43 protein-coding genes (1 of these 43 running past the window's edge) are annotated in these 45,745 nt (G+C 28.6%); 30 read left to right on the top strand and 13 right to left on the bottom strand.

The genetic code is table 11. The annotated features are described in order from the left end of the window. The 3 genes in view from BR69_RS0116880 to BR69_RS0116890 are tightly spaced (at most 14 nt apart) and all read left to right on the top strand, a layout consistent with a single transcriptional unit that may run on beyond the window. On the top strand, window positions 1–629 hold the end of the coding sequence (locus BR69_RS0116880; protein WP_027634260.1) for a U32 family peptidase. 1,717 nt of this gene lie to the left of the window's left edge; the window shows 629 of its 2,346 coding nt (coding positions 1,718–2,346); its start codon lies beyond the left edge, outside the window; its stop codon occupies window positions 627–629. Window positions 630–643: 14 nt separating this feature from the next. Continuing rightward, window positions 644–3,010 carry an endonuclease MutS2 gene (locus tag BR69_RS0116885; RefSeq protein ID WP_027634261.1) on the top strand — a complete coding sequence of 789 codons (2,367 nt, stop codon included), beginning with the start codon at window positions 644–646 and terminating at the stop codon, window positions 3,008–3,010. 8 nt (window positions 3,011–3,018) lie between these two features. Further along, window positions 3,019–3,477 carry a 2-thiouracil desulfurase family protein gene (locus BR69_RS0116890; protein ID WP_027634262.1) on the top strand — a complete coding sequence of 153 codons (459 nt, stop codon included), beginning with the start codon at window positions 3,019–3,021 and terminating at the stop codon, window positions 3,475–3,477. Between the two features lie 58 nt (window positions 3,478–3,535). Here the strand turns inward: BR69_RS0116890 and BR69_RS0116895 are convergent, their stop codons facing one another. From BR69_RS0116895 to BR69_RS20740, 4 genes are all read right to left on the bottom strand, one after another. Then, complete coding sequence (locus BR69_RS0116895; protein ID WP_027634263.1) at window positions 3,536–3,868, bottom strand: SdpI family protein; 333 nt, start codon at window positions 3,866–3,868, stop codon at window positions 3,536–3,538. A 149-nt stretch (window positions 3,869–4,017) separates the two neighbouring features. After that, window positions 4,018–4,542: a GNAT family N-acetyltransferase gene (locus tag BR69_RS0116900; RefSeq protein ID WP_027634264.1), complete on the bottom strand. Its 525-nt coding sequence runs from the start codon at window positions 4,540–4,542 to the stop codon at window positions 4,018–4,020. Between the two features lie 265 nt (window positions 4,543–4,807). Beyond that, window positions 4,808–5,164 carry a DUF4180 domain-containing protein gene (locus tag BR69_RS0116905; RefSeq protein ID WP_027634265.1) on the bottom strand — a complete coding sequence of 119 codons (357 nt, stop codon included), beginning with the start codon at window positions 5,162–5,164 and terminating at the stop codon, window positions 4,808–4,810. A gap of 243 nt (window positions 5,165–5,407) precedes the next feature. Continuing rightward, window positions 5,408–6,202 (bottom strand): DUF5692 family protein, encoded by a 795-nt coding sequence (locus BR69_RS20740; protein WP_051623654.1) that lies wholly within the window; start codon window positions 6,200–6,202, stop codon window positions 5,408–5,410. A gap of 220 nt (window positions 6,203–6,422) precedes the next feature. Between BR69_RS20740 and BR69_RS0116915 the strand changes: the two genes are divergently transcribed. The 10 genes from BR69_RS0116915 to BR69_RS0116965 all read left to right on the top strand — a co-directional run bounded on the left by BR69_RS0116915 (window position 6,423) and on the right by BR69_RS0116965 (window position 14,997). Continuing rightward, window positions 6,423–6,743: a PadR family transcriptional regulator gene (locus BR69_RS0116915; protein WP_027634266.1), complete on the top strand. Its 321-nt coding sequence runs from the start codon at window positions 6,423–6,425 to the stop codon at window positions 6,741–6,743. 2 nt (window positions 6,744–6,745) lie between these two features. After that, window positions 6,746–7,438, top strand: a complete 693-nt coding sequence (locus BR69_RS0116920; protein ID WP_027634267.1) for a DUF1048 domain-containing protein — start codon at window positions 6,746–6,748, stop codon at window positions 7,436–7,438. Window positions 7,439–7,718: 280 nt separating this feature from the next. Continuing rightward, a complete protein-coding gene (gene yidC / locus BR69_RS0116930) occupies window positions 7,719–8,357 on the top strand; it encodes a membrane protein insertase YidC (protein WP_034850036.1) in 639 nt (212 codons plus the stop codon). 327 nt (window positions 8,358–8,684) lie between these two features. Further along, a complete protein-coding gene (locus BR69_RS20745; protein WP_034850038.1) occupies window positions 8,685–9,701 on the top strand; it encodes a S66 family peptidase in 1,017 nt (338 codons plus the stop codon). Window positions 9,702–9,837: 136 nt separating this feature from the next. Next, window positions 9,838–10,581 (top strand): hypothetical protein, encoded by a 744-nt coding sequence (locus tag BR69_RS0116940; RefSeq protein WP_027634270.1) that lies wholly within the window; start codon window positions 9,838–9,840, stop codon window positions 10,579–10,581. Between the two features lie 162 nt (window positions 10,582–10,743). After that, entirely contained in the window at window positions 10,744–11,181 is a 438-nt protein-coding gene (locus BR69_RS0116945; protein ID WP_027634271.1) for a GNAT family N-acetyltransferase, read from the top strand. Window positions 11,182–11,406: 225 nt separating this feature from the next. After that, on the top strand, window positions 11,407–12,303 hold the full coding sequence (locus BR69_RS0116950) for an HD domain-containing protein (RefSeq protein ID WP_027634272.1): 897 nt from the start codon (window positions 11,407–11,409) through the stop codon (window positions 12,301–12,303). A gap of 371 nt (window positions 12,304–12,674) precedes the next feature. Then, the gene (locus tag BR69_RS0116955; RefSeq protein WP_027634273.1) at window positions 12,675–13,772 is read left to right on the top strand and encodes a hypothetical protein; all 1,098 of its coding nucleotides are present in this window, start codon (window positions 12,675–12,677) and stop codon (window positions 13,770–13,772) included. A gap of 203 nt (window positions 13,773–13,975) precedes the next feature. Beyond that, window positions 13,976–14,605: a hypothetical protein gene (locus BR69_RS0116960; protein ID WP_027634274.1), complete on the top strand. Its 630-nt coding sequence runs from the start codon at window positions 13,976–13,978 to the stop codon at window positions 14,603–14,605. 68 nt (window positions 14,606–14,673) lie between these two features. Further along, the gene (locus BR69_RS0116965) at window positions 14,674–14,997 is read left to right on the top strand and encodes a single-stranded DNA-binding protein (protein WP_027634275.1); all 324 of its coding nucleotides are present in this window, start codon (window positions 14,674–14,676) and stop codon (window positions 14,995–14,997) included. 252 nt (window positions 14,998–15,249) lie between these two features. Here the strand turns inward: BR69_RS0116965 and BR69_RS0116970 are convergent, their stop codons facing one another. From BR69_RS0116970 to trhA, 3 genes are all read right to left on the bottom strand, one after another. Continuing rightward, entirely contained in the window at window positions 15,250–16,608 is a 1,359-nt protein-coding gene (locus tag BR69_RS0116970) for an alanine/glycine:cation symporter family protein (protein WP_027634276.1), read from the bottom strand. A gap of 314 nt (window positions 16,609–16,922) precedes the next feature. Further along, a complete protein-coding gene (locus tag BR69_RS0116975; RefSeq protein ID WP_027634277.1) occupies window positions 16,923–18,284 on the bottom strand; it encodes a peptide MFS transporter in 1,362 nt (453 codons plus the stop codon). A gap of 516 nt (window positions 18,285–18,800) precedes the next feature. Continuing rightward, window positions 18,801–19,448: a PAQR family membrane homeostasis protein TrhA gene (gene trhA / locus BR69_RS0116980; RefSeq protein ID WP_027634278.1), complete on the bottom strand. Its 648-nt coding sequence runs from the start codon at window positions 19,446–19,448 to the stop codon at window positions 18,801–18,803. Window positions 19,449–19,671: 223 nt separating this feature from the next. Between trhA and BR69_RS0116985 the strand changes: the two genes are divergently transcribed. Next, window positions 19,672–20,232, top strand: coding sequence for a DUF1836 domain-containing protein (locus BR69_RS0116985; RefSeq protein WP_027634279.1), 561 nt, complete (start codon window positions 19,672–19,674; stop codon window positions 20,230–20,232). Window positions 20,233–20,562: 330 nt separating this feature from the next. Here BR69_RS0116985 and rocD read toward each other — a convergent pair whose 3' ends face one another. After that, entirely contained in the window at window positions 20,563–21,777 is a 1,215-nt protein-coding gene (gene rocD / locus BR69_RS0116990) for an ornithine--oxo-acid transaminase (RefSeq protein ID WP_341349682.1), read from the bottom strand. Window positions 21,778–22,161: 384 nt separating this feature from the next. Between rocD and BR69_RS0116995 the strand changes: the two genes are divergently transcribed. The 4 genes from BR69_RS0116995 to BR69_RS0117010 all read left to right on the top strand — a co-directional run bounded on the left by BR69_RS0116995 (window position 22,162) and on the right by BR69_RS0117010 (window position 25,972). Further along, window positions 22,162–22,389, top strand: a complete 228-nt coding sequence (locus BR69_RS0116995; protein ID WP_027634281.1) for a hypothetical protein — start codon at window positions 22,162–22,164, stop codon at window positions 22,387–22,389. A gap of 322 nt (window positions 22,390–22,711) precedes the next feature. After that, the gene (locus tag BR69_RS0117000) at window positions 22,712–23,608 is read left to right on the top strand and encodes a phosphate butyryltransferase (protein WP_027634282.1); all 897 of its coding nucleotides are present in this window, start codon (window positions 22,712–22,714) and stop codon (window positions 23,606–23,608) included. Window positions 23,609–23,636: 28 nt separating this feature from the next. Continuing rightward, entirely contained in the window at window positions 23,637–25,400 is a 1,764-nt protein-coding gene (gene iorA, locus BR69_RS0117005) for an indolepyruvate ferredoxin oxidoreductase subunit alpha (protein ID WP_027634283.1), read from the top strand. Between the two features lie 2 nt (window positions 25,401–25,402). Then, complete coding sequence (locus BR69_RS0117010) at window positions 25,403–25,972, top strand: indolepyruvate oxidoreductase subunit beta (RefSeq protein ID WP_027634284.1); 570 nt, start codon at window positions 25,403–25,405, stop codon at window positions 25,970–25,972. Between the two features lie 29 nt (window positions 25,973–26,001). Here the strand turns inward: BR69_RS0117010 and BR69_RS0117015 are convergent, their stop codons facing one another. After that, on the bottom strand, window positions 26,002–27,462 hold the full coding sequence (locus tag BR69_RS0117015) for an aminotransferase class I/II-fold pyridoxal phosphate-dependent enzyme (RefSeq protein WP_027634285.1): 1,461 nt from the start codon (window positions 27,460–27,462) through the stop codon (window positions 26,002–26,004). 360 nt (window positions 27,463–27,822) lie between these two features. Between BR69_RS0117015 and BR69_RS0117020 the strand changes: the two genes are divergently transcribed. The 6 genes from BR69_RS0117020 (at window position 27,823) to BR69_RS0117045 (ending at window position 34,760) form a co-directional block, all read left to right on the top strand. Beyond that, window positions 27,823–28,395, top strand: coding sequence for a 50S ribosomal protein L25 (locus BR69_RS0117020; RefSeq protein ID WP_027634286.1), 573 nt, complete (start codon window positions 27,823–27,825; stop codon window positions 28,393–28,395). A 386-nt stretch (window positions 28,396–28,781) separates the two neighbouring features. Then, window positions 28,782–30,509 carry a phospho-sugar mutase gene (locus BR69_RS0117025; protein WP_027634287.1) on the top strand — a complete coding sequence of 576 codons (1,728 nt, stop codon included), beginning with the start codon at window positions 28,782–28,784 and terminating at the stop codon, window positions 30,507–30,509. A 129-nt stretch (window positions 30,510–30,638) separates the two neighbouring features. Further along, window positions 30,639–31,724, top strand: coding sequence for a tetratricopeptide repeat protein (locus BR69_RS0117030; protein WP_027634288.1), 1,086 nt, complete (start codon window positions 30,639–30,641; stop codon window positions 31,722–31,724). A 102-nt stretch (window positions 31,725–31,826) separates the two neighbouring features. Next, the gene (locus BR69_RS0117035; protein ID WP_027634289.1) at window positions 31,827–32,864 is read left to right on the top strand and encodes a mannose-1-phosphate guanylyltransferase; all 1,038 of its coding nucleotides are present in this window, start codon (window positions 31,827–31,829) and stop codon (window positions 32,862–32,864) included. A 9-nt stretch (window positions 32,865–32,873) separates the two neighbouring features. Beyond that, complete coding sequence (locus tag BR69_RS0117040) at window positions 32,874–33,629, top strand: WecB/TagA/CpsF family glycosyltransferase (RefSeq protein WP_027634290.1); 756 nt, start codon at window positions 32,874–32,876, stop codon at window positions 33,627–33,629. Window positions 33,630–33,638: 9 nt separating this feature from the next. Next, window positions 33,639–34,760: a glycosyltransferase family 4 protein gene (locus BR69_RS0117045; RefSeq protein ID WP_027634291.1), complete on the top strand. Its 1,122-nt coding sequence runs from the start codon at window positions 33,639–33,641 to the stop codon at window positions 34,758–34,760. 37 nt (window positions 34,761–34,797) lie between these two features. Here BR69_RS0117045 and BR69_RS0117050 read toward each other — a convergent pair whose 3' ends face one another. Beyond that, window positions 34,798–35,034: a DUF2164 family protein gene (locus tag BR69_RS0117050; protein WP_278246103.1), complete on the bottom strand. Its 237-nt coding sequence runs from the start codon at window positions 35,032–35,034 to the stop codon at window positions 34,798–34,800. Window positions 35,035–35,596: 562 nt separating this feature from the next. On the opposite strand from BR69_RS0117050, the gene hutH reads away from it, so the two are divergent. The 3 genes from hutH to BR69_RS0117065 are packed head-to-tail and all read left to right on the top strand — an operon-like array spanning window position 35,597 to window position 38,980. Then, window positions 35,597–37,123, top strand: a complete 1,527-nt coding sequence (gene hutH, locus BR69_RS0117055; protein ID WP_034850040.1) for a histidine ammonia-lyase — start codon at window positions 35,597–35,599, stop codon at window positions 37,121–37,123. 14 nt (window positions 37,124–37,137) lie between these two features. After that, window positions 37,138–37,773, top strand: coding sequence for a cyclodeaminase/cyclohydrolase family protein (locus tag BR69_RS0117060; protein ID WP_027634294.1), 636 nt, complete (start codon window positions 37,138–37,140; stop codon window positions 37,771–37,773). 52 nt (window positions 37,774–37,825) lie between these two features. After that, window positions 37,826–38,980, top strand: coding sequence for a CD0519/CD1768 family membrane protein (locus tag BR69_RS0117065; protein ID WP_027634295.1), 1,155 nt, complete (start codon window positions 37,826–37,828; stop codon window positions 38,978–38,980). Between the two features lie 286 nt (window positions 38,981–39,266). On the opposite strand, the gene pdaA is transcribed toward BR69_RS0117065, so the two are convergent. Continuing rightward, complete coding sequence (pdaA, locus tag BR69_RS20750; RefSeq protein ID WP_034850041.1) at window positions 39,267–40,103, bottom strand: delta-lactam-biosynthetic de-N-acetylase; 837 nt, start codon at window positions 40,101–40,103, stop codon at window positions 39,267–39,269. Between the two features lie 29 nt (window positions 40,104–40,132). Here pdaA and BR69_RS0117075 point away from each other — a divergent pair, with 29 nt between their 5' ends. Continuing rightward, on the top strand, window positions 40,133–41,899 hold the full coding sequence (locus tag BR69_RS0117075; protein ID WP_027634296.1) for an Eco57I restriction-modification methylase domain-containing protein: 1,767 nt from the start codon (window positions 40,133–40,135) through the stop codon (window positions 41,897–41,899). Between the two features lie 14 nt (window positions 41,900–41,913). Here the strand turns inward: BR69_RS0117075 and speE are convergent, their stop codons facing one another. Further along, complete coding sequence (gene speE, locus BR69_RS0117080; RefSeq protein WP_027634297.1) at window positions 41,914–42,741, bottom strand: polyamine aminopropyltransferase; 828 nt, start codon at window positions 42,739–42,741, stop codon at window positions 41,914–41,916. Window positions 42,742–43,167: 426 nt separating this feature from the next. Between speE and ychF the strand changes: the two genes are divergently transcribed. Together ychF and BR69_RS20755 are read left to right on the top strand one after the other, a co-directional pair. Further along, window positions 43,168–44,265 carry a redox-regulated ATPase YchF gene (ychF, locus tag BR69_RS0117085; protein WP_027634298.1) on the top strand — a complete coding sequence of 366 codons (1,098 nt, stop codon included), beginning with the start codon at window positions 43,168–43,170 and terminating at the stop codon, window positions 44,263–44,265. 371 nt (window positions 44,266–44,636) lie between these two features. After that, entirely contained in the window at window positions 44,637–45,404 is a 768-nt protein-coding gene (locus BR69_RS20755; protein ID WP_051623655.1) for an N-acetylmuramoyl-L-alanine amidase, read from the top strand. A 62-nt stretch (window positions 45,405–45,466) separates the two neighbouring features. Here BR69_RS20755 and BR69_RS0117095 read toward each other — a convergent pair. Beyond that, window positions 45,467–45,745, bottom strand: a 279-nt coding sequence (locus BR69_RS0117095; RefSeq protein WP_027634299.1) for an IS3 family transposase, incomplete at its 5' end; no start/stop codon positions are given.

Below are 45,745 nucleotides of genomic sequence, written 5' to 3' on the forward strand. Positions count from 1 at the left end.
TTAAGGAAGAGTTTAACAAGGTAGCTAGTATAATTGAAAGAAATTTAGAAAATATAGAGGGAATAATAACTTCTAACCTAGGAATAATAAATTCATTTAAGGATAAAACAAGAATAATAGGAGACTATAAACTAAATTTATATAATAGTTATGCTACAGAATATATGAAACCCCATATAGATGGTGCATGTATAAGCCTTGAGTTAAATAAAAAAGAAATGAACAAATTAGCTAGTAAAAGTACTATGGACCTTCAAGTGCTTTTATATGGAAACCCAGAACTTATGGTAAGTGAATATTGTCCTATAGGTAGTGTTATGGGAGGTCGTGATTCTAGTCATAACTGTTCTATGCCTTGTGTTAAGGGAGACTTTACATTAAGGGATAGAAAAAACCAAGAATTTATAGTAAATACTGATGTATTCTGTAGGAGTTATATATATAATAACAACAGTATTAACTTGATACCTATGATGAAAGAGATAAACAATGTAAGTAGCTTTAGAATAGATTTTATTAATGAAGATGAGAGAGAAGTTGAAAAAGTCATAACTTCCTTTAAGGAAGGGAAGTGGGATCATAGCTATGAGAATTACACAAGAGGACATTATAAAAGAGGAGTAGAATAAAAGGGGAAATTACTATGAATGAAAAAGCATTAAAAGTTTTAGAGTTTAATAAGATAAAAGAATTAATGAAAAAATATACGGCTACTTCTGCAGGAAAGGATTTAATAGAGGACCTAGTGCCTTACAATAATTCCCGTGAAGTTGTAATGCATCTAAAGGAAACGGAAGAAGCATTTAACCTTTTACTAAAGAAAGGGAATCCACCTTTTGAAGGATTATATGATGTAAGAGAAGGTATTGAAAGGGCAGGTAAGGGCGGAACCTTAATGTCAGGCCAACTTATTAGAATAGCAAATATGCTAAGGTCTAGTAGGAGATTTAAGGATTATATATCTAGAAAAGAAGGGGAAGAGGCTTATTATGAACTAGAGAGTCTTTGTGATGGAATAGTTCCTTTAAAGAAGTTAGAAGATGATATTTTATTTGCTATTATAAGTGAAGAAGAGATATCAGATAGAGCATCTCAAACCTTATATAATATAAGAAGATCATTAAAGGAAAAGAATTCTTCTATAAGAGACAGAATTAATGATGTTATAAGAAGTAATTCAAAATATCTTCAGGATAATTTATATACTGTAAGAGGAGATAGATATGTAATCCCTGTAAAGGCTGAACATAAGGGGTCAGTACCAGGACTTGTACATGATCAAAGCTCATCAGGAGCTACCCTATTTATAGAGCCTATGCATCTTGTAAACTTAAATAATGAGATAAGAGAGCTTATGCTTAAGGAAAAGGCTGAGATTGAGAGAATTTTAGCTGATTTATCTCAAAGAGTATATGAAAATATTTTTGAGGTTAAGAATAATAGTAAAATAATTTGGGAACTTGACTTTATATTTGCTAAGGCCAAGTTTAGTAGTTCAATAAATGGAATAATGCCAAAGGTAAATACTGATGGTAGCTTTAATATAATTGAAGGAAGACATCCTTTAATAGATCCTAAGGTAGTAGTTCCATCTAGCATTTATTTAGGAGAAGATTTTACATCTTTAGTTATTACGGGACCTAATACAGGTGGAAAAACAGTTACCTTAAAAACAGCAGGGCTTCTTCATATTATGGCATTAAGTGGAATATTAATTCCAGCAAAATCAGAATCCTCTGTGGCATTTTATGAAGAAATATTTGCAGACATTGGGGATGAGCAAAGTATAGAACAAAGTCTCTCAACTTTCTCTTCTCATATGACTAATATAGTTAAGATAATAGATAAGTCTAACGAAAAGTCCTTGGTTTTATTTGATGAACTAGGAGCAGGAACAGATCCAACGGAAGGGGCAGCATTAGCAGTATCTATACTAGAATACTTAAGAAGTAGAAATGTAAAATTAGTTGCAACCACTCACTATAGTGAGCTTAAAGCTTATGCCCTTGAGACTGAGAGTGTTGAAAATGCATCTGTAGAATTTGATGTGGAAACTTTAAGACCAACCTACAGGCTTTTAATAGGAATTCCTGGAAAGTCTAATGCCTTTGATATATCAAGGAGACTTGGACTTCAAGGTCATATAATAGAAGAAGCTAAAAACTTAATTTCTAAGGATAATGTAAGGTTTGAAGATTTAATAAGCCATCTTCAAGAAAAAAGCATAAAAGCAGAAAAGGATGCAAGAAGTGCAGAGGTCTTAAAAACTAATATAGAATCACTTAAAAAGAATTATGAGGATAAGCTTCAAGGAATAGATAAGATAAGAGAAAAAGCCTTAGAAGAAGCAAGAAGAGAAGCGAGAAGTGTCCTTCGTGATGCTAAGGAAGAAGCTGACCAAATTCTAAAGGATATGAGAGATTTAGAAAAAATGGGCTATGGCTCAGAAGCTCGTGCTATGCTAGAAGAACAAAGAAAGACTTTAAAAGATAAACTAGAAAGCCATGAAGAAAAGGTAAGTTTATCAACAAAAGACAAGGGTGAAAAGATAGATAAGGTTACCCTTGGTATGGAGGCTATGTTACCTTCTTTAAATCAAAAGGTATCTATATTAACCCTTCCAGATAATAAGGGAGAAGTACAGGTTGAAGCAGGTATAATGAAGATAAATGTAAAGCTCTCAGATTTAAGACTTATAGGAAATGGTACTTCAAGTAAACAGGATAGAGGTTCAAAGAAAAGAGAAGCAAAGCTTAATTTAAGAAGGGTTGAATCTTCAGTAGATTTAAGAGGAATGGATGCAGAAGAAGCTTGCTATAATGCAGATAAATATTTAGATGATGCATATTTAGGGGGACTTAATGAGGTGTCTATAATCCATGGTAAGGGAACAGGAGTACTTAGAAACGCCATAAATGAAATGTTAAGAAGACATCCTCATGTAAAGAACTTTAGACTTGGAGAATACGGTGAAGGTGGTACTGGGGTAACTGTTGCCGTATTAAAGTAGGTGAAGCTATGATACTTGTTAGTGCATGTCTTTGTGGAGTGAATTGTAAATATAATGGAGGAAATAATCTTAAGAAACCTCTAAAAAAGCTTTTAGAACAGGGAAAGGTTATGATGGTTTGTCCAGAACAATTAGGCGGACTAGAAACTCCAAGAAAACCTTGTGAAATATCTTTTGGAAGTGGAAAAGAGGTTCTACAAGGAAAAAGTAAAGTTATTACTAAGGAAAATATAGACTGTACAGAAAAATTTATAAAAGGTGCAGAGGAAACATTAAACATAGCAAAATCTATAAATCCAGAATATATAATATTAAAATCTAAAAGCCCATCCTGTGGTGTTTCAAAAATTTATGATGGAACTTTTACAGGTACATTAAAAAATGGGAGTGGAGTTACTGCAGAACTTTTATTAAAAAATGGATTTAAGGTAATAACTGAAGAGGAAGCTGAAAGGTTAATAAAATAGAACTTAAATAAAAAAGGATTTAATTCATAATTAATGAGTTAAATCCTTTTTATTTATACTATAATTTTCTACTTCCATCTTTCTTAAAAACTTTTGTAAGATGAACTTCATCAAGAAAAATCATAATAACAAAACCTATTAAAATCAATATATTTTCAAAACCTATACTAAGATTTTTAATTAAATGATTTAAAAGAAATTCTAAAGCCACATAAATGAAACCTAATATAATAAGAGTGATGGCTGAATATTTTTGTGCTTCATTCCATACATCTTGATTTTTCATTGATAAGTTAGTTCTATAACCATATATACAATTAATTTTTCGTGGTGGAAGAACCTTAAATATAAACCCAAGGACTAAACATATTATTCCTACAAGACCTATCATATACACCTCCAAAATTTCATTTAAAATCAATTCTTATTTTTTCTCTTTTTCTAGATTGTAGTTCATAAAAAATCTTTAGTAGATTGAACATAACTTCTATGAACATTAGTGCAAATGATAGTAGTAAACTCTATACAAGAATAGAGCTATTATAATTCTAATATCATATGTATGTCATAAGGTTCTAACTCATATAAATCTTTATTTATTTCATTTGTTAACTTTGCTCCTAGGGCAGAATAAAAATCCACTGTATTTTTAAAAGGAGTAGCAGAGATATAAAGCCTTTTAGCACCTAAATCCCTTGCTTTTTCGCATAATAAAGCAACTAGATTTTTACCAATGCCTTTTTTACGATAGTTGCTACTTATATATAACATATCTAACTTAAGTTCATCATTATTTAAACCAATAAACTTATTATCTAGAGCACCTAAGCCTACAATTTTATTATTATGAAATGCTCCATATATAGTACCATTTCTAGAATATATATCTTCTAGTCTTTCAATGTATTCATGTAGTTCTTCTAGATTCCAGCCGTTAATATTGTAAAACTCATTTACTAATTCTAGTTTATGATTTTTATAATAATAAGTTTCCTTTGTAATTTCACTTCTATCAATGTCACCTAATAGCTTAAGTTCTGACATTTTAAGTAGTCTATAATTCAACTTTATCACCTCATTATATATAAAGTAAAAGTATTAATTCTATAATTTCTTAATTTAATATTTTACTTGTACACTAGAGAAATAATACTTATATAAAGTAGGCTTTAATTTTACTTATTATAAGAAATTCTACCTTATAGTAAGAAATTAAAACCTAAAAATAGTAAGATTTTTATATTATTAAAAATTTTCATTAAGGTTTAATATAATTTAGATAATCATATTCTTTTTAATAGTATGATTATCTAAATTTAAGAGGAAAGTATTATAAGGATTCTACAGCTTCCTCTTCTGTACCCTTAAAGAGTATGTTCTTTCCTTTATTGGATTCATAGATAAAAGAATTTAAACTTTTACTATTATATTGGTGAAACTCACCAATAATAGCTAGAGGGAGCTGATAATTTGTATACTTTTGAATTATTTCACCAGCAATACCAGTTTTTAAGTCAAAAAAATCCTCAATTATATTCTTCTTGTTAATAATTATTTTATCGCAATTATAATCATATCTAACCGTTACCATAAGATCTAAAGCATCTTGAACATTATTAATAATTACATCATCGCTAGATATAACTGCTATATTTACATCATTTTTATTTATTACTTTTATATTCATACTTTACCTCCTTTAAATCTGTAGAGTATATAAACATTATACATTTGTTACATATATATTGATATTATATATTAAAAAATTATTTTTTCAATAATGTAAATATAATAAGTTTTTTGAATATTATTATATATTTATATGGAATCCTTAAGATTAAAAAACTTTATATAGTCGCTTAAGTATTTTTCTTTAAAAAGAGTATTCATATTTAAAAAGATAGATAAGTTTTAAAAAAGAAAATTTATTTTAAGCTTTAAAGGCATGATGCTTATTATAAAAAACCTTTTTATAATACCAAATTAAGAATATTATATGAAGTGTAAAATTTATATAACTAAAATAGTTTAAAAACTTTACATTATAAAGGTTACTACTATTCATAAGGTTACTAAATATATCTCCTAAAGATGCTCGAGTTAATAAGTGAAAAAATAATGTGTAGGCTCTAGCACTTATCCATAAATCCTTTCTATTATTTATAAGTGCTCTTATAAAGGGAGTTAATAATACAGATACTGTACTTAATACAAACAGATAGTTTTCTCCGTATACAAAACAAATATCCCATACTGTATAAAGAAAAATCCAGGCTATAGATATATTGTTAACTATGATATTAGTATATTTATTACCCTCAATAGAAATTAGCCAATTATTTTTAGGAAGAGGCATGGTAATACATAAAATTAGTCCACAGAGTCCATTAAGGATATTTTTAGTTACAAATAAATCTGTAAGGGAAGCCTCTAAAATATTAATTCCAATTATCATAAAAAAGGCAATACTTGTCCAAGGCTTTTGTAAAAACTTTAGTGTATCATACTTTTCACTATATCTACATAGGGTTAAAAATAAGGTTGGAAAAATAACACTAAGGGTTTTAGCTATCCTAAAAGGAGAGCTTAAGTTATTTCCCCAAAAGGGAATAGTTAAAAGAGAAAGAATACAAATAGCCAGGGCTAATTTAATATTTCTTCTCATTAATTCATGAAAAGTGTAGAGAATTAATATGTATATAAGCATATATATTATAGAATTCATTGATATACCTCCTAATATTATTTTATTATTACACTAAGTTATATTATATTTACAATATTCTCCATATAGACACACTCATAATATCATATAATTTAATCAATTGTAAACAATTAATTAAATTATTTTACTTTGAAATGAAAGACAAGAGACTACTTGACAATACATAGTAGCTTTGATAAATTATAAATAAGCTATTATGTAATACAAAGTAGGTGATGACTTGGGAAATTCTACTCAAATTTTAAAAGGGTTATTAGAAGGGTGTATATTAAAAATAATAAAAGATAGTGACACCTATGGATATGAAATTTGTGAAAGTCTTATAAACTATGGATTTGAGGAAGTTTCAGAGGGAAGTGTATACCCTATATTAATAAGATTGGAGAAGAAGAATATAATATATTCTTCTATGAAAAAATCTCCATTAGGACCTATGAGAAAATATTATTATTTAACTAAAGAAGGAGAAAGTGAATTAATAAATTTTATTAGTTCTTGGGATAAAGTGAAAAATAGTGTTAATAAGGTTTTGGAGGGATAATTATGGTATCATACTTTAAATTAAAACTTTTAAGATATAAAAGTAAAAAAAATCTTAACACAAAAAATAGAGGTTTATATAATGCAATTACATGTTATATAAATAATAGTGACTTAAGTTTATATGATAAAGAAGAGGTTTTGCAAGAAATCTTAGATATTATACTTCAAGCACAATTTCATAATAGGAATATAAATTTATTTATTGGAGATGACTATGAAAAATTTTGTGATCAAGTTATTGAGGAATACTTAAGCAATAGAAGTAAAAGCTTAAAAGTAATATCCTTATTAGAAAGAAATATAATTTGGGGACTTATAATATCAGGAGTATTAGTTATAACAAACAAAATTGGAGAGGGTATTTTAGGTATAAACCTTAATCAGGTGATTTTTATTTTATTGATGTTACTGTTTATAATCCCCATATCTAAAAAAGGAAGACAGGGTACATCAAGCTATGATCTATTTCATAAAGTATTTTTAATGAATAGCTCCTTATATAGAAAAAATGTTAAGATTCCAATAATATTTATAAGTATATTAGTTATAGCTTCATTTATAGGAGAAAAGTTATTTTTTATAGATACTTATAGGATATTTTTATTAGGTGATATTATTCCATATACTCTATTAGGGATAGGGGTATTAGTAACTATTGAATTTTTAAAGCTATATTATAAGAGGATTATTTAATTATGACTATGGAATTATTTAATGTCATAAGTTTATATAATATAACTTCAATTATATTATTATTTATAACAGTTCTTTATACTGTTAGATATTTATATAAAGATAAATCTTTAAAAATTATTAATCACAAAAATATAGTTTTTAAATATATATCATCCATAGTTGTTTGTGTTTACAGTTATAGAACTTATAATAAGTATAGAATTTATTTATTTACTACTTTATTTTAGTAAATAGTAATAAACCGTAATATTACTATTTATAAGAAGGAGTAAAAGTGATGATTTCTAAGATTTTAAATACTATTATAGAAGTTTTATTTAATTTTACAGGGGATCTAGGAGTGGCTATAGTACTTATTACACTAATAGTAAAACTAATTTTATCTCCCCTTGATATACAGTCAAAAGTTATATTATATAAAAATAATAAACTCAGAGAAGAATTTGAAAGTATAAAGGAAAAATATAAAAATAACAAGGACAAGATGGAAGAAGAACAGAAAAAATATGAAAAGGAATCATTAAAAAACATAAAGGGGTGTTTAGGGACTTTAATTCAGATACCTGTGGTTACATCTTTATATTTTACAGTAACTAATATTAATATGGAGGCTACCACTTTAATAGTTCCATGGGTTATTAATATTAAAGAATATGATAATTATTTTTTTGTTCCTTTAATATATATCTTAATTTCTCTAGCTCCAACTATGATTTCACACTTTTCTTATTTTAAAGATAAGGTAAATAATAAGATAGATAAGAAGACTATAATTCCTATAATAATCATAAACCTATTAATATCTATTAAAGCCCCGGTAGCTTTAGGGATATACTTTATAACCTCATCTTTAGTTAATTTTATTCAAGAATTAGGATTTAGATTATATATAAAAAATAAAAAGACAATATATTAGGGAGAATGATTTTATAAGCTATCATGAGAGTAATAATTTACTTATGATGGCTTTTTTATATTATCCTATTATATATTACAATAGGATAATATTGGAAAATGTGTTATAATAGTATTACAAAGCATTTGATGAAATATTATTAAGATTTATAAGGATTTTAATATCAGATTTATATTGATTATTTATAAAAAGAGTATGGATTTATTTATAAATTATTAATATAAGATGCTATTCTAGTTAAAAATTTTTATGTGAAAAGTTTAGTATAATATGTTAAAAACAAGAAAGTTTTTTGATTAGAATATTTTTATAAAGAGGAGTAAAGGAATGAGATATACAAGGCCTCTTAGAAAAGGAGATACCATAGCTATTGTTTCTCCTTCCTTTGGGATTATAAAAAATTACGAAAAAAGATTAGAAAAAGCCATAGAAAATTTGAAGTTTTTAGGATATAAAATAGTATTATATTATAATATAGGTGTGTTTTATAAGCTACAGTCTGATACCAAAAAAGAGAGAGCAAATGCATTTATGAAAGCTTATCTTGATCCTAAAGTTAATTTTATATTTTGTGCCACAGGAGGAGAACGACTTATAGATATGCTCCCATACTTAGACTATGAAGAAATAAAAAGGGCAGAACCTAAAGGAGTGCTAGGATATTCAGATATAAGTAATCTTTTATTTGCTTTAACATTAAAATGTGATATAGCTACCTTTCATGGTCCCTTAGCGATAGACTTTGGAAGTAAAAGTTTAAATAAAGGAACTATTAATGCATTAAGGGTTATAAAGGCAGAGGATAGAGTTTTTCAAGAGAGTTTTGATTTTTATGGGGAAGATAAGTTTGATATAAATAAAGATCCTAAGGGAGATTATAAAGAAACAAATAAAGTTAAGTGGAAGAGCTTAAGTGGAGAAAATGCAGAATTTCAAGGAAGAATCTTAGGAGGATGCTTAGATACTATCAGTAATTTAGTTGGAACTAGATTTGGAGATGTAAAAACCTTTGGAGAAAAATATAAGAAAGAAGGGATTATATTATACTTTGAAAGCTGTGATATGAATTCCGTTAGTATATATAGAGCACTTTGGCAAATGAAAGAGTTAGGGTGGTTTAATTATTTAAAGGGAGTTTTAATAGGAAGACCTGTAGGATACAGTGATGTTTTAGATTTTACCTTGGAGGATAGCTTAAAGGAAATTTTTAATGACCTTAATGTTCCAGTTATTTTTCATGTGGATGTTGGTCATACAAAACCACAACTTACTATAGTAAATGGAGCTATTGCAAAGGTTAAGTTAAAGGATAGTAAAGGAGAAATAGAAACTTTACTAAAATAATTATAGAATTATTCTATTTTACTAAGTAAATTTTAAAAGGTTTAAGAGTATTTAAAGTTCTTAGTTTATTAGATTGAAAGGATTATATTCGGCAATTATATATTAATATAAAAAATAATTATACAGGGGAGAAAATGTGAGAAGTATGAGCAAAGTATCATTATTAGGAGTAATCCATGATCCTAAGGGAAGAAACTTAGAAAGTATTAAATTATTTGGGGAGAGTATAAAAGAGTTATATAAAAATACATATATAACAATAAGTGAAGAAACTCATGAACATATATATAATAGTCTTAAGAGTTTTGGCTTTAATATTAAGATTATAGAAAAAAGAGGTGCCGCTGATGCAAGGAGACAGGTTTTAAGATTTGCCCTTGAAGAGGAAGGGGAATTTTATCATTATATAGATCTTGATAGACTTTTAACTTGGATAAAATTTTACAAAGAAGAGCTTAAAGAAGTTATAGAAATAATACCTAATTATGATTATTTAATCTTAGGAAGAACCAATAAAGCTTTTGAAACTCATCCTACACCTTGGAAGGAAACGGAGAGAATAACTAATAGAATATTTTCTTTGGAAATTAAAAAGGAAGCTGATGTTACAGCAGGGTCTTGCTGTTTTTCACAAGAAGTTGCAAAGGGTATATTAAAATATTCCAAGGATAAGATGACAGATGGAGAGTGGCCTATGATAGCTTATAGAATTTTAAGAAAAGAAGTTAAGTATAAAGCGGTAGATGGGCTTTTATATAATAGAGAAATTAATGGGGTATCAAAAGATATTAATGAAAGTGATGAATACTTCTCTAGGTTAAGATTAAGTTATATAATAAGTGAATCATCAAGAAATACAGGGAAAAATAATGAAATATAAAATTAATTCATTGTAAATTTTTCTTAGATAGATTATAGAGAATAGTGTTATAAGAATTACAGTTTTTATCTTAAGATTAAGAAGCTAGATTTTAGAATTATAAGATAAATAAATTTATTATATAAATATTATAGTTTTAAAAAAGTTATAGGGGGATGAAAATTGAAAAGTTATGAAAGTATAACCATAGAAAAAGCTACTAAGGAAGAATGTAATATAGTAAGTGAAATTCTAATAAAATATAATAACCTTAGGGTACCTTTTACCCAAGAAAATCCTTTTACATCTATGAATTTTGTTATAAAGAATAGCTTAGGGAAAATTATAGGAGGAGTACTTGGAACTCTATATCTTTGGAACATATTAGAGATACACGTAATTTCTATAGAAGAGGAATATAGGGGAGAAGGATATGGAGCTTTAATTTTAAATACAATAGAATCAAAGGCGAAATCTTTAGGGTGTACTTTAATTCATTTAGATACCTTTGACTTTCAAGCTAAGGACTTTTATGAAAAGTATGGTTATAAGGTATTTGGAGTTCTTGAAGATTGTCCAGAAGATCATAAAAGATATTATATGAGAAAAAAATTAGTTTAAATAAAAAGTTCTATTACTAATATATATATTAGTAATAGGACTTTTTTCTTTCTTTAAATTAATTTTAATTGAAGATTTTAATTTCAATAAATACCCATTAATTATAATTATGATTTTGTGCAAAATATATAAAGGGAGTTAAACTGAATTGTATGTTGATTAAAAGATAGTTTATATACAAATTAAAGTATATAAACTTCAACCTGTGAAAGAAAGGATGATATAATGAAAAATCAATATTTAAAAACCTTACATAAGGGAAAAAAGGTAGAAACCTCATTTATGATAAATAAAATTATTTCAAGGGATGGTAATAATGTATATGCTTTTATAGGAGATAATACAGGAGAAGTTAAAGCTAGATTTAAGGATGAAAATAGAGCATTTAAAGTTGGAGATGTAATAACTGTTAAGGGAACTTTAGGAGAAAGTATAGATGTAGACAAGGTAAAAAAAGAAAAAACTTTTAATATAATGGATTATTTACCTTCAGTTAAAAGACCTATAGAGGATATTATGAATGAAATTGAGCTTCTTTCTAAGGAAGAATTTAAAAGTGAGGAAGCAATAAAGTTAAATGAATACTTTTTTAAGAATGAAGAGTTTATAAATAAATTTAAAAAGGCTATAGGTGGAGTATATCAACACCATAATTATTTAGGAGGACTGGCAGAACATACATTAAATGTAATGCATTTAACCAAAGTTTTATCCTATAGATACAATTGCAGATATAAGGAAATTGCAATTCTAGGAGCTAAGCTTCACGACATAGGTAAAATATATGAGATGAGTTATGATGGACCATTCAACTATACTCTAAGAGGGGATATGGAGGGACATATAGTAATTGGAGTAAATATGATAGAAGATGCTTTTAGAGAAAATAAGGAATTATATGATGAAGAATTTAAGGGGAGAATAAAGGGTATAATTGTTCAACATCATGGAAAAGAGGAATATGGATCCCCTAAAGCACCTAAGACAGTGGAATCTCATATAGTTCATTACGCAGACTATGTAGATGCTATGATGAACAAGATAGAAATAGTAACTGAAAGTGTGGAGAAGGGGCAATGGACTCCTTATGAAAGAAGGATAGAGGGTAAAATTTTTGTATAAGCCTATGGACATTATTAAAGGAAGTAGATACAATAGGATTTAACTTAAAGATTTTTAATCTTTAAGTTAGTAGTCCTATATAGATAACTAAGTATAAGTTAAGAATTAAGTCAGTAACCCTAAATATATATTAAGTAGAAAATATATTTTATAATTATAATAAAATATATTTTAAATATACTTAATATATTTTATTAAGAGCTTTAGATATAAATTTATAGGATATTTAAGAATTCTATTTTAAGATACAGATTAAACAATATAAGAACAGGGAAATACCTTTAAGGTTCTATGGAAGGTTAAGGTCTTTTCTTAAATAGAAATAGTATAAAGTTAATAATCCTATTAAGTTTAAGGGGGAGAGGAGATATATGATAATATTAAATCCTTTTTTAAATGATGATCTATTAAAGAAAATAGGGAAAAAGGTAAAAAAAAGTAATAGTTATATACAGTTTTATAAAAATAAGATTTCTAGTTTTCAGGGAGGAAGACAATTAGCAAGTGATGATTACTTGAAGCATAAAAAAGAAATAGAAGACCTTAGAAGTTCTGTAACCATAGAGGATTTAAAAAATTCTGATATGTTTAAACTAGATGAATTATTTTATATTATGATAGAGATTTCAGTATTTCTTATTGGAAGCTTTATGATATATAGATTTTTAGATAAATATAAGTTTATAGCTATTGGGGGATTTTTCTTTATATGCGCTACATATTCTATAGTGAGTAGAATATTAAAAAAATCTAGACTTAATAAAAAACACATTGTGGAAGAGTATATAGATGAAGAGGACTTTAATGGTCTTAGCAGTGATTTAGCTAGGGTTGAAATAACTAAGGATGAAGAATTTTCTAGTATAGAAGACATTATAAATAAAAATAGACTTCTTTTAGAAACGGAAGAAAATAATGTGCATGTCTTCTTAAGAATATATGAGGAAATAGAAAACACATTAAAGTATAAAGATTTATTGAATGCCTTATTAGAAAAAAATATAGGAGAATATAATTATATATTAAATGGAGTATTTTTTAAGGAAGATATATTTGCAGAAGCTATGTTAATAAAATCAGATTATATTTTTCTTATAAGATTTTCGGATATAGAGGGTACACTATTTTATGAAAAAGAAAATCTTCTTTTAGTGGATAAGGGGCTTAAGGTCATAAATTTAAATAAAGAGATAACAACATTAAAAGAGAAAACTTTAGGTATAGGAAAGTTATTAAAGGAATCTAAAATAGGACATAAAGAATTAATCCCAATAATAATATGCTTTAATGATAACTGTAATATTAGGACAAGGGTACCAGGAATATATCATATAAAGAATATACATGAATTTATAAGAACTTTAAATGATATAAATGATAACCTGATATTTTCTAAGTCTATTGGACAATCTATAAAAGAAATTTATATAAACAATACAGAAGAAATATTAAAGATAAAAAAGTTGTAGAATAGGGTATATCCCTAAGTCTATGACTTTTTTCTTTATAAGTTTAAAGAGTTTACTAAATATAATGGACCTTAAAAATTATTTAAGGTAAAGACAATAAGATTTTTTATAATTAATTAATCTTGATAAAGGCAATATGCAATGATATATTAAATTATAAAGAAAAGGTTCTCTTATATTATTAAAAAGGGGTAGGTAATAATATGATTAAAACAGATTTAAATGACAATATAGGTGTAGATTTTTCGGAAGAATTAGAAATTTTAATAAAGGAAGATAAAAACTTTAATGAAGAAATAGAAAAGCTTTATAAAAAATATGTAGGGTTTAATTCAAGAGCAATAGAAGCTATGGATTTAAGTCAATTAAGTTTTTTATTAAATCATAATAGAATAAAAGATTATAGTAAAATGAGCATTTTAGGAATACTTCTTATAGAGCATGGAGATAGGATATTTAGTGAAGGAGATAGTGGGTTTAATAAATCTTTAAAAGGGGTAGAGATTTTAAGTGACATATATTTAAATCATAGAGAAAGTAAGGTTTGTTTTTATAAGGCTTATTTATTTAGGGCTTTAGATACACTATTACATAAAGAAGATATATTGCCAGTAGAATTAAAAAAGCAGATATGTGAGATTTTCTTTAGTACTAAAAATTACAACAAGGCAGTTAAATTAGCATTAGATATAATAAAAGAAGAAAAGTTATATAAGTATACAGCCTTAAATATGTTTAAGGAAATCTTAGATGGGAATGAAGAGGATATTAAGAGAAATAATCTTACCATAAAGGAAGTAGAAGAATATTTAAATTATATAGAAAATATTTAATAGGGGAACGTATATTCTTATTTATTGTGGTCAATAATGTAGATAATAATAAATAAGGAGTGATACCTATGAACAATGTATCAATAGTTGGAAGAATAACTAAAAGTTTAGAGATTAAAACATATAATGAGGGAGATGGGAAATATACATCTTTCACCATTGCTGTCCAGGAGTACATAGGAAAAGAGGAAAGTGTAAGTTTTATAGATGTGGTTGCTTTTGGGAAGAAAGCAGAGGTGTTGTGTAGTTATGGAGAAAAAGGAACTCTTATAGCTGTAAACGGTAAGCTTAAAAGTAGCAACTATATAAATAGAGAGGGAATTAAAAGATATACCACTAATATACTTTTAGAAGACTTTAAGTTTTTAGGAAAGAGTAAAAAGGTAAGCTAATAATTTAGAAGCCTTAGATTTTTCAAAGGGATAGGTTATTATATTAACTTATTATAAGTAGTATAAATAATATAAGGGTGAGAAATGCAAGGTACAATATTGTATCAATTATGACTAAATATATTTTAAATAATTATTTAAGAATATCTAGAAAAGAGGCTTTAATACTAAATGATGTTTAAACTTAGTATAAAGCCTACTTTTATGTTTATTATATATAAAGTCACTAGGATTTATAAGATAAGAATAGAATTAAGATTTAAGATTTTCTTTGTTTTCATATTCTTTTAATAAATTTGAAACAACACCATTTAAGGCAAGTAAAGCAATTAGGTTAGGAATAACCATAAATCCATTAAACATATCGGCTAGTTCCCAAACCAGGTCAACTTTTAAGGTGGAACCAAGAACTATAAAACATAGAACTATGAGCGCATATATCTTAGTTGCTTTTTTACCAAATAAAAATTTTATATTTAGTTCTCCAAAGAAATACCATCCAACAATAGTAGAAAAAGCAAAGAAGAATAGACATATGGCTATGAAATAATTACCAAAGGTACCAAGACCAAGGTTAAATGCATTTTGAGTAAGACTTATGCCAGTAGTATTACCATCTAATGCACCAGTAGTCAAAATAACAAGGGCAGTTAAAGTTAAGATTATAAAAGTATCTATAAAGACTCCCATTAGGGATACTATACCTTGATCACAAGGATGTTTTACCTTAGCTATGGCATGGGCATGTGGAGTTGACCCCATTCCAGCTTCATTAGAAAATAATCCACGAGCAACACCATACCTTACAGCTTGTTTAATAGTTACCCCGAGAAGACCACCAGTGGCAGCTTCTGGAGAAAATGCACCAACAAAAATAGATTTAAATGCTTCTCCAAGGGAACTTATGTTTAGTATTACTATTAAAAGACTACCTAGTATATAAAATAAAGCCATTAAAGGAACTATTTTTTCAGTAACAGAAGCAATTTTGGATATTCCTCCAAAGAAGATAAAGGCAGCTAATATAGCGACTATTATTCCAGGGATAATAGGATTTATATTAAAAGCATTATTAAAGGCATCCCCAATAGAATTAGCTTGTACCATATTACCCATAAAACCAAGAGCAAAAATTATAAGTATTGCAAAAAGCTTTGAAAGAAATTTACCAAACTTACCTTTGAAGGCAGCTTGGATGTAGTAGGCTGGACCACCAGTTACCTCACCATTTACTGTGGTTTTATATTTCTGAGCAAGAGATGCTTCAGCAAAAATTGTAGACATACCAAAGAAGGCGCTAAGCCACATCCAAAATATTGCTCCAGGCCCTCCAGAAGCGATGGCGGTAGCTGCACCTGCTAAGTTTCCAGTACCAACTTGAGCTGCAATTGCTGTAGCTAAGGATTGAAAAGATGACATTCCATCTTTATCTGCTTTTGCTCCCTTAAGTGTTAAGCCACCAAAGGTTTTTTTAAAGCTTTCTTTAAATTTTCTAACTTGAATAAATTTAAGCTTAAAAGTAAAGAAAATACCAGTACCACATAGGAGAATTAAGAGCAAAAATCCCCAAAATAAAGAATTAATGTTTTTTACTAAGGTCAATAAATCCATATAATACCTCCTTATATAAATATAATAAAATTATTCCATAAAATAATGGAAAACATTATTTTAAAAATCAAACATAAGTAAAGAATTAAAATAAGATTTATAAATAATTAGTTTTGTAAATTATACCACTTAAGATACAATATGCAAAATATTCTGAATCTTATTAAAAAGATTTAGTATAGGGAAAAGTAATAAATTCTCCATATATTATAGTTTTTCTAAATATCCCTATATAAGAATAAACTCTAACATTAAATGAACTTACTAACATAAAATTCATTTAATATTAGAGTTTATATATTATAGCTAAGTTATTACTCCATCATAGCAGCAAGCCTTTTCCTTATAAGTATAAGGATAAGACCTAAGATAATAACAACAACACCCAATATTGCGAAGACTTCTAGTTCTCCAAGATCTGTGGCTGCCTTTGCTACATATCCAGATAGTGTAGAGGCTGCAAATGTACTTATAAACCATACTCCAGTAATCATAGAGATCAATTTTGCAGGAGCTAATTTACTTACCATAGATAATCCTACTGGTGATAGACAAAGCTCTCCTATGGTTTCAAAGAAATAAAAAGATACAATCCATATCATAGAAGCCATACCAGATGAATTCTTTTGAAGTACTGCTAGTACAACGAAGAAACATCCAATTCCTAAAAGGATAAGACCAACTCCCATTTTCGTCGGTATTGAAAGGTCACCATTTTTGCTGCTTGCAAGTTTTACCCAAAGAGCTCCTAGAACTGGAGCAAATGCTACGCAGAATATAGCATTTATAGATTGGAATGCCGCAGTAGAAATTTCTTTTCCAAATAGGTTTCTATTAACAGACTCTTGTGTAAATAAAGATAGTGAGGTAGCACCTTGCTCAAAACCTATCCAGAAGAATATAACAAAGAATGCTAATATTAATATAACAATAACTCTTCTTTTTTCTTGAAGGGTTAAAGGTACGGTTGCATTCTTGGAATCAGAAGATTTAGCTACATAGTTTGGCTTTTCTCCAAGAGTACCTAAATATTTTTTACTACCAGCAATAAAGAAAATAAGTCCTATAAGCATAGATATAGCTGAAGCTAAGAAAGCATACTTGAAACCATAACTTATAATTTCAGTTCCACTCTTCTTTATAAATATTTGTTCTGCTAAAGCTCCACAAATGAATGGTGATACTGTAGCTCCAAGGTTAACAAACATATACAGTATAGAAAAGGCTGAATCTTTTCTTACATCTTCCTTGGAGTATAAATCACCAACCATTGTATTTAGATTAGGTTTAAAAAATCCATTTCCTAAAGTGATTAAACCTAATGCACAATAAATTAAAACTCTAGATATTCCTAAAAATAATAATACTTGTCCTCCACAGATAAGGATGCATCCTAGAATTATGGATTTTTTTGTACCTAAATACCTATCAGATACATAACCACCAAGTACAGGCATAAGGTAAACAAGACCACCAAACCAGCCCATAAGTACAGTAGCAGAGCCCTTAGATAAGCCAAATCCTCCTTTAGCTATTTCAGCAGCTAGATAAAGGATAAGAACGGACTTCATCCCATAATAGGCAAACCTTTCCCACATTATGGTTAATCCACAAAGATAGAGCCCCTTTGGATGTTTTAATTTTTGGGTATTTTGTGCAGTTACACTGGAATTCATTTTAAATTTCCCCCTTAATAAACTGAAATTTATATAAAAATAGCTAGTAGCTACTTTTAACTAAGGAATATTTAGGGATGTATTATTTAAAAACAAAGATATGGTATTATTATGTAAAATTAATTAAATGACATCTTTAAAATATCATGAAAACGTTACCTAAGTAAACAAAAAAAATGGTGTAAATTTCAACAAAATTAACAAAAATGATGAAATTTATACCACAATTAGATAGGAAAAATATAAAATTATTTATAAGTTTTAATAGAAGTTTAAAAGTTGTACTATTAATGAAAAATCCATTTTTTTAGTTGATAAAAATGGATTTTTTTAGGGTTATTAAGGGGAAAGATTTTTATAAAGTGGAGTTTAATTAAGAAAAATAGTTAATTATTTTTATATTATATCTAAAATACACTAAGAAATTTACAATTCTAATATATTATTATTTAATATATCATTAGAATTATAAATTTCTTAGAGAAAAGCAAAACAGATAGAAATAATTATATAAGATTAAATTATATAATTAAAAACTAGTATAAAGTGACTTAAGCTGCCTAATAAAACAAAAATATGAAAAAGCTCATGGAATCCAAATTTTAAGCTTATGTTAGGAGACTTCTTAGCGTAGATAATACCACCTATGGTATAGAATAACCCACCAATAAACATCCATATGAATCCATAGATGTTTAGAATTTTAGATAATGGTGAAAAGAAGCATACAACTATCCATCCCATGAAAATATAAGTAAAGGTTGATATCCACCTTGGAGCATTGAACCATATCATTTTAAATAGTATGCCTAAAATAGCTATAGACCAAATACCTATAAGTAATCCCCATTTAAATCCTCCACTTAAAGCAATTAAACAGATGGGAGTATAAGTTCCCGCAATTAAAACAAAAATCATGGAATGATCTAATTTCCTCATAAAACTTAGAACTTTTTCACTACTATTTAAAAGGTGATATACTCCAGAAGTTGTATATAGCAGTATTAAACTTAATCCGAAAATTATGGCAGAACTTAGAGAGGCAGGAGAAAAATTTTTACTAGATAGAACTTTAACTAACATTAAAATTAATCCTACCAAGGATACTATAGCTCCAAAGACATGGGTGAAACCATTTATGGGTTCTCTAAATTTTTTATTCATAAAATCACTCCTTTAATGTAGATGATATATAACGTAGTTTTAAAAACTATGTATTGTTATTTATATATTACAATATGTGTTTCATATAAAACAAATCCATATATATGCCAAATATATAGATAAAATCTAGAATTTCATAGAATTTCTTGAAATATCTTTAGTTTTCTTATATTATTAATATAACTACATATAGTTATAGAAACTACATATAGGAGATGAAATAATGAATTTAAATAAGGAAGAACTAGAAGAGATTATAAAAAGTATGGATTATAAAAAGGGTATAGATGTTAAAGATATACCATCCTTAGATCTTTATATGGATCAGGTTATAACACTTTTTGAAAATCATTTAAACTCTACAAGAAGAAATGATGAAGATAAAATTTTGACCAAAACTATGATTAATAATTACGCAAAAGATAAACTCATGATGCCTATAAAAAATAAAAAATACACAAGGGAACATATAATAATTTTAATAATCATATATAATTTAAAGCAAAGCTTATCCATTGCTGATATTAAAAGATTATTAGAGCCGGTGGTAGCTAAAATAAACAATGGGGATAAGGTAGATATAATAGAGCTTTATACTAAGTATTTAAATAATTACTCTAAAGAATTAGATATGTTTAATAATAATATAGTGAAAATCTTTGAAGGATTAGAAGCGGAGAATTCTGTTGAATTCTTAATCTTATATTTAATAAATAATGCAAATATGTACAAAAGATTAGGAGAGAAACTTATTGATTTATACTATCCTAAAGATAGTAAATAACTAGCATATATAATATACAAGAAGTAATTAATTATTTTAAACAACTAAAGTTTTTAAGAGATTAAAATAACCACTATGAAGTTATTAATATTATATAATTTCATAGTGGTATATTTTTAGTTAATTTAATTTTTTATATTATAAAAAACATATAATAGTCATAGTAGTTAAATGTATAGCTTATATAATATCAATAATTAAAAGGAGTAAACCCTTAATAAATATATAATGATATATTTTAAAATCCTAATAGTGTTTAGTACTTCTTAGTTTTTAAGATTACACTTTATTATAAGTTTTATATATAGCATAGATTGAATAAAGGATTAATTATATTGGATTACATAATACTTCTTTTATTATTGATAGACAGTGATCTATTTCTTCCTTAGAAATAATTAAAGGAGGAGCAAATCTTATTGTGTGTTCGTGGGTTTCTTTACAAAGAAGACCAAGGGTCATAAGTTTCTCGCAGAATTTTCTAGCACCACCATACTCTTCTTTTATTTCTACCCCAATTAAAAGTCCCTTACCTCTAATTTCTTTTACATAAGGGCTATTAAGTTTACCTAACTCATCTATAAAATATTTTCCAAGTTCTAAGGATTTTCTTGCAAGATCTTCTTCTAAAAGAACATCTAATGAAGCTATACCAACAGCGGCTCCTAGAGGGTTTCCACCAAAGGTTGAACCATGATCTCCAGGCTTAAATACATCCATAATCTCTTTATTAGAAAGCATGGCAGATACAGGATAAACGCCTCCACCTAAAGCTTTCCCAACTAACAATACGTCAGGGGATGCATCCTCATGTTGGAAGGCAAAGTTTTTACCTGTTCTTCCAAAGCCAGTTTGTATTTCATCTAAAATAAATAATATGTTATTGGTTTTACAAATTTCTTTAATTTCCTTAAGAATTCCTTCTTTAGGCACAATTACTCCAGCTTCTCCTTGAATAGGCTCCATTAAAAAAGCAACAGTATTTGGTGTTATTGCTTTTTTAAGAGCGTCAGTATCTCCGAAGGGAATACTCTTAAAGCCAGGGGTGTAAGGACCAAATCCTTTTTTATATTGTTCTTCTGTAGAAAAGCTTACTATACTTATGGTACGGCCATGGAAGTTATTAGAACATACTATGATTTCCCCAGCATTTTCTTCTATGCCTTTATTTATATAACCCCATTTTCTAGCTGCCTTAAGACCAGTTTCTACAGCTTCAGCTCCTGAGTTCATAAGAAGTCCTTGGTCAAATCCTGAAATTTCACAAAGTTTTTTTAGAAAAGGTCCCATTTCTGTATTATGAAATGCTCTAGAGGTTAAAGTAATATTAGAAGCTTGTTCTATAAGAGCATTAATTATTTTAGGGTGTCTATGACCATAATTTAATGCTGAATAGGAAGAGAGCATATCAATATACTTGTTGTTTTCTATATCATATACAAATATACCATGACCTTTTTCAAGAATTAGTGGTAGAGGATTATAGTTTTTCGCACTATACTTATTTACTTCTTCTAAATAATTTACTGTAGTTTTAATATTAATCCCTCCTAAATAATCTAAATATAAATATTATTAGATATTTGGAACTTTAATATACTATGTTGTAAAAAATTCATTTAGTAATTTATCATATTTAAAATTCCTTAATATAATTATAAAATAATTATGAAAAAAATGTAAGAGGTGTTAGGAAATAGTTACATACTGTTTAAATATTATTACATATAACTTAAAATATTATTGAGTAATAATATTGATATAAATATATAAACTAAAAAGTGTTTTTGAAAAATAAAGATAAGGGTTATAGTAATACGTGTTAAAGCATTATTATACATTGCTAATATAGAAAGTGTTTTAATGCATGTATATTACCAATTATGTGTTATGGTTGTAATATATGATAAAAATAAGGAGGAGTTATTTATGGTAAAATCAAAATCTTTTAAAATTTTTTTAACTACATTATTATTAGGATCAGTTTGTATTCTAGGGGCTGCTATTCCTACTAAGGCTGACAATAATTTCAATAAGACTAAGGTAGAAATAGACAATTCAACTAATGAGGTTGTTAATGTTGAAAAATCAACTAATCATAAGAGTGCTACAATAATTATAAATACTGATACTGGAGAAATAATTGAGATGAATTAAAAAAGGACAAAATTGTCCTTTTTTTATTTTATATGCATTAGACACTAAGGTATCATATAAAATTTTTAGTAAGTAATAATATAGGGTTTTAGGACAATGAAATATTAGGATTAAGGTTTAGCAAAGAAGAAGTATTAGATATTTAGCTAATTGAGAGGATATATAAGATTTTAATAGAAAAATTAAATAAATCTTATATGAGTGTATACTTTAACAGAATAAATTGACAAAAAATGTTCATATATTATACTGAAATTAGAAGAATAAAATTAAACCTATTATAATATATAATCTTGTAAACGTTTATAGAGGGGGAGGAGAAATGATTAAGTCATTAAAAGAACTTATAGACATTGCAAAATCAAAGGAAAGAAAGACTTTATCTGTAGCAGTGGCAGAAGATAGTGAGGTTTTAAAGGCAGTACTTCAGGGGGTAGACCTTGAAATTATAAATGCTATCTTAGTTGGTAATAAGGAAAAAATAGAAAAAATAGCAGAGGATGAAAGCCTATCCTTAGAAAAGGTAGAAATCCTAGATGAAAAGAATATTAAAAAAGCAGCATTAAAGGCTGTAGAGCTTGTGAGAAATGGACAAGCTAACTATATAATGAAGGGAATGCTGGGTACCGCTGACCTTTTAAAGGCTGTTTTAAATAAGGAAGCAGGTATTAGAGGTAATGGACTATTATCACATGTAATGGTTTATGAAGCTAAAACCTACCATAAGCTTTTATTCTTGACTGATGGGGGGATGGTTCCTTATCCAGAACTTAAGGATAAGATAGGAATTATAGATAATGTAGTGAAGGTTTGTCATAGTTTAGAAATACACAATCCTAAAATAGCTCCTCTTTGTGCTGTAGAAGTAGTTAATCCATCTATGAATTCTACATTAGATGCATCAATTTTAAGTGCTATGAATAAGAGGGGGCAAATTAAAGGATGTATAATAGATGGTCCTTTAGCTCTTGATAATGCCATATCAAAAGAGGCAGCAGAGCATAAGGGAATAATAAGTGAAGTAGCAGGGGATGCAGATGTGTTACTAATGCCAAATATAGAGGCTGGGAATTTCCTAGGAAAATCTTTAACATATTTTGCAGAAGCAGAAAATGCAGGGGTAGTTATGGGGGCTAAATGTCCTATTGTTTTAGTATCTAGAGCAGATACAGCTAAATCTAAGCTTTATTCAATAGCTCTTGGAGCTATTATTGGATAGAATTTGTACTACTTAAGGGGGATTTAATATGAAAAAAATAATGAGTGGTAATGAAGCCATAGCAAGAGGTGCCTATGAGGCAGGATGTAATATAGCATCAGCTTATCCAGGAACACCTAGTACAGAAATATTAGAAAATTTTGCACAGTATGAAGGGGTTTATGCAGAATGGGCACCTAATGAAAAGGTAGCTTTTGAGGTAGCATCTGGAGCTTCTATTGGAGGGGCTAGAAGTTTATCAACTATGAAACATGTTGGGGTTAATGTAGCTGCAGATCCACTTTTTACTATGGCTTATGAAGGGGTAAATGGAGGTTTTGTTGTTGTTACTGCTGATGATCCAGGAATGCATTCCTCACAAAATGAACAAGACAATAGATTATACGCTCCACATGCTAAAGTGGCATTAATTGAACCTTCAGATTCTAAGGAGTGTAAAGAATATATAAAAGAGGCTTTTAATATTAGTGAAGAATTTGATACAGTGGTTTTATTTAGAACTACCACTAGAGTGTCACATTCAAAGAGTATAGTTGAACTTGAGGAAAGACAGGAAACGCCTATTAAAAAATATGAAAAGAATATTAAAAAGTATGTTATGATACCAGCTCATGCTAGAGCTAAGCATTATGAGGTGGAAGAGAGATTAGAAAAATTAAAAGAATATTCCAACAAAACTCCTTTAAATAGAATAGAGATGGGAGATAAATCTATTGGAATAATAACTAGTGGAATAAGCTATCATTATGCAAAAGAGGTTTTTGGAGAAAAGGCTTCTTACTTAAAACTTGGATTTACATTCCCATTACCAGATAAACTTATAAAAGATTTTAGTGAAAAAGTAGATAAGCTTTATATAATAGAAGAAAATCATCCCTATATTGAAGAGTTTGTAAAAATTATGGGAATAGAGTGCATAGGTAAAGAAGTAATACCAGTTTGCGGAGAATTAAATCCAGATATAATAAGAAAAGCTATACTTAATGAAAAAATGGATAAGGTTTATAGTGTAGATGCTAAAGCACCTAATAGACCACCGGTTTTATGTCCAGGATGTCCTCATAGAGGAATATTCTATGCAGTATCTAAGCGTAAGGATATAATAGCTACAGGGGATATAGGATGTTATACCTTAGGTATGGTTCCACCTTTAAGTGTTACAGATACAGTAATTTGTATGGGAGCATCTATATCGGGTGGACTTGGAATACAAAAAGCAAGGGAAATGGCAGGAGAGAAATCTAAGATATTTGCATTTATTGGAGATTCAACTTTCTTCCATTCTGGTATAACAGGACTTATAGATTCTGTTTATAACAATATTCCAATAGTTACATGTATTTTAGATAATAGAATAACAGGAATGACAGGACATCAAGAAAATCCAGGTTCAGGAAAGACTCTTCAAGGAAAAGAAGCACCTATGATAGATATAGAAAAGGTTGTATTATCCCTTGGAATTAAGAAAGAAAATTTAAGAGTTGTAGATCCTTATAATTTAGGGGAAACAGAAGCAGCTGTTAAGGAAGCTTATAATAGTAATGAACCTTTTGTTATAATAACTAAACAACCATGTGCTTTAATTAAAGATGTAATGAAAAAGAGAGCAAACTTAAAATGTAGAGTAATTTCAGAAAAGTGTGTTAAATGTAAAGCTTGCCTTAGAACAGGATGTCCTGCATTAAGTCAAGATAGCAATGGTAAATCTCAAATAGATAAGAATATGTGTAATGGCTGTGAAATATGTAAGCAGGCTTGTAAATTTGGAGCAATAGAAAAGGTGGGTGAATAATTATGACAAAGAGCATTTTATTTGTAGGAGTAGGAGGACAAGGAACAATTCTAGCTTCTAAAATACTAACAGAAGGACTTTTAAAAGCAGGATATGATGTTAAAATGTCAGAGGTTCATGGTATGGCTCAAAGAGGGGGAAATGTTTCTACTCAGGTCAGATTTGGAGAAAAGGTATATTCCCCACTTATAGAAGAAGGAGATGCAGATGTAATAGTAGCCTTTGAAAAAAGTGAAGCAGCTAGATGGATAAGCTTCTTAAAAAAGGGTGGAGCTTTAATTGTTAATGACTATGAGATACATCCTGTAACTGTTGTTATGGGAAGCGAGAAGTACCCAGAGAATGTAAATGAGCAGCTTAAAAATGAAGTGAAAAAAACCCTTATAATAGATGCAGCTAAAGTTGCAGAAGGTTTTGGAAATATAAAGGCTCAAAATGTAGTGTTACTTGGAGCTCTTATAAAAGCCTTAGGACTTGAAGAAATAAATTGGATTGAAATTTTAAAGGAAAGTGTTCCTTCTAAGGTATTTGATTTAAATAAGAATGCTTTGGAATATGGATTAAATGCTTAAAAAGCAAAAGGCTTGGTTTATCCAAGCCTTTATTTTACTACTTTTATATTTTCAACCTTAGGATCTTCAGTTCCTTGAACATAAAGTCCTACAGCCTTTAATTCTTCAACATAATCTATTATTTCTTTTGTTATTATTTCACCAGGGCATAATACAGGAATTCCAGGTGGGTATGCAAGTAAAAACTCACCACTTATTCTACCTATACTATTTCTTAAAGATAAAGACTCTTTCTCACTATTAAAAGCTTCCCTAGGAAGTTTTTCAAGAGGAGGAATATTAGGTATATCTAAAAAGTCAGGCTTCTTAGAGGATTTTCCCATATAGTCTTTACTTATTTCTTTTAAAGCATTTATTAACTTATCTATATTTTCCTTAGTATCTCCTAAGGATCCCACTGCAAGAGCATTGTATAAATCTGAAAGTTCTAGTTGTATATGATATTTATTAGATAAAATCATGTCTAAGTCATATCCAGTTATACCAAGATCTCTACATGTCATAGTAATTTTAGTAGGATCTAATGAATACACTCCAGGGTTTCCAAGTATTTCTTCACCAAAGCAATAGAATCCAGGAATATTATTTATTTCAGCTCTAGCATAGTTTGCAAGATCTATAGATTTATCTAAAAGTTCTTTACCAGAAAGAGCAATTTGACGTCTAGCACAATCTAGAGAAGCCATTAATATATATGAAGGCGATGTAGTTTGTAGAAGATTTAAAATTTGTTGAACTCTACTTATATCTACATATTTAGACTTAACTTGTAGTAAAGAACCTTGAGTTAAGGCACCTATTATTTTATGAGTACTTTGAGCACATATGTCAGCTCCAGCTTCCATTGATGACATAGGAAGCTTATCATTAAACCTTAAGTGGGGTCCATGAGCCTCATCAACAATAAGAGGAATATTATGGCTATGTACAATATCAGCTATAGTTTTTAAATCTGTTGAAACACCATAATAAGTTGGATTAATTATTAAAACAGCCTTTGCATCAGGATTAGCCTTTAAGGTTTCCTCCACTGTATTTGGGGTAATACCATGAGCAATACCAAGATCTTTATCAAGCTCTGGTTGCATATATATAGGTCTTGCACCACTTAATATTATTCCTGCCGTAACAGATTTATGGACATTTCTTGGAATAATTATTTTTTCACCTTCATTAACAACAGACATTATCATGGCTTGTATTGCCCCTGATGTTCCATGAATTGAAAAAAATGCAGCATCAGATCCATAAGCATCTGCAGCAAGTTCTTGAGCCTTTTTTATAGCTCCTGTTGGATGATGAAGACTATCTACTAGTTTAAACACAGTAACATCAATTTTAAAAGGATTTTCTCCTATAAAATTCTTAAATTCTTCATCCATACCAATACCTTTTTTATGACCAGGTACATGGAAAGGAACGGTTTCTCTATTAACATACTCCATTAAGGCATCAAATAAAGGAGTTTCATTTTGATTTAACTTATACACCTAAAAGTGGCCCCCTCTTCTCTAGATTTTCTTTGAATAAAACAATATTATTATAAGTTAAACCTATAAGGAATGCAATAATAATTAAGGTTTTACAAAGAATAAATTTATATAGGGTATTTCATTATAATTTATAGGCTATTGAGTGAGGAAATATACCTTTATATAATAAAATTCAATATATAATAAATATTTTTAAAAATTAATTTATATATATTTCTAAGGCAAGATAAATCAAGAGGTTCTTAATGAATAAGTTAAGGACTTATATTAGTTATTAGAAGTATACAATAAAGTTTTAGAACTTAATTAGTATAATAAATCCTTCCTTGGAGATAATAAGGAAAAGGAGGGATAAATGTGGAAAATTTAAGTATAAGAGAAAGAAGTAACAACATAAATAATTCAGCAAAGAAATTAAGGAAAGAGGGAAAGGTACCAGGAGTTTTATATGGAGCTCTAAGGTCAAACTTTTTATTTGAAGTAGGAGAACTTGAGTTAAATAAAGAAATAGTAACCAATGGGGAATATGGTATGCTAAATGTAAATGTAGAAGGGGAAGAAAAAAAGGTTATTATAAAAGAAGTTCAAAGAGATCCTGTATATAATAATATAATACACATAGATTTAGAAGAGGTTAGTAACAAAGAGGTACAGACAGAAGTACCTGTAAGATATTTAAATGAGAAGTTTATAACTAAAAATGGTGGAGTAATACAAAAGGAAAAGCCATCAATTAAAATAAAGTGTTCTAGTGATAAGATTCCAAGCTATGTTTCAATAAATCTAAAACAAGATGATATAGGCTCTGCCATAAAAATTTCAGATGTAGAATTTGGATCAGAGATAAGTGTATTAGATGACCTAAATACAGTAATTGCCTCTATAAGTTACTCTATTAGAGATGCATTACTTATGGAGGAAGAAGAGTAAAGTATCCTTTGATATAAAGTATGTTCAATACCCCACTAAAAAGGTAGTCATGACTATCTCTTTAGTGGGGTATTTCTAAAGTTTATCTCATGGCTATAAGGTTTATTACAAAATATATTAGATATTGAGAAAAGGCATTAAATTTTAGACTATAAATAACATTTAAGGTTTTGTTTCATTAAAAGTATACATTATAAGAATTACTAAATAATATATGAAAAATAGGAAGTTAGAAAACTTAGACATTATAAAGTTAACGAAAATGTAAACAATTATTTGAAAATTATATATATAATAATTGAGAAGAATTAATGGTAAAATAGTGGTTATCTATATTAATTTTATAGTATAATAATTCAATGATGCTATAAATAGGAGGGGTACTTATGACTTATTTAGAAAAGTATGATTTATGGTTAAATTCAGGCCATATAGATGAAGAAACAAAAAATGAACTTAAAAATATTGAAGATGAAATAGAAATAGAAGATAGATTTTATAAAGATCTTGAATTTGGAACAGGTGGACTTAGAGGGGTAGTAGGTGCTGGAACTAATAGAATGAATATATACACCATAAGTAAAGCAACACAAGGCTTTGCTAACTATTTAAATTCTAGTTTTGAAAATCCTTCTGTTGCCATAGCCTATGATTCTAGAATAATGTCTAAAGAATTTGCAAAGGCCGCTGCTTTAACTTTAGCAGGGAATAATGTTAAGGTGTACTTATTTGAAGATTTAAGACCAACACCAATGCTATCTTATGCAGTAAGACACTTAAACTGTAAGGGTGGAATAGTGATAACAGCTTCACATAATCCAAAGGAGTATAATGGCTATAAGGTATATGGAGAAGATGGTGGACAAGTAACAGATAAGCCAGCTAAAGAAATAATAGGCTATGTAAATGCCATAGAAGATTTTAGCGCTATAAAGACTATAGATGAAGAAGAGGCTGTAAATAAGAAGCTTCTTTATTATATAGGAGAAGAGGTAGATGGATCTTACATAGAAAGAGTTAAAAATCTATCTATAAGAAAAGAATTAATAAAAGAAAAGGCAAAGGATTTAAAAATAATATATACTCCAATACATGGTTCAGGAAAAATGCCTATAGAGAGAGTATTAAAAGAACAGGGATATGACAATCTAAGCATTGTAGAAAAACAAGAGAAGCCAGATGGTACATTCCCAACGGCTCCATATCCAAATCCAGAGGATCCAAAGGTATTTAAAATAGCCTTAGATATGGCAAAGGAAATAAACCCAGATATAATCTTTGGAACAGATCCAGATTGTGATAGAATAGGAGCTGTAGTAAAGGATAACAGCGGAGAATATAAAGTTCTAACTGGAAATGAAACAGGAATTTTATTAACTCATTATATATTAAGTTCTTTAAAGGAAACTAATAAGTTACCTAAGAATCCTGTAGTTATAAAGACCATAGTAACAAGTGAAGCTGTAAAAGCTATAGCAAAGGATTATGGTGTAGAGATTATTGATGTTCTTACAGGATTTAAGTATATAGGTGAGAAAATAAGAGAGTTCGAAACAGATAATAGCAAAAATTATTTATTTGGATTTGAAGAAAGCTATGGATATCTGGCAGGTACTTTTGTTAGAGATAAGGATGCAGTAGTGGCAGCTTCTTTAATATGTGAGATGACATTATATTATAAGGAAAAAGGATTATCCTTATATGAGGCCTTAACTAATTTATATGATACCTATGGTTATTCAAAGGAAGATTTAGTTTCTATAGAACTTCAAGGTAAGGAAGGTCAAGAAAAGATAGGAAGCTGTATAGAGCATTTAAGACATTCTATGAAGACTTCTGTAAATAATGTAAATATAGTAAAGAAACAAGACTATAAGTTAAGCATAGAAAAAGACTTAGTGAATATACATGAAGAGATTATAAATCTTCCTAAATCTAATGTTTTAAAATTCATATTAGAGGATGATTCTTGGTTTGTTGTAAGACCGTCAGGAACAGAGCCTAAAATGAAGGTGTATTTATCTGTTAAAGGAAGTTCTTTAGAGGATTCTAAAAAGAAATTAGAAGAATTTAAAGAGAGTGTTATGAAGATAATAAATGATGGTTTAAAATAGTTAGGTAAAAGGCAAGGGGAGATTTACTCTTGCCTTTATGTTATGGTTAATAAATGCCCTTATAGGCAATAATTATTCTATATTTAAAGTATAGAAAGATTTTACTAGAATATAGAGAGGATTGTATTTATGAATTATAGAGAAAAGCTTAAAGAAAGACTTTCAGGAATGATTTTTCTTCAACTTAAGGAAGAGGCGATTTATAAGACTTTTAAAATAGATATTAAAAATTATAAGAACATAGAAGAAGTATATGTACCTGTAGATACTAAATATTTATCTAATAATATAGAAAATGAAGAGGCTATAAATAATCTTCCAATTACTGTGTTTTTAGAAGGAATGTTTTTTTCCTTAGGAGTGGATGAAGATTTTAAGTATAATAAAGTATATATTGATATTATAAAGGCATTACCCTCATGTAAAAACTTTATTAAAGGAAGTATAGCAAAAAGTGTTAAGGAAGAAGATTTAGAAAAAGCTTTTATATTAGTAAATGGATTATTAAGAATTGAAAAAGATAAAGAAGTTTTTAATAAAGCATTAATTATATGTGAAGCTATAAGAGAGAAAAATAATAGTTTTACAGAGGTAGAAGAGGATATAATAGAAGAGTATCTAGTGTATCATGATGATAAAGAAGGGTATTTTTATAAGTCTCTTATTCTTAGGGACAAGGAAGAATATGAGCTTTCATTAATTAATCTAGATGAGTATTTAAATAAAGGTGGAGAAAAAACAAAAGAAATATTAGATTTTAGGCAGTGGCTTCAAAGTGCGGTAAATTATGAAAATGGAAAAGCTTTAGTATATGATAATCCTAAAAAGGCCATAGAGTTATTATCTTCTCTATTAGAAGAATTTGAAGATAATCCTTTATTATATTATCACTTGGCTGTTTCTTATAGGGTTCTTGGACTTAATGAAAAGGCAATTTATTATTTAAATGATGCATTAAGAATTGATAGTGCTTTTGCAGAACCTTTAAATGAGCTTGGGCTTAACTATGCTTGCCTTGGTCATTATGAAACTGCCATAGAATATTTTAAGAAGGTATTTGAAGTTACTAAAAGTATAGAAGTATGTACTAATATAGCTATGTGCTATATTAAGCTTGGAAAATATAAGGATGCTGAACTCCATTTAAATATAGCAGAGAAAATAGATCCAGAGGATGAAATAGTAAAGGATATTAGGACTACATTGAATAAATAATCCATAATAATTAGTAAATATTGCAATGTTTTTTTGCAATATGATATAATCCATTTAACATAGGAAAATATGAAATACCCGAGCATTGAAGGAGAGTAAATTATGTTATGTGCATTAATAATGGCAGGAGGAAAAGGAACTAGGTTTTGGCCATTATCAACTGAAGATAAGCCAAAGCAGTTCTTAAGTCTTCTCTCAGAAAAAACTATGATTCAAATGACAGTGGATAGAATAAGTAGAGTAGTACCCTATGATAGAATTTTTATAGTGACCTGTGAGGATTATATAAAATATATAAAAGAACAATTACCTTATATAAAAGAAGAAAATATAATAATTGAACCTATGGGAAGAAATACGGCTCCTTGTATAGCTTTATCAGCCCTTGAAATAAATAATAGATTTAAAAATAGTACTATGGTAGTATTGCCAGCAGATCATTTAGTTCGTGATGAAGAAAGATTTGTTTCAATAATAAGAGAAGCTTATGGATTTATTGATAATCATATTTCTTCTATAGTAACCATAGGGATTAAACCTACAAGACCTGAAACAGGATATGGATATATAGAGTACAATGAACAGTCTTTAAATGGTGGATTAAAAACCGTTAATAGATTTGTGGAAAAGCCTAATATAGAAAAAGCTATGGAGTACCTAAGGGAAGGGAATTTCCTTTGGAATAGTGGTATATTTTTATGGAGTAGTAGTTATATATTAGAACTTATGCAAAAATATTTAAATAATACATATAAGCTTTTGGAAGATGTTTATAGATATAAAGAAGAAAATTTTTATGAAAAACTTAAAGAAGCATATAGTAAAGTTGAAAATATATCAGTAGATTATGCTATTATGGAAAAGGTTGAAAATATATATGTTATAGAAGGTTCCCTAGGATGGGATGATGTGGGAAGCTGGAAAGCAATAAGCAGATACAATATGAAAGATTTTAAAGAAAATATTAAAATGGGTAAGGTAAAACTTATAAATTCAAAGAACAATATGGTGGTATCAAGTAATAAAAAAATAATTTTAGCAGACGTTGAAGATTTAATTGTGGTAGAAAGTGATGATACTATAATGATAACCAAAATGGAGAATATTGATAAGGTTTCTTCTTATAGGGATAAAATTTAGGAGGACACTATGAATAAGGATAGAGTACGACTTTTAAATATATATGTAGATAATGTAGACATGAAAGAAGCAGTAGATAGGGTTGAAGATCTTGCTACATCAGAAGGATACCATTATGTGGTAACACCTAATGTAGCACATTTAGTAAGCCTTGAGGAAGATTTAGAGTTTAGACAAGTATATGATAACGCAGATTTAATATTAACGGATGGGATGCCACTTATATGGATATCTAATTGGTTTAAAAAACCTATAAAAGAGAAGGTATCAGGGTCAGACCTATTTCCTTTGGTATGTGAGAGAGCTGCAAATAAAGGATATAACATATTTATTTTAGGGGCAGCTGAGGGAGTTGCAGCCCTTGCAGCTGAAAAACTTAAAAGTAAATATAATAACTTAAATGTGGTAGGGACCTATTCACCATCCTATGGATTTGAAAAAGATCCTAATGAGGTTCAAAAGATAGTAGATATAGTAAATGAAGCAAAACCTCATATATTATTTGTAGGACTAGGAGCACCTAAGCAGGAGAAATTTGTATTTAAGTACAGAGATGAACTTAAAGTTCCTGTATCCCTAGGAATAGGCGCATCCATAGATTTTGAAGCAGGAAGAATTAAAAGAGCCCCAAGGTGGATGCAAAAATCAGGTCTTGAGGGATTCTATAGATTTTTTAAGGAACCTAGAAGAATGTTTAAAAGGGTATTTATAGATGATTTTAAAATAGTTAAGCTCATCTTTAAATACAAAGAACATATGAAGTAGGAGAGAATTATGAGATATTGTATGGAATATTTAAAAACAGAAAATGTAAATTTGGTAAAAGATATGGGAATGATTCCTTATAAGCTTTATAAAAATCATAACTATGATTCTTATGTTGCCACTTATAAAAATGGAGAGTATCCTTATGCTAATAAAGAAGTTAAGGGACTTAAGATGAATTTTATTAAGAGAATATTCCATAGCTATTCTTTAGATGGAGTACTATATATACTTAAGAATGGTAAAAATATTGACTGTCTACATATATTTCATGTAACCTTAAGTTCCGTTTTTTATGCAACTATTTATAAGATGGTAAATAAACAGGGAAAAATATACTTAAAATTAGACTGTAGCCACAGACTACCAGATAGAATAAGGTCTCAAAACAGGATAGGAAAGAAATTAACAGATTATTTTTTTCATAAGGTGGATTTAATTAGTGCAGAGCAAGAGGTACTATATAAGGAACTTAAAGAACTTCTTCCAAAAGCAGCTAATAAAATAATAAATGTTCCTAATGGAGTAGATTTTAAGGCCATAGAAGATATGGGACTACATTATGATTTTAATGAAAAAGAGAATATAATTGTAAATGTAGCTAGAATAGGGGCTGAAGAAAAACGAACAGAGGTACTTTTAGAGGCATTTAGTAAGATTCCTAATATAGAAAATAAGGGATGGAAGTTAAAGCTTATAGGACCTATAGAAAATAACTTTTTAAAATATATAGAAAAATACTTTGATAAATATCCTAATCTTAGGGATGTTGTAATTTTTCAAGGGAATATTGAAGATAGAAAAAAACTTTATGAAGAATATAGAAAGTCTAAGATATTCACATTAACTTCTAATTGTGAAAGTTTTGGAATAGCTTTTATAGAGGCAGCAGCCTTTGGAAATGTTGTTGTATCAACGGATGTTGGAATTGCTAAGGAGCTTGTAATAAACAATAATGGTGCATTAGTTAATATAGATGATGTAGAGGGACTTGCCTTAGCATTAGAAAAAGTTATGGATAGTGAGAATCTTTTAGAAATGAGTAATAAAACTTATGATATATGCAGGAAGAAATTTAACTGGGATATTATAGTTGAAAATCTTCATAAGGAAATAGAAAATTTATTTTAAGCTACCAAAATACTTGGTAGCTTTTGTTATATCTATGTTATCTCTTTCTTATTTGAAGGGCGAAAAGATCCTCTAATGAGGAGCTTAGTTGAGAGTAGCACATAGAAATTCCTTCATTATATATTTCAGGTGCAAGTTCTTCAAGAAAAAAATCTAAGAGTAAAGAGGCTCTTAAATCTCCTAATTCCTCATTTTCATTGTTAAAAAAGTATTCTTTAATTGAATTAATCATCTCAAATCTTTTTTCTTTATTAAGTTTAATAGAGTTACTCAATATAAAATCCTCCTAAAATTATACAAAAAATTTCTAATGATTTTATAAATCTTTCTTTAAAAATTAATACAAAAAATACTATATTTTTAAAATCATTAGATTAATTATATCCATATATATTAAAAATACTATACGAATCAAGTTTCACTTTATCATATATTAAAATTAATATAAAGAATTTTATAAAGAAATAAGATTCATCTTAGTAAAGGGGAGAAGGATTTTATTTAGTAAAATAATTAAGATTAAGTAGAAATAATAAACCAAAAGGTAAGAAATATTTGTAAAGTTTAAATAAGTTAAATAATCTAAAGAAAAATATATTATAGTATAATATACTAGAAATAATTAAGGGAGACCACAGGTGAATTTGTTGTAAAATAATAAAATTTGTTTTACAATAAGATTGTTAGTTTTTTATCAAATTAGATTGTATTAAAGTTTTATCATCTTAAAGTTATGAAATAGTAAATAAATTCAGACAATTGAAAGAGGAATTTATGAAGGAAAACCCTTATATATAAAAGAATAATAAGGTAATTATATATATAAGGGGGCAAATATGGGTAAAATAATAGTGTTAAATGGTAAGGATCTAACTTTAGATAATATTACTGAAGTATCAGTAAGAGGGGCAAAGGTAGAAATTCATAATGAGGCATTGGAGAGAATAAAAGCATCAAGAAAAATTGTTGAGGATATAGTAAAGGATCAAAAGATTGTTTATGGAATAACCACTGGTTTTGGAAAATTTTCAGATGTGGTTATATCTAATGATCAATGTAAAACTCTTCAAAAGAACTTAATATTATCCCATGCCTGTGGATATGGAGAATTTTTTCCAAGTCATATAACAAGGGCAATAATGCTTCTTAGAATAAATGCTTTATGTAAAGGCCATTCTGGAATATCTATAGAAACCTTGAATACACTTCTATTAATGCTTAATAATCATGTCCATCCACTTATACCTGAGAAAGGGTCTCTTGGGGCTTCAGGAGACTTAGCACCTTTATCTCATATGGTTTTACCTATGATTGGGGAAGGGCTGGCAGAATATAAGGGCGAAAAAATGTCAGGAAAAGATGCTATGGAGAAAGCAGGAATAAAAACCATAGAGCTTACCTACAAGGAAGGACTAGCACTTATAAATGGAACGCAAGTTATGACAGGGGTAGGAGTAACAGCATTAAAAGAGGCCTTAGACCTACTAAAACTTAGTGATATAGCAGCATCTTTAACACTAGAGGCATTAAGAGGGGTTAAAGACGCCTTTGACTTAAGACTTCATAAGATAAGACATCATGAAGGTCAGATAAATACAGCAGAAAATATATTAGCTCTAACTGAAGGAAGTACATTCCTTACATCCCAAGGAGAAATAAGGGTTCAAGATGCATATACTTTAAGATGTATACCACAAATACATGGGGCATCTAAGGATTCTGTGAATTATGTCAATGATAAAATTAATATAGAAGTTAATTCTGTAACAGATAATCCTATAGTCTTTGAAAATGGAGATGTTATATCAGGGGGGAATTTTCATGGTCAACCTATGGCATTATCCTTTGACTTTTTAGGAATAGCTATGGCAGAGATGGCAAATGTGTCTGAAAGAAGATTAGAAAGATTAATAAATCATCAATTAAATGATTTGCCAGCCTTTTTAACTCCTAATGGAGGATTAAATTCAGGTTTTATGATAACTCAATATGCAGCAGCAGCTTTGGTTTCAGAAAATAAGATTTTAAGTCATCCTGCATCTGTGGATTCAATACCATCTTCTGCTAACCAAGAAGACCATGTTAGTATGGGAACAATAGCAGCAAGGAAGGCTTTAAATATTATAGGAAACACAAGAAGAGTTTTGGCAACAGAAATTTTGGCAGCATGTCAGGGGATTGATTTTAGAAAAGGATTATCCTTAGGGAAGGGTACAAATGAGGCTTATAAAGTAGTAAGAAATCACATAGACTTTATAAATGAGGATAAACTTATGTATGATGAACTAGAAAAGTGTACAGCTTTATTAGAAAATGGAGAGATATTAAAGGCAGTAGAAGCTGTAGTAGAATTTAAATTATAAGGAGGAAGATATTTATGTTATCAGATTTAAAGGTTAATAAATTTATTGAGGAATTAGCTTCAAATTCACCAGCACCAGGTGGTGGAAGTGTGGCAGCTTTAGGAGCTTCTTTAGGAGGAGCCTTAGCTAGCATGGTATTTAATTTAACTGTAGGTAAAAAAGTTTATAGAGAATATGATGAGGATACTCAAAAATTAATAGATGAAAACTTAATAAAAGCTAATAAGCTTAAAGATACTTATTTAAAACTAATGGAAGAGGATACAGAAGCTTTCTTAAAGGTAATGGAAGCATTTAAAATGCCTAAGGACACAGAAGAAGAAAAGGCATTAAGAAAAGAAAAAATTGATGAAAGCTATAAAAAGGCATTAGAAGTTCCTCTTACTTTAGCAAAGGAAAGCTTTGAAGCATACGACATAATTTATGTTGCAGCTAAATATGGAAATATAAATGCTGTGTCTGATGCAGGAGTAGCAGCATTATTTATACAAGCAGCTATAGAAAGCGCTGTGTTAAATGTAAAGATAAACTTATCTTCTGTTAAAGATGAAGAAGAGAAGAAATCTTTAAAGGAGCTATGTGAGAAGATAGTAAAAGATGGAGTTTTAAAGAGAGATGAAATATTAAGTATCACTGAAGAGAAACTTTAAGTTTATAAATTTATAAACTAAAGAAAATTTATAAACTTAAGAGGTGAAGTTAATGAGTAGTACGAAAGTGAAAAAAGCCATTGGGTTAGAAGGGGTTTTGTGTTTAATATTGTTTATAGCTTTTTTTACAGCTATAGGTTCTAAAATGGGGGCAGTAAATATGATTAATACCATAATGAATACTGCCCACAACCTTTTACTTAATACTGTATTTTTTATTTTAGCTATTGCAGTAATAGCAGGAGCAATAGCCTCCTTATTATCAGAATTTGGAGTAATAGCTATAATAAATAAGATACTATCCCCATTTATGAAGCCATTATATGATTTACCAGGGGCTTCAGCACTAGGGATAATTACAACTTACTTATCAGATAATCCAGCTATAATTACCTTGGCAGATGATAAGGGATTTAAGAGATACTTTAAAAAATATCAAATACCATCCTTAACCAATCTTGGTACATCATTTGGTATGGGACTTATAGTAACTGCTTTTATGATGGCACAAAAATCTCCTACAGGGGAAAATTTAGTTTTTGCAGCTTTAATTGGAGACTTAGGAGCGGTAATTGGAAGTATAGTAAGTGTTAGAATAATGCAAACTTTTACCAAGAAGTATTTTGGAACAGAAGAAATGGCCATAAAAAGTAGTAATCCAAAAGATGATTTACTAGACACAAGAGAAATTAGAGAAGGATCTATAGGAGGAAGGATATTGTCCTCTTTACTAGATGGAGGAAAAACAGGAGTAGATCTTGGAATGAAGATAATACCAGGAGTACTTATAATATGTACCTTTGTATTAATACTTACCAATGGACCATCAGCACAAGGCTATACAGGAGCGGTAGGTGAAGGGGTAGGTCTTCTACCTTGGATTGGAAGTAAGTTATCCTTTATATTAGAACCTTTATTAGGCTTTAAAAACCCAGAAGCTATAGCGTTTCCAATAACATCTTTAGGAGCTGTTGGAGCAGCTATTAGTTTAGTTCCTAGTTTTCTCTCAAAAGGAATTATAGGAGGAAATGAAATAGCAGTTTTTACAGCCATGGGAATGTGTTGGAGTGGATACCTAAGTACCCATGTGGCTATGATGGATTCTTTAGATTGTAGGAACTTAACAGGAAAAGCTATATTAAGTCATACCATAGGTGGACTTTGTGCAGGAATATCAGCTCACTTATTATATGTAATTTTAGTATAGATAAGTAAAAGAAATATTTAATAAATTAGTATATAAATAAGTTTCACCACTAAATATAGAATATATTTGGTGGTGAAACTTATTTTAAGAATAATTACTTAATGATAGAGAGGAAATCTTAAAAGAAGGCAGTTAATAAGTAGCCTTCTTTTATTTTAGGTGTTAGAAAAAATATAAGCTTATAATAAAATAGTTTTCTATGTTAATTGATAATAAAATCTATGAAATTATTTATAATAAGAAGTTTTAAAATTTAAATTAAGTGTAGTAATACTTTAACAATGAGCTATTCATTAATGAATATTGGAGTTTCAGGAAGGTCTGTAAGAGGCTTTATTTCATAGCCCGTGGACTTCCAACTTTCTAGTACTTCATCTAAAATTTCTGTATTCGTTTTAGAAACCGCATGTAGTAATACTATAGCTCCATTATGACTACGTTTTAGTATTGTTTCTTTAGCCTTATTATTTTCAGGCTGTCTATTTACATCCCAATCATTATAGGCAAAACTCCAAAATATAGTTTTATATCCTAAATCTTTAGTATACATAAGAGAACGTTCACTATATTTTCCCATAGGGGGTCTAAAGAATTTTGGCATATCTTCTCCTATTAGATTTTTATATTCATCCTCCACATCGGTAAATTCTTTGTTAAACTTATCCTTATTTATTACAGAGGCCATAGAGGGATGAGTAGAACTATGATTACAAACTAGGTGACCTTCCTCTACCATTCTTTTAACTATATGAGGATTTTGTTTTATGTAAGGTTTAACAACAAAGAAGGCAGCTTTTGCATCATGTTTTTTTAATATATCCAATATTTTTTCTGTATATCCATTTTCATAGCCCTCATCAAAGGTTAAATATAAGACCTTTTTAGAAGTATCCCCAAGGTAGTAGGAGTCGTAACTAGATATAAAATCCTTAGATTCTTTTGGGCTATGGGGAGGATTACCATCATTTCTTATGCCAAAGTACCAGTTGAGTTCCTTTGAGCTTTTTTCTGAATAAGCATAATTTTTAGTTGTTTTTACTGAGATATTGTTTTCATTAGTGAAAAAGTTTGGTAAACTACATAAGTGTATACTAAGTAAAGTATATGTAATAAATTTTTTCACAAAATCACCTCGCTTTAGGAGTTTATTATATGAATAATTTTAATCAAATTATTGAAGAATGTTTTAATAAAATATACTCATCAACACATAGTATTAACATATGTTATGAAATTGATGAATGTAAAAAAAAATTATCTATGGAATATGAGGAAGAGTTTAGAGACTTTTACAATCATATGATAAAAAATCAAAAGGAAAAAGGTGCTGTATATACTCCAGAAGGTATTGTTAAGTATATGGTTCAACATGTAATCAAGGAATATATGATAGTGGAAAATCCTTTTATAAAAATATTGGATCCAAGTTGTGGTGGAGGAAATTTTATAATAGAGATTTATAGACATTTAAATAATATTTATTTAAAGAATTTAAATTATATAAATGAAGTTCATGGTTTGAAATTAAAGGAAAAAACATTATATAAGCATATAATGGAAAATAATTTATATGGCTTTGATATAGATGAAACTGCATTAAAAATACTAAGACTAGATATATGGAATATAATTAAGGCTAATGATTTCAAAGATAATATTATAGCTAGAGATTTTCTAACATTAGATTCAGAAGAAAAATTTAATATTATCATTGGGAATCCTCCATATATAGGGCATAAATCCATAGATAAAGATTATGTAAAAACAATAAAAAATACATATAAAGAGGTTTATGTTAATAAAAGTGATATATGCTATTGTTTTATTAATAAGGCTAAAGACTTTTTAAAGGATAATGGAAGTTTAGCTTTAATACTTTCAAGGTATCTTATGGAAGCACAAAGTGCTAAGGGGATAAGGGAGTTTATAAGGAAGAATTATAGTATAGAAAAAATAGTAGATTTTTATGGACTTAGACCTTTTAAAGGCAATGGAATAGATCCACTTATATTATTTTTAACATACAAAAATGTAGAAAATTATAATTTTAAGGTCATAAGACCTTATATAAGACAAATAAGAAAAAAGGATTTTGATTTTATAGATTCTTTAGTAAATGGAAAAGACCTTAATATTTTATGTTCAAATAAGAAAGATCTTAATCAGGATTTTTGGAGAATATTAGACCCTATAGAAAAAAATATAATAAGAAAGATAGAAGAAAAAAGCCAGGGTAGTCTTAGAGAAATAGGAGAAAATTTTCAGGGAGTTATAACAGGGTGTGATAGGGCATTTATCGTAACAGAGGATGATATAGATAAATATAAAATAGAAAAAAGCCTATTAAGACCTTGGATAAAAAGTAGTAATCTTTATAATGGGGGAATAAATAATAACTATAAGTGGTTAATTTATTCAAACGATATAGAAATAGGTATTCATAAAAATGCATTAAAGTATATAGAAAATTATTATTCAAAGTTAAAAAATAGGAGAGAGTGTAAAAGAAATATAAGAAAGTGGTATGAGCTTCAATGGGGTAGAGATAAAAAGCTTTTTAATGAAGAAAAAATTATATATCCCTATAAGGCTTCAGAAAATAGATTTGTTTTAGATAAAAGTGGATGTTACTTTAGTGCTGATATATATGGATTTACAATAACTAATCCTAAGGTTAATCCTAAATTTATAGCTAATCTTTTAAATAGCACATTATATGAATTTTATATTAAATGTAATCTGAAAAAGTTAGGAGATTATTTATATGAATATTATCCTAATAGGCTTCTTCATATAAAGGTATTTGAAAATGAAGAGTGTATATTGAAAGAGGACTTTAAAGATGAAGAGCTATATAGCTTTTATAATATAACCTTAGAGGAAATAAGATTTATAGAGAATAAATTAAGCAGGGAGTAAAATCCCTGCTTAATTTATTTTAATATATCCTCTATAAATCTAGGTAATACAAAGGAAGCTTTATGAAGTTCTTTTGTATAGTACTTTGTTTCAAAGGATAGGTTTTCTGAGATGTCTATAGATGATGGATTATATTTTTTAGATCCAATGGTAAAGCTCCAATAGCCACTAGGATATGTAGGGATAGCTGCCATAAATAGTTTAGTTATAGGAAATACATTTTTAGAATCAGAGAATACTTTTTTTACAACATGGGGAAGAAAAAATGGAGATTCAGTTTGAGCTACAAATATTCCTTCATCTTTTAATGCTTCATATATTTCTTTATAAAAACTACCACCAAAAAGACCTTCTGCTGCTCCAAAAGGATCAGTGGAGTCTATAATTATAACATCAAATTCATTCTTATGTTCATGAACATAGTTTATACCATCTCCTACAAAGATTTCACAACGAGGATCATCTAAGGAACAACTTATTTCCTTAAGGTGATTTCTACATTCATCTATAACTACCTTGTCTATCTCGCAGAGAATAGCCTTTTTTACTGAAGGATGCTTTAAAACTTCTCTTATAGTTCCACCATCACCACCACCAACTACTAGTATCTTTTCAGGGTTTGGATGGGTAAAAAGAGGAATATGACTTATCATTTCATGATACACATATTCATCTTTTATAGTGGTTTGAACTATACCATCTAATATAAGCATTCTTCCAAAGGCATAGGTATCTACAATTGCTAGGTCTTGATAAGGAGTTTTTTTTCTACAAATAGTTTCTTTAATTTTATAGGTCATAGCTGTATCTTCAAGTTGACCTTCTTTTAGCCACATATCCATAAATATACCTCCATAGTATATAAAATTCATATAAGATAATTATATGAGTTAATTTAAAATATTTCAAATAATCACAATATTAATAGGGGGTTATATGATAGAATAAAATATATATTAGAATAAAAAAATAATATTAAAATATTTAGTATTTTTCATAGAAATTTTTAAAATTACATTATAAATTTAGAGGATTTCTATACTTATATTATATGGTATAGAAGTACTATTAATGAAAATTTATCTTTTAGCACAACAGGTTAAGTTATTTTTATAATTAGGTATTTAATTATAAAATAAGCATATGGCTAGAAAAATATTCATTATAAATTATGTTTTCTAGAAGGAAGTTAACATAAGAGTTGAAATACCTAAGGCTCTAGAGTATAATTTTAAAGGATATACTTAAAAGGAAAGGAATGTACATAGATGAAACTTGGAATAGTTGGGTTACCTAATGTGGGTAAAAGTACTTTATTTAATGCAATAACTAAGGCAGGTGCAGAATCTGCAAACTATCCCTTTTGCACTATAGAGCCTAATGTTGGAGTGGTAAGTGTTCCAGATAAGAGATTAGATGTTCTTGAGAAAATGTATAATACAAAGAAAAAGGTTTATACTGCTATAGAATTTTATGATATTGCTGGTCTTGTTAGAGGAGCTAGTAAGGGAGAGGGACTTGGAAATAAATTTTTATCTCATATAAGAGAAGTTTCTGCTATAGTTCACGTAGTAAGATGTTTTAGTGATGAAAATGTTGTCCATGTTGATGGCTCTGTAGATCCTATAAGAGATATAGAGACTATAAATTTAGAACTTGTATTTTCAGACTTAGAAATTTTAGAGAGAAGAATGGAAAAAACTTTAAAGCTTGTAAGATCAGGAGATAAAAAAGCTAAATCTGAATATGCCATAATGGAGAGCATGAAGGCTCATTTAGAAGCTGGAAAACCAGTAAGAACTTTAGAAGCTACAGAAGATGAAAAAGAATTTATAGATTCCTTATTTTTAATAACATCTAAGTCAGTTTTATATGTTGCTAACATATCAGAAGACGACTTAATGGAAGGAAACCTTGAAAATGAATATGTAAAAAAAGTTCAAGAGTATGCTGCAGCTGAAAATTCTGAAGTAGTAATAATAAGTGCAAAAATAGAAGAAGAGCTATCTACTTTAGATGATGAAGAGAAGATGGCTATGCTTTCAGAGTATGGACTTGAGGAAACAGGATTAGATAAATTAGTTAGAAAGAGCTACAAACTTTTAGGGCTTATGAGCTTTTTAACAGCAGGAGTACAGGAAGTTAGAGCTTGGACAATAGAACAAGGAACAAAGGCGCCTCAAGCTGCAGGTAAGATTCACTCAGATATAGAGAGGGGATTTATAAGAGCAGAGATTGTATCTTATAATGACTTGGTAGAGTGTGGGTCAGAAGCTGCTGCTAAGGAAAAAGGTTGTTATAGATTAGAAGGAAAAGAATATATAATGAAAGATGGGGATGTTGTTCAATTTAGATTCAACGTCTAGAAAAATAAGAACTCTTAATATTTTAAGGGTTCTTTTATTTTTGTATTTTAAAATCTGTTTTTCCTATTAAAGCTAATATGGGAAGTGAAATTTAGGTATAAGGTAATTATAAAAAAGTAGAAAGATATATAAGAACTTTCTTAGAGGGGAATATATTTTATAAAAAGTATGTTACAGTAAAAAATATTTAGCTATAGATAATAAATACTCAGGGGAAAATTGTATATAAAAAGTAGGAAGAGTCAATAAAAGGGATTTGATAGTTATTAAGTAAGTTTTTTTATTTAAACTATATAAAAATTAGGTTCTTTAATTCTTAAAGTTGATATTATATTATATAGACCTATTTAGTATAGGGGGGAGGGGAATATATGAAAATATCAGTAGATTTTGGTCACTGCTTAAGTGGTGCGGATACGGGAGCAGCATCCCAGGGATATAGAGAAGAAATACTAACTAGAGAAGTAGGGAAAATTGTAGTAAATTTATTAAAAAAAGCTGGTCATGATGTGCTAATAGTTTCACCAGATAGCGGGATGACATCAGTTTCACAATCCCTTCAATATAGAGTTAACAAATCTAATAATTGGGGAGCAGATTTTTTTGTTTCCATACATTTTAATAGTGGTGGAGGATATGGAACAGAGATATATACATTTAATGGCAAAATAATAGATAGAGCCAAAAAAGTTTTAGATAGATTCACTGCCCTAGGTTATATAAATAGGGGAATTAAAGATGGATCTCAATTGGCAGTGGTTAAAGGTCCATCATGCCCTTCAATGTTGGTTGAGTGTTGTTTTATAGATACAAATGATATGGAAAGATATAGTAGTGTTAATATGGGAAAAATAATAGCCGAAGGAATTAATGGAGGAACTATAGAGGGTTCTAGTAACAACTCAGGAGGAGATATTATGGATAAGAATGTATATGTCCAAACGAAAACTTTAGATACTGATGGAGTAGATGGTATTCAAGTAAATAAGTATATGGAGAAGTTCTTAAATAAAAATTTTTATGTTAAAGCTAATGGATCAGGAATACTATTTGAATCTCAATATATGACCTTAGACGAAGCAAATAAAGTTAAAAGTAATTTAGGAGATGAATTCTTACATTTTTGTTTCAGAAGTTAAGATAAAGGTGGTCTAGGGAGTAAACTGTACCCTTTGTCAAGGACAGTTTAAAAAAGAGTAGACTAATTTAAAAGATGATTTCTGTATTGAACAGGAGTCATCTTTTTTAAGTTCCATTGTCCTCTAAAATTATTGTGATAATCTATGTAATCATCTATTTCTTTAACTAAATCCTCAAATGTATCACAAGCCTTTATATCAACTTCATCCTTTAAATGTCCGAAAAAGGATTCCTGTGGGGCGTTGTCCCAACAATTTCCACGCCTAGACATAGATTGTCCTAATTTATTCTTTTTGACTTTATTTTGAAAAATCGGACTAGTATAATGAACTCCTTGATC

This window comes from Clostridium hydrogeniformans DSM 21757, assembly GCF_000686705.1.
Classification (GTDB): Bacteria; Bacillota; Clostridia; order Clostridiales; family Clostridiaceae; genus Clostridium_Z; species Clostridium_Z hydrogeniformans.

What these genes read in the sequence shown, in the direction of transcription:
- BR69_RS0116920 (WP_027634267.1), top strand. Translation starts at nt 6,746, where the DNA reads ATGGTATCATACTTTAAATTAAAACTTTTAAGATATAAAAGTAAAAAA.
- BR69_RS0117010 (WP_027634284.1), top strand. Translation starts at nt 25,403, where the DNA reads ATGACAAAGAGCATTTTATTTGTAGGAGTAGGAGGACAAGGAACAATT.
- BR69_RS0117000 (WP_027634282.1), top strand. Translation starts at nt 22,712, where the DNA reads ATGATTAAGTCATTAAAAGAACTTATAGACATTGCAAAATCAAAGGAA.
- BR69_RS0116960 (WP_027634274.1), top strand. Translation starts at nt 13,976, where the DNA reads ATGATTAAAACAGATTTAAATGACAATATAGGTGTAGATTTTTCGGAA.
- BR69_RS0116905 (WP_027634265.1), bottom strand. Translation starts at nt 5,164, where the DNA reads ATGAATATAAAAGTAATAAATAAAAATGATGTAAATATAGCAGTTATA.
- BR69_RS0117060 (WP_027634294.1), top strand. Translation starts at nt 37,138, where the DNA reads ATGTTATCAGATTTAAAGGTTAATAAATTTATTGAGGAATTAGCTTCA.
- BR69_RS0117030 (WP_027634288.1), top strand. Translation starts at nt 30,639, where the DNA reads ATGAATTATAGAGAAAAGCTTAAAGAAAGACTTTCAGGAATGATTTTT.
- BR69_RS0116885 (WP_027634261.1), top strand. Translation starts at nt 644, where the DNA reads ATGAATGAAAAAGCATTAAAAGTTTTAGAGTTTAATAAGATAAAAGAA.
- BR69_RS0117040 (WP_027634290.1), top strand. Translation starts at nt 32,874, where the DNA reads ATGAATAAGGATAGAGTACGACTTTTAAATATATATGTAGATAATGTA.
- BR69_RS0116950 (WP_027634272.1), top strand. Translation starts at nt 11,407, where the DNA reads ATGAAAAATCAATATTTAAAAACCTTACATAAGGGAAAAAAGGTAGAA.
- BR69_RS20745 (WP_034850038.1), top strand. Translation starts at nt 8,685, where the DNA reads ATGAGATATACAAGGCCTCTTAGAAAAGGAGATACCATAGCTATTGTT.
- ychF (WP_027634298.1), top strand. Translation starts at nt 43,168, where the DNA reads ATGAAACTTGGAATAGTTGGGTTACCTAATGTGGGTAAAAGTACTTTA.
- trhA (WP_027634278.1), bottom strand. Translation starts at nt 19,448, where the DNA reads ATGAATAAAAAATTTAGAGAACCCATAAATGGTTTCACCCATGTCTTT.
- iorA (WP_027634283.1), top strand. Translation starts at nt 23,637, where the DNA reads ATGAAAAAAATAATGAGTGGTAATGAAGCCATAGCAAGAGGTGCCTAT.
- BR69_RS20755 (WP_051623655.1), top strand. Translation starts at nt 44,637, where the DNA reads ATGAAAATATCAGTAGATTTTGGTCACTGCTTAAGTGGTGCGGATACG.
- BR69_RS0116970 (WP_027634276.1), bottom strand. Translation starts at nt 16,608, where the DNA reads ATGGATTTATTGACCTTAGTAAAAAACATTAATTCTTTATTTTGGGGA.
- BR69_RS0117075 (WP_027634296.1), top strand. Translation starts at nt 40,133, where the DNA reads ATGAATAATTTTAATCAAATTATTGAAGAATGTTTTAATAAAATATAC.
- BR69_RS0116890 (WP_027634262.1), top strand. Translation starts at nt 3,019, where the DNA reads ATGATACTTGTTAGTGCATGTCTTTGTGGAGTGAATTGTAAATATAAT.
- BR69_RS20740 (WP_051623654.1), bottom strand. Translation starts at nt 6,202, where the DNA reads ATGAATTCTATAATATATATGCTTATATACATATTAATTCTCTACACT.
- speE (WP_027634297.1), bottom strand. Translation starts at nt 42,741, where the DNA reads ATGGATATGTGGCTAAAAGAAGGTCAACTTGAAGATACAGCTATGACC.
- hutH (WP_034850040.1), top strand. Translation starts at nt 35,597, where the DNA reads ATGGGTAAAATAATAGTGTTAAATGGTAAGGATCTAACTTTAGATAAT.
- BR69_RS0117045 (WP_027634291.1), top strand. Translation starts at nt 33,639, where the DNA reads ATGAGATATTGTATGGAATATTTAAAAACAGAAAATGTAAATTTGGTA.
- BR69_RS0117025 (WP_027634287.1), top strand. Translation starts at nt 28,782, where the DNA reads ATGACTTATTTAGAAAAGTATGATTTATGGTTAAATTCAGGCCATATA.
- yidC (WP_034850036.1), top strand. Translation starts at nt 7,719, where the DNA reads ATGATTTCTAAGATTTTAAATACTATTATAGAAGTTTTATTTAATTTT.
- BR69_RS0116995 (WP_027634281.1), top strand. Translation starts at nt 22,162, where the DNA reads ATGGTAAAATCAAAATCTTTTAAAATTTTTTTAACTACATTATTATTA.
- BR69_RS0116975 (WP_027634277.1), bottom strand. Translation starts at nt 18,284, where the DNA reads ATGAATTCCAGTGTAACTGCACAAAATACCCAAAAATTAAAACATCCA.
- BR69_RS0116965 (WP_027634275.1), top strand. Translation starts at nt 14,674, where the DNA reads ATGAACAATGTATCAATAGTTGGAAGAATAACTAAAAGTTTAGAGATT.
- BR69_RS0116955 (WP_027634273.1), top strand. Translation starts at nt 12,675, where the DNA reads ATGATAATATTAAATCCTTTTTTAAATGATGATCTATTAAAGAAAATA.
- BR69_RS0117035 (WP_027634289.1), top strand. Translation starts at nt 31,827, where the DNA reads ATGTTATGTGCATTAATAATGGCAGGAGGAAAAGGAACTAGGTTTTGG.
- BR69_RS0116985 (WP_027634279.1), top strand. Translation starts at nt 19,672, where the DNA reads ATGAATTTAAATAAGGAAGAACTAGAAGAGATTATAAAAAGTATGGAT.
- BR69_RS0117065 (WP_027634295.1), top strand. Translation starts at nt 37,826, where the DNA reads ATGAGTAGTACGAAAGTGAAAAAAGCCATTGGGTTAGAAGGGGTTTTG.
- BR69_RS0116895 (WP_027634263.1), bottom strand. Translation starts at nt 3,868, where the DNA reads ATGATAGGTCTTGTAGGAATAATATGTTTAGTCCTTGGGTTTATATTT.